This is a genomic window from Pedobacter namyangjuensis (assembly GCF_003313325.1).
Classification (GTDB): Bacteria; Bacteroidota; Bacteroidia; order Sphingobacteriales; family Sphingobacteriaceae; genus Pedobacter; species Pedobacter namyangjuensis.
In genome coordinates this window covers 115,344-173,014 of record NZ_QMHQ01000002.1, presented here as the reverse complement: position 1 = coordinate 173,014, position 57,671 = coordinate 115,344, and the positions used below count along the sequence as shown (strand labels likewise).

The following is a 57,671-nucleotide window of genomic DNA, read 5'->3' as shown; positions in this document are numbered from 1 at the left end:
ATTAACAGCGACATTGATGTATTTGAAAAATGGAAAGCCGACTATAAAAATGTAAATTTTCTGCTGGTAAAGGGCAACCATGATCATTTACATAATAACCAATACAACGATTTAGGCATAGAAGTACATGAACCTAGCTTTTGTGCTAGAAACTTTTGCTTTATACATGATGCAATAAAGTGTAACGAAAAAGACCTTTATCCTATTAGTGGCCACGTACATCCAGGAATAAGCATTATTGGCAAAGCAAAACAACGCCTAAAATTTCCATGTTTTTATTTCGGTAATGAACATGCCGTAATGCCTGCATTTAGTGCATTTACAGGTCTGTATTTAATTAAACCTAAACCCCAGGAACAGGTCTTTGCAATAACACCAAATAAGGTTGTAAAGGTTTAAATAGTTAACTATTGCTTTCTATAAGCTGTTTTAAAGTACTCGCTGGTACAACACCACTTTGTCGCCAAACTTGTTTTCCCTGTTTAAACAAAATTAATGTTGGTACACCTTGCACATTATAAGCAGCGGCCGCATTTTGGTTTTTGTCAACATCAACCTTAATAATAGACGCTTTATCACCTACTTCGCTTTTCAACTGGTCTAAAATAGGTACCATCATTTTACATGGCCCACACCATTCAGCAAAAAAATCAACCAAAACCGGCTTTTCGCCATTTATCATTTCATTAAACTTCGACATCGCTTAACTATTAATATTATTCTTCGATTAGTTCCTTTGTAACAATCGGTTCTATCCTATAGTTTTTTAGTATAAAAATAATCATCGCTAAAAATACTGCCGTACAAATAATGGATCCCTCAACTCCAAAACTACCACCAGAGATAAAAGCTTGCCCTATTGGTTTTGCAGATAACACTGCTGGCGTATTCGTACCGCTAACTTTGTAGCCCATTAAAATACCTTGCGCAAAATTCCATCCAAAGTGAATACCAATTGCCCAACTTATATTCTTTTTTAATAAAGTAAATAAAGAAAATAACGCTCCGGCCAAGGTAATATTTAACATAGCCAACCAAGTAAAGCCAGGATTGCCGGCATGTACAAATGCAAACAACAAACCGTTAATTAAAATAGTTATCACAATCGGATATCGCTCTGCAAAAACAAATAGAGGAAATGTTCTAAACATTAATTCCTCGAACATAGCTACTACTATAAAAAATAGTAAATAACCAAAAAACATAGTTACGCTTATTTGATTAGCATTCAATTGTACAAATCCCGACGCGTAAAGTATAGCTACGCAAAATAATAAGAGTACAACGCCAATTGTAGTACCTTTTGCAAAACCTGTTAAAATTCCTTCCCTTACAATGAAAACATCACTAAAATAAACTGAAGGCAGTATTTTAAACATCATTAACAAAGCACCAAAAATGGCCAATGTTAAAGAGCTTTCAATAACCAAATCAGTTATTATAGAATTTTGCTGAAAAGGTATAAAGTTTAATTGGGCTATAATTCCAAATGGAATAAGGCAAATTATTACAAAGAACAGAAATAATATAACTTTTAAAATTGGCAGGAGCTTATACAAAATTCTTTCGCCCATATTAAGTATCTAGATTTTTAAGCAAGGAAACTACGGCTTTATCAGTTTTAAAAGTTACATCATCTTCCGTTATATCGGTAATTTTTCTCCATCTAAAAGATTGGTTTTGACCCTCATCGAAATCAAAAACAGCAGTTTTAAAGCCTAATTGTAAAGGAAAAACTTCTTTTACCAAATAATAAACGCTTAAGACCTGACTATCATTAAATGACGATTTTTCGTAGAAATCTGTAGTGTAAAAATGCGTGAGCACTTCTATTTCAGCATAACATTCTTCCATAAACTCACGTTTTAATGCTTCAATTAATCCTTCACCAAGCTCAACTCCTCCTCCAGGAAATTTTGTGAACTTCATTCCGTATTCGCGTTCATCGCTTAGCAAAACTTCATTTTGACTATTAATTAGCAAACCGTAAACTCTTACGTTAAAATAACTCATTGGCTAAAGTGTTTTTGGTTTTTTGTGGCGTTATCCATGTTCCAAGCTATTTCTCCTTTAAATTCTTCTGCTCTTACTGGGCAATTTGGCATTTTGCAGTAATTGCAACACGCCGGCAAACATGGATCAGCATGTATAAAAAGTTCTGTTTTGTGGTTTCCAGATACATTTATAAGCTGATCTATATTGGAAATTTCTTGATGTACAGCAACCAAATCAAAATAATAAGGCAAAGTAACGTGGCAATCCACATGCAAATCCGCTCCGTATTGTTGTGCCCTTAAATTATGTACATCAATCCAACTGTCTGCTCTATTAGCTTGCAAAATGCCCACTATTTCTTTAACCAATTCTATGTTACTCTCGTCCATTAGCCCGCCAACCGATCTTCTGGTCAACTTATAGCCATTGTAAATAATGTAAACACCTAGTACGATAGAAATTGCACTGTCGAGCCAGAAAAGTTCGGTTAACTGAATTAAAATAATACCTACCACTAGGCCACCACTCGTAATAGCGTCAGTTAACAAATGTTTCCCATCTGCTTCTAGCGTAATAGAACGTTGTTTTTTACCGATATTAATGAGATAAAAGCCAACCCAAAGATTAATTAGCCCAGTTGCTCCAATTATAATCGCTCCATCAAAAAGTTGACTAATTTCCTTCGGGTAGATTAAATCGTAGCTAGATTTTAGTATAATGATTATACCTGCAACGCCAATTAACACACCTTCAACGAAAGCTGAAAAAAATTCAACTTTTCCATGCCCATAAGGATGATTTTGATCTTTTGGGATAGTAGCTAAATAAATACTATAGAACGCGAAGGCACTGGCAAGTACATTAACTACACTTTCGGCAGCATCGGTTAAAATGGCATTTGAGTTGGTTAAAAAATACGCAACAAACTTTGCCAGCATTAAAAGAATACTAACACAGAGTGATACGAGAATAGCCTTCTTTTTTGGTTGCAATGGAGTTATTTTTAAAAATTCAAAAATACGTTTTAAACCGATATTTTACGAAAATTATCTTTTTTTAGAGCCTAATAGCAAATGTTTTTATATTTGCTACCTCACAATTTCATTATGACATTTTTATCCCAAAGAATCAACAGTTTATCTGAGTCTGCCACCCTAAAAATGACCAAATTAGGTCGTGAGTTAGCAGCAAAAGGAATCAACGTTATTAGCCTAAGCATTGGCGAGCCAGATTTTAATACGCCAGAACATGTAAAAGAAGCCGCGAAAAAAGCTTTAGACGAAAACTATACTCGTTACTCTCCTGTTCCTGGCTACCCAGAATTGCGCCAAGCTATTGTTAATAAGTTAAAGAGAGAGAACAACCTAGATTACGATATTTCTCAAATTGTTGTTTCTACAGGAGCAAAACAGTCATTGTCAAATGTTATTTTAACTTTAATTAATCCTGGAGATGAGGTAATTATCCCTACTCCGTATTGGGTTTCTTACTCTGAGATGGTTGTTTTGGCAGAAGGTAAATCTGTTTTTATAGATACAGATATTGAAAGCAATTTTAAAATTACCCCAGCGCAATTAGAGGCAGCCATTACACCTAAAACAAAACTTTTCATGTTTTCTTCGCCTTGTAACCCTACAGGTTCAGTGTACAGCAAAGATGAACTGGCGGCATTGGTTGAGGTTTTTGAAAGATATCCGAACGTTTTTATTCTATCTGATGAAATTTACGAGCATATCAACTTTGTTGATAAACACGAATCGATAGCGCAGTTTAACAGCATTAAAGAAAGGGTAATTGTTGTAAATGGCTTTTCTAAGGCCTTTGCAATGACGGGATGGAGATTAGGTTATATTGCAGCTAGTAAAGAAATTGCAGCAGCTAACGATAAAATGCAAGGCCAAACTACATCGGGTACATGTTCTATTGCGCAACGTGCTGGCATTGCTGCGTATGACCAAGGACTTGAGACTGTTTTAGAAATGAAAAAAGCATTTGCTAGAAGAAGACAATTAGTTTACGATTTGCTTAATGATATACCAGGTGTAAAAACCAATCTTCCAGATGGTGCTTTCTATTTCTTCCCAGAAATTAGTTCTTTTTTTGGCAAAAAAGACGCCAATGGAACTGAAATTAAAGATTCAGCTGATTTAGCATTATACCTTTTAAATGAAGGACATGTAGCAACCGTTGGTGGAGATTCTTTCGGTAACAATAATTACATCCGTTTATCTTATGCGGCATCTGATGAGGCTTTAACAGAAGCTTTGAGAAGAATAAAAGAAGCATTGAGTAAATTAGTTTAATTCCTAAATTCCATAAAGTGGAATTCCTATAAAAAAAAGAGCGCTGAATAATTCAGCGCTCTTTTTTTTATAAAATATTTTAAGCAACTAACGAAGTGCCCTTTAGTAGATCTAAAAAGCTTAAGACCTGATTGCTTCTACCGGATCTAACCTTGAAGCGGAGTATGCTGGCCAAAATCCGGCTATAAGTCCGATTGCTACAGACCAAGATAAACCCGTTATAATATTTTTAAGGTAGAGCGTTACCTTAAAATCTGATGTACTGGTAATAACTACAGATAATATGTACACTAGCAACAGCCCAAGCAAACCACCCATAATACATAATGCAACAGATTCGAAAACAAACTGCATCAAAATGAAATAGTTTTTAGCACCTAATGACTTCTGAATACCAATAATATTGGTACGCTCTTTAACAGAAACAAACATAATATTTGCGATACCAAAGCCTCCTACTAATACCGAAAAGCCACCAATTATGGTCCCTGCAATATTAATTACACCAAACATAATATCTAACTGATTAGATAGCATCGTAGTTTTATTCAAAGCAAAATCGTCCTCTTCACCCGGTTTTAACCTATGTATAGAACGCATTAAACCTCTTAGCTCATTTTCTACCTCTTCTAAAGAGATGTCTTCTCTGCCTCTAACCGTAACCTGCGGATTATACCTTTCGTTATTAACATCAAAAATCCCTTTGGCTAAATTTAGTGGAATAAGAACGTTCTTATCTTGAGACATTCCCATCATGTCTTCGCCTTCTTTTTTATAAACGCCAATTACGGTAACTCTTCGCCCCATAACGTTAATCTGTTTACCAATCGGGCTATCTGTATCAAATAAACCTTCGGCAATTTCGGCGCCTAAAATACAAACTGGCGATCCGTATTGGCTCTCGTTGGCGGTGAAGTATCTACCCTCCTGAAATTCCAAATCCCAAGTTTTATCATATTCATGAGAAGCCGCTGCAACGTTTGCCCCCTCTACCGAACTACTATTATATTTAACTGTCCTGTTGCTGGCATTCACCTCATAACAAACACCAACAGCCATATCCATGCGGTCTTTTAACCCTGCGTAATCACGCAAAGATGGTTCCGGACGGTTCATATATTTCCACCATGGAGAATTATCTTCAAAAATCCATGGCCATTTTTGAACAAACAATGTACTAGAACCCAGCTTATCTACACTGCTTTGGATTTTGTCTCGTAGGCTATCTACACCAGAGTAAACCGCGATAATTATAAATATACCTATTGTAATACCTAAAAGGGATAATGCGGTGCGGAGTTTATTCTGGCTGATGGCGTCCCATGCGAAACGAAAGCTCTCGCCAATAATTCTAAATATCATCATGTTGGTTTAGACCAAAAATACTTAAAAAGGTTACAGCTTTGTAAGTATAATATAAAAAATACAATTTAATTTTTACTGGCGGATATAGTACGTAATATAAATTATAAAATAGAGAATTAAATATGTAAATTTGCGCCCTAATTTACTACATCAATAAAACATGAAGTTATCTCAATTTAAGTTTAATTTACCCGAATCGCTTTTAGCAAATAATCCAGCAGAACATAGAGACGAGGCTCGTTTAATGGTTTTACACAAGGATAGTGGTAAGATTGAACATAAGATTTTTAAAGACGTTTTAGGATATTTTGACGATAAGGATGTAATGATTCTTAACAACACTAAGGTTTTTCCTGCTCGTTTATATGGCAATAAAGAAAAAACTGGTGCTACAATCGAAGTTTTCTTACTTCGCGAGTTGAACAAAGAATTACGTTTATGGGATGTTTTAGTAGATCCAGCTCGTAAAATCCGTGTCGGCAACAAATTATATTTCGGTGACGATGATTTGTTAGTTGCTGAAGTTGTGGATAATACTACATCTCGTGGTCGTACAATTCGTTTCTTGTTTGACGGTACAGACGAAGAGTTTAGAAGAAACGTGGAGATTTTAGGAGAGACACCACTTCCTAAATACATTAAGCGTAAAGCAACTGATTTAGACAAAGAACGTTACCAAACTATTTTTGCTAAGCACGAGGGTGCAGTTGCGGCACCTACTGCCGGTTTACATTTCAGTAGAGAGTTAATGAAACGCCTTGAACTAAAAGGTATAGACTTTGCTGAAGTTACATTACACGTTGGCTTAGGCACATTTAGAACTGTTGAAGTGGAAGATTTGACTAAGCACAAGATGGATTCTGAGCAATTTATCATCGAGCAAAAGGCTGCAGATACGGTTAACAAAGCTTTGGAAGAAAAAAGAAGAATTTGTGCGGTTGGTACTACGTCAATGCGTGCTATCGAATCTGCAGTTTCTTCTAACAGAACGTTAAAAGCCGCTAATGATTGGACAAGCAAATTTATCTTCCCTCCTTACGATTTTAGCATTGCGAACAGCATGATCACCAATTTCCATACATCTGAATCTACTTTGTTAATGATGGTTAGTGCGTTTGGTGGTTACGAAAACGTAATGAATGCTTACGAGGTTGCAGTTAAAGAAAAATATCGCTTCTATAGCTACGGCGACGCGATGTTGATCATATAAAATCTTAATTAATTTTTTAAGGGTGAGGTTTTAAAGAAATTCTTTAATTCTCACCCTTTTTTTATTTCTCTTTTTTAGCTTTACAGCTATGAAGTATTACGCAATAATTGTTGGCGCTGGTTCTGGAAAGAGAATGCAAACGAATGTAGCAAAGCAGTTTTTATTACTTAAAGATAAACCTGTGCTAATGCATACTATTTCTGCCTTTTACAACACGCCAGTAAAACCAGAAATAATTTTAGTATTAAATCCAGATGCGCATGCCTATTGGAATGAGTTATGTTCTCAGTTCAATTTTGATATTCCGCATTTATTAGTAAACGGTGGAGAACAAAGATTTCACTCTGTGAGGAATGGTTTAATGGCGATAAAAGAGGATGGATTTGTTGCTATACATGATGCAGTAAGACCGCTTACAAGTGCAAAACTAATTGTTAAATCTTACAGTTCTGCTGAAGAAAATGGTAACGCTATCACAAGCATTAAACCAAGCGATTCAGTTCGCAGAGTTATTTCAGAGACAAATAGTGAAGTGGTTAATCGTGATGAGCTAGTTTTGATACAAACGCCACAAACATTTCAGTTAGAACAATTAACAATTGCTTACCAGCAACATTATCAGGCTAGTTTTACTGATGACGCTTCGGTAGTAGAAAAAGCCGGATTTAGAATAAACTTAATCGAAGGTGAGAGAAACAATTTCAAGATCACCTATCCGGAAGATTTAGAATTAGCTAGTTTACTTATAAAATAGAAAAGCTCCAGCAAATATTTTGCTGGAGCTTTTTAGTAATTCCTTTTCTATTAGGCTGCGCCTCTAATTACTCTTAATAAAATAGCTACAATAGCTATTACCAATAATGCGTGGATAATACCACCTGTATAAAAACCACCGAAGAAGCTAATAGCCCAAATGATTACTAAAATAACTGCGATAACATAAAGTAGATTTCCCATAAGTTTAAGTTTTAAGTAGAATTGTTAATTTTTAAATGATAATTCGATTCGTTAATCGTTTTTCTCCATCATTAACAAAGCAGTTTTCAAATTGTTCTATAGGGAAATAAAAAAGCCTCCGATTTTTTTTCGAAGGCTTTAATTCTAGCTATTAATATTCATCCTCATTAAAGAAGAAATCATCTTTAGTAGGATAGTCTGGCCAAATTTCTTCAATTGTTTCGTAAGGCTCACCGTCATCTTCCAGCGCTTGTAAATTTTCAATCACCTCTACAGGTGCACCAGAACGAATACCGTAATCAATTAATTCGTCTTTTGTTGCAGGCCATGGAGCGTCTTCCAAGTGCGATGCTAGTTCTAATGTCCAATACATATTCTTAGTTTATTATAAATTATCTTGTTTTACTGTTTTCGCAAAAGTATGTTAAAAAAAACAAGCAAAACAAATATTTTTTTCCACCACTTTTATAAACGTGGTATCCAAATGTTTTCAGCTGTTTTAGCATCTGCATTCAGTTTTCGTGCCAAAACAAACAAATAATCACTTAATCTGTTCAAATAAATTGTAATATTGCTGTCAACAAAACTTTCTTCTGCTAACTGCACCGTTAAACGCTCTGCTCTTCTGCATACGCAACGAGCTAAATGACAGTAAGATACCACTGTATTACCGCCTGGTAAAACGAAATGTTTTAACGCTGGTAGAACGTCATTCATTGCGTCCATTTCAATCTCTAAAAGTGTAATGTCGCTCTCCAACAAGTCAGGAATTTTCATTTTTGACCTGTCAGGGTCAGAAGCCAATGAAGATCCGATTGTGAATAACCTATCTTGAATCTCTTTAAGAATGGTTTGATGATGCGCTTCAATCTCCTGACACATGATTAAACCTATATAAGAGTTCAATTCATCAACAGTACCATAACTATCTATGCGAACATGATATTTTGGCACACGCGTGCCACCAATTAACGATGTTTGCCCTTTGTCTCCTGTTTTGGTGTAAATCTTCATATCAAGAAGGTTTTAAGTATTACGTTATAACTTATACATATGTAGCTGCAAAATAGAAGTTAAAACGCAACACCACAAACTTACTATGTAAAACCTATTGCTTAAAACTTATATAATACTTTCAAAATCATCGCCCTTTTCTTTAAGGTGAGACAATCGTGGCGACACTGTTTTAATATCTTCGTTAATATAGTCCTTTTCAATCAATCCATCACGCATTCTAACAATTCTGTGTGCATGCTGGGCAATATCCTCCTCGTGGGTTACTAAAATAATTGTATTCCCTTTGCTGTGTATTTCTTCCAACAAACCCATAATCTCTATAGATGTTTTTGTATCGAGGTTACCCGTTGGTTCATCGGCCAAAATAATAGATGGATTGTTAATTAACGCCCTTGCAACTGCAACACGTTGGCGCTGACCACCAGAAAGTTCATTGGGTTTGTGTGTAACACGATTTCCTAAACCTACATTCTCTAAAGCTTTTTGCGCTCTGGCATCACGTTCTTTTTTACTAGCACCAGCGTAAATTAATGGCAAAGCAACATTATCTAAAGATGTAGAACGAGGCAACAAATTAAAAGTTTGGAAAACGAAACCAATTTCTTTGTTTCTAACTTCTGCTAATTCATTGTCACTCATTTGGCTAACATTAGTTCCATTAAGAACATAGTCGCCTTTGCTTGGTGTATCTAAGCATCCCAAAATATTCATTAAAGTCGATTTCCCCGATCCAGATGGGCCCATTAAAGCAACAAACTCGCCTTTGTTTATATCTAAACTAACTGATTTTAAGGCATGTATAACTTCGGTCCCGATTACATATTTACGGCCAATTTCTTTAATGTTAATCAGTGCTTTCTCCATTATTTGTTTTTGTTTTTTTAGACCAACCGTAGCAGGTAAATGTTACAAGCACGTGCTTATTTTTCTATAATCTTTGGCACAAAGAAAAAACGCTCATTATGTTTAGCTGCATTTTTAAGTCCATCAGCAACCGTTATTTCTTGTTTTGCAACATCTTCACGCCAAACATTAAATTCCTCGTTCATGTAAACCAAAGGCTTTACACCTGTTGTGTCCAATTCATTTAACTTTTCCATAAAAGTAAGAATCTTGTTCATCTCACCCGTCAATGTATCAACCTCGTTATCTTTTATGGCAATTCTTGCTAAATCAGCAACTTTATAAACTGTCTTGCTATCAATTATCATTTTCGCAACTTACTATTAATTTTATTAAAAATCTCCTGTTTTAAAGCATCATCACTTTCTACTGCCAAAACCGCGGTAGAAATAGGTTCATGTACATAAATAATCCCTAATCCAGGCTTCGTACCATATTTAAATCCACTGTCCCACATTATTTCCCAAACGTTTGTAATACTAACTGGCACAATTGGCACATTATGCTCAATAGCTAACCTAAAAGGTCCATTTTTAAACTCATGCAAAATTGGTGGATATAAGTCATCTATCTTTCCTTCCGGGAAAATAATTAAACTCATCCCCTTATCTAAATTTTCACCAGCTTTTTTAAAAGCTCTAAATGCCGAAATCTTACTTGCTCTAGAAACCGCCACATCTATAGTTCTAAAAAATATACCTAAAACAGGGTTTTTCATTAATTCCTCTTTGCCCATAAAATGAAATCGGCCTTTGGCCAAAAGACAAAACAGAACAATATCCAAATTAGAGGTGTGGTTAGCACAATAGATATAAGTTTGTTTTGGATCTAATGGAGTTTCAAATTTAAATCTAAAAAATACGCCCGAAAGCGCACAAGCTACAAATGCATGTATTGCACGTAATTTATTTAGCGTTAAATATCTGCTAGGCTTACGCGTTCCCCAATAATACAGAGGCCAAAAAAGAAAGAAAAAGCTTACAATCCAAAAAGTAAAATAAAAGAAATGGAGCTTTTTTAGCAGTTTAATCATTGATGTAAAAGTACAAATTACTTATAATATAGTTATTTTAAATGTAGACTAACCAAATTGTCTTTTTGGGCGTGCCCCTAAAGGGTCGGGCTATTTGCTACAATCTTTTATTTTTTGTGCTAGCCAAATTTAACCATACTACTGACCAAAAATAAAAGGATTTTCGCGTCTATCCCTCACGCTAGCATAAAGAAAAAAAGCCGATGCTAAAAAGAACATCAAAGTTTAGTAGGAACGTTCTTCATAATGGCTAAATACATTGAATCCGTTGTATTAGAATTTTCCATGCGTTTACCGTTAAAATAGATCTGATAATTGTTTTCTTCGCTTAACTTGATATCGGCATCGCTCTTTACGTCGGTAAGCATTCCGTTATAGCTATACCTTCGCTCCATTACATTTACAATATCATCTTTAAACAAATAATTAAAGCTAGCTTTACCGGTTTCGCCAAAAACCTCCATTTCAATTTTATATAATTTACCGTTTACGTAAAAGGCCTTTACTTCATTACCTTCCAAACTCGGTAATTCTTCTAATGAAAATATATAGGTTACACTTTTTCCGCCACTTTTGTCCATGCTATTAATTTGGTTCCTTATTGAATCCAACTTGGTGTTAAACTGTGAAGTATTTTGCGCCACTACAAGCTTAGAAGTATCCGTTTTCTCAGTCTTTTTACTTTCCCGATTACAGGATGCAAAAACAATTAGCACCAATATTGTTTTTAAATATCTCATAAACGATCAACTGTATAAATCAAAAGCCGTCCTAAAGGTGTTACAATGCGCATCAACAATAACCTTGATATCTTCCGAATATCCACCCCCCATACTCACCTGAACAGGAATATTGTGTTTTAAGCAAGTTTCAAATACAAATTGGTCACGTTGTTTACAACCTGCTTTAGTTAACGAGATTTTGCCCAATTTATCACTCGCTAAAACATCTACCCCAGATAGATAAAATACAAAATCGGGCTGGTGTTGTTTAAATAATTTTGGCAATGCTTCGTACAGTTTATTCAAAAATCCCTCGTCATCCGTATCATCTGTCAATGCAATATCTAAATTGGATTGCTCCTTTCTAAAAGGAAAATTTTTATCGCCATGCATAGAAAAAGTAAACACAAGCTCCTCTCTTTCGAATATTTCTGCGGTGCCATTTCCTTGATGCACATCTAAATCTATTATTAAGATACGACTAGCTAACTTATTTTCTAGTAAATAATTAGAAGCTATAGCTTGATCGTTTAACAAACAAAATCCTTCTCCCCAATCGCTCCCTGCATGGTGCGTTCCACCAGCAACATTAAAGGCCACACCATTTTGCTGGGCAAATTTAGCTCCGTCTATTGTTCCCTGCGCTATTCTAATTTCTCGCTCTACTAACTGCTCGTTTAACGGGAAACCAATTCTACGCTGATCTTTTGCCGAAAGCGTTAGGTTTTTTAATTGCTCCCAATAGTCGTAATCATGGGTATTTACAATATACTTTTCGGGCAAAACTTCTGGTTCAAACAGATTTTCTTGTGTTATCGTCCCTTCGTGTAAAAGTTGCTCTGGTATCAACTCATACTTCAACATCGGAAACCTATGTCCCTCTGGTAAAGGATGTGCGTATAATTTATGGTAGGCTATCTTAATCATTAATTAGCCCAAAATTTCTCTCACGTGCTTCTCTATGTTATTGCAAATCTGATCTACTGGCAAATCATTTGCGTCTTCTCCAAAGGGATTCTCAATCTCTTCTGCAATCAATTCTAAACTGGCTAGCACGTATAATATAAAAGGAACAATTGGCACTACAAAATAGCCTAAACTAAAAACCCATCCTATTGGCAACGTAAGAACATAAATGAAGATAAACTTCTTTATGAAAGCACTATAAGAATATGGAATGGGAGTATTTTTTATTCGCTCACAACCTCCACATATATCAGTAAACTGATTAGCATCATTACTTAACGTGATAAGCTGTTCCTGCGTTATTTTACCTTCTGCCTGCAAAGTATAAAGCCTGCTGAAAAGACTACCAGCAATCTGGTTTGGGATATGTTTACCGCCATCAACTTCAATTAAAAAGCTGTCTTTACCGAAATACTGCTTTTCTCGCAAATGCTCTTTTAAGGCAAAAGCATATTTTGGAATTCCGTATTTGAAAAATTCAATATCATCTTGACTAAGATTAGACGCTTTTAATTTTATGGCAAAATTGCGACTTACATTCACTAATCCGCCTAAAAAACGTCTTCCTTCCCACCATCTATCGTAAGATGTATTAGTTCTAAAGACCAATAGCATAGAAATTACAAAACCTAATAAATTGTGCATCATGCCCACATTTTTGATATAGGTTGTTTCGGCCAATTTAAGGTAATTTAGCTCCAGATAAGCAACTCCTGCGGAAAACACGGCAACGCTTATCATCAACGGCCACAACTTTCTAAACGTATCTGCCTTATGAATATGAAATATAAAGTGTACCCATTCTTTAGGGTTATAATTTATCATTTTTCAGCTTTGCTAAGATTTAACAATAATTTGCCGGTTCTGAAAACATCTTCAAAACTGTTGTACATAGGTACCGGACTTAAACGAATAACGTTAGGTTCTCGCCAATCTCCTAATATGTTTTCAGCCACTAGTGCATCAAATATCTGTTTTCCGTTTTCTTTGGCGATAATAGAAACTTGAGCGCCTCGATCGTTTTCATTTCTCGGGGTAATAATCTTGTATTGTTCTTTACCTAATTTTATATTAACTTGATCTATAACATAAAAAAGGTATTCAGTTAACGTAATACTTTTATTTCTTAATGCCGTCATGAAACCTGCTTTTTTAAATAATTTCAACGAGGCATGATAAAGCGCCATTGGCATTACTTGCGTACAACTCACTTGCCAACCATCTGCACCGAGCTCAGGAATAAAACCCTTTTCCATCTTAAATCTCTCCTTTTCTTTGTAACCCCACCATCCCGCAAAGCGATTTAAAGAGCTATCTGAGAAATGCTTTTGGTGCACAAAAATCCCACCTATACCACCTGGGCCAGCGTTTTGGTATTTATAAGAGCACCAGCAGGCGAAATCTATATCCCAATCGTGCAACTGAACAGGAACATTACCCGCAGCGTGTGCCAAATCAAAGCCAACTACCGCTCCAATACTGTGGCCAGCTTTAGTAATTGCAGGCATATCAAACCATTGACCGGTAAAATAATTTATCCCTCCAAAAAGCACTAAAGCAATTTCATCGCCGTTTTCCACTATACTGTTTACAATATCCTCTGTCCGTAACGTGTATTCACCTTCACGTGGCTTTACTTCGATAATTGCATCAGCAGGATTAAAACCACGAAAACGAACCTGACTTTCGATAGCATATTGGTCTGATGGAAATGCTCCACTTTCCATTATGATTTTAAACTTTTTGGCTGTTGGCTTATAGAAGCTAACCATCAATAAATGCAGGTTAACCGTGAGCGTATTCATTGGGCAAACCTCTTCGGGGCTAGCTCCAACAATTGGTGCCATGAGTTTTTTAAGTTCTTTGTGGTAAAACATCCATGGAGATTCTCCTTCAAACCAACCTTCAACCGCCAGGTTTTCCCAATTAGATAACTGATTGTTCAGAACCTCTTTTGCAACTTTAGGTTGCAATCCTAAAGAATTACCACATAGGTAGATAAATGGTTTCCCATTTTGCTTGGGAAATAAATATTCTTCACGCAATTCCCGAAGCGGATCGTTTGAATCTAAAGCCTGCGCATAGGCTAAATTATTCTCAAAATTCATACACCAATTATAACAAAAAAAAGCCTAACCATTTGGCTAGACTTTATTTTTAAAACATTTATCCTATTTAAAATTTCAACTTTTCATGTTCTCCCAAATCCGGTGTACTTCCAGTAACAATTGCTTTTAGCATATTAAAAACAACCACCATTTTACTAGAACTAGCGTCCCAATACTCAGCAACGTCTGGTGTAACTTTTATTAAAATCAAATTCGGATCGCTAGCACCATCGGGAAACCATGCTTTTACAAAAGGCGAAAAATATGCTTCCTTACGAGCTTGGTCATCAACTAATTCCGCTTTCCCATTAACATATAAATATGTATTACTAGAAGGATCGCTATATCCCAAATTAACGTCATTATCTTTTGATATTTCTTTCGATTTTAACGAATACTCATTAGTAAAAAACCAAATACTCCCATCCTCCTCTATTTTTGCAGTCCCCATGGGTCTGCTACTAAAACTCCCTTTGCTATCAATTGTATTCAACATACAAATTCTAACCTTCTCAGCGATTTCCTTTAGTATGGCTATGTTTTTTTCATTTTTCATATCAGATGATTTTGTTATAAAACACCTGATGTAATGAAAGGTTTGCCAGTAAATCCAGAAAGCATAGAATTAAGAATTTGGCTTGCTAACAAATTTATTCCCTTTAACATAAAATCGCCAAGGTAAAAGAGCGTGATCCCCAGCATAATCTACACCAACCCTCGGAGAAGCTATAATTTCACCTTCCTTAAAAGAAATTGCACTATTCTCAATCCAAATTTCATCACCTATTAAATCTTTTGCATTCAGTTCTTTAGTTATACCTAATGCCTTTGAGAGCGCTCCTGGCCCAGCAGTTATTCTATTTGCGAACCTATCCATCCCTCTTCTTAGCATCATTTCCTCTATACCTACAACAGGCTCAATCCCCCGAATTAAAACAGCCTGTGGTATTCCCTCACCGCCAGTAACAACATTAAACAAATAATGAATTCCGTAGCACAGGTAAACATAAGAAACGCCACCAGATTGATACATTGTAGCTGTTCTCGGCGTATATCTGCCATTGTAAGCGTGAGACGCTTTATCAATTATTCCATTATATGCCTCTGTTTCTACTATAACGCCGCCTGTCAAAACACCATCAATCAAAGTAAATAACTGCTTACCCAATAATTGTTTTGCCAAATTCAAGACATCGCTTTGCTGATAAAAAGATTGGCTTAATTTAGGCATTTAAAAAGCTAATAATTTTCTTTAAATAAAGTTCATCAACTTCATCAAAATGAGAAAGATATTCACTATCTACATCTAAGACTCCGATAATTTCATTTGCCTTGTAAAGTGGTAATACAATTTCAGATTTTGAAGCTGATGCGCAAGCAATATGACCAGGAAATTCATCGACATTCGGAACGATTAAGATCTGTTCCTGTTGCCACGATGCACCACAAACCCCCTTGCCTTTTTTAATACGCGTACAAGCAACAGGGCCTTGAAAGGGTCCTAACACCAATTCATCATTTTTAACCAAGTAGAAACCAACCCAAAACCAACCAAATTGTTCCTTCAGGGCCGCACAAATGTTAGCTAAATTTGCTATTAAATCTGTCTCACCATAAAGCAACGCCTCTATCTGAGGAATCAGCGATTCGTATTGCTCCTCTTTTGTACCTATCCTAGAAATACTTAAATCTTCAGCCATAATAAATAAAAATGAATTTATACAAATCTAAGCAATGGAACGATATTTTAAATTACTGCAAGACATATTAACATTTAGAAGACTATTCAACATACTGTACTTGCTTTGAACAAAATGACTAGATTTGAATTTTACGAGTATAATACACAACAATATGAACAAGAAAACCTTATTAATCACTTTACTGCTTTGTGGTGGATTAGCGCAGTATGCCTATAAAACACCTGAGGAAGGAATGTTTCCACTGAGCGAAATACACAAAGTGGATTTAAAAAAAGCAGGGCTGAAAATTGATCAAAACGAAGTTTATAACCCAAATGGAATTAGTTTAGTTGATGCTTTGGTAAATGTTGGCGGGTGTACAGGATCATTCGTATCTAACGAAGGCTTAATCATTACCAACCACCATTGTGCGTTTAGCGCCGTACAATTAGCTAGTACGCCAGAAAAAGATTATCTAAACAATGGATTTGTAGCAAAATCAAATGAAGAAGAAATTGAAGCCAAAGGCTTAACCTGTCGAATTACTGATAGTTATGAAGATGTTTCGGATAAGGTATTAGGTGCAGTTGCGCAAATTGATGATCCCGCAACAAGACTTCAATTGATAAACAATGCCATGAAAAACATTGCATTGGAGGCTGAAAAAAACGATCCAAGCATTAAAGCCGAAGTATCTGAAATGTTTATCGGAAAGAGCTACGTTTTATTTAAATACAAAACCATACAAGACGTTAGGTTAGTATATATCCCAAATCGTAAGGTTGGAGAATATGGTGGCGAAACCGACAACTGGGTTTGGCCTCGTCACACGGGAGATTACTCGTTTATGAGAGCTTACGTTGGAAAGGATGGTAAACCTGCAAAATACTCAAAGGACAACATCCCTTACACGCCTAAAAAATTCTTGAAAGTAAATCCTGCGGGAACAAATGAAGAAGATTTTGTATTCATTTTAGGTTATCCGGGAAGAACGTTCCGTCATCGTCCTGCGCAATTTATAGCCTACCAGCAAGAATTCGTACTTCCTTACACCTCAGACTTGTACGACTTCCAGAACGCAACGATGGAAAACGCTGGCAAAAAAGATAAAACCACCGAACTTAAGCTTGCAACCCGAATTAAGAGAAATGCCAATGTAATGAAAAACTACAGAGGCAAATTACAAGGCTTAAAAGCGATAGACCTTGTTGCGCAGAAAAAACAAGAAGACGCTGCATTAGCCGAGTTTATTAACGGCAACACGGAAGTAAAAGCTCAATACGGAAGTTTGATGAGCAACATAGATCAACTTTATAAGCAAATAAACGGGGACGCAAACCGCGATTTATGGTTAACCCAGATCTACACCTCAACTAGTTTGTTAAACGTTTCTAAACAGATAAACGCGTTCAAAACTGCGCTTTCTAGCCAGCCAAATGCTCAAAAGGAGTCATTTTTTAACGAGAATGTTTCTAAACTAAAACAGTCTTTAAATGGCATTTACGAATCGTACGATATTGATGTAGATAGAAAAATTTTAAAGAAAATGCTAAGTGATGCATCTGCGTTTAACACGATACAACGTGTTAGTGCCGTTGACAAAATTACCAGCAAGGGTTCGAACAATGAAACCATGATTAATGACTTTATTAACGATTCTTTTGGACTGAGTAAACTTAAAGACCAAAACTACGTATTCAGCACATTATTAAAATCAAGCAAATCTATTAATGATTATAACGATGCGATTTTAGAATTCGAGAAAGGCATTGCGAAACAAATTGCAGATTTAAAGCCTGAGAAAGATAGACGTGATGGCGTGTTAAACAAACTGATGGGTGATTACGTAAATGTTAAAGAAAAGTTTTTAAAGAAAGGCTTTATACCTGATGCCAATAGCACACTTCGATTAACTTACGGCCATGTTAGAGGTTACTCGCCTGCAGATGCAACATATATGGCTCCATACACCAGCATTAAAGGAATTTTAGAAAAAGGCGCATCTGGAAAACCTGAATTTGCTTATCCAAACGAAATTAAAACACTTTGGGAAGCGAAGGATTTTGGTCCTTTTGCAAAGAAGGACTTAAATGATGTTCCTGTATCATTCTTATACAATATGGACACAACTGGAGGAAACTCAGGTTCGCCAATTATGAACGCAAACGGAGAACTTATCGGCGTTAACTTTGATCGTGCTTATGGAGCCACCATAAACGACTATGCCTGGAATGAAAGCTACAGCCGATCTATCGGGGTAGATATTCGTTACGTTTTATGGGTTGCTTCAAAAATTGACAAGGCCGATTTTCTACTAAAAGAAATGGGCGTTAAACTTTAAAATATTTCGAACCTAATCGCCATTGTTAAGTTAATTTTCAATGGCGATTTTCATTTAAATAATATGAGAATTATAGCAGAATTACCATTACCAGAATGCAAGGTTACCTTGTTTAGCATGAACCAAAAATACATTATCAAGTTTGAGCAAGGTCAGTTCGAGCAAAGCTACAAACTATCAGAGCTAGACTTAACAGGAGGTGGAGCTAATGAAGTATTTGAATTATTAGACGAAGAGTTTGTTGCCAGTGTAATCGAAAGATTTAAAACGATGAGAACGGATTTCTCGTCTACTTATAAAAGACATCAGTAAAACTGTATATAACAAACATAAAAAACTGTAAGTAAACAACTTAAATAAGTAAACAAAATTTAATTCTGTATTTCACGATCAATAACATCTTAAAAGTACAATTTAAAAAAACTAAAACTTAATGTTAATAAAAACAAAGTATTGAAATACAGACGACTAAATATTGATAAAGAATAATATTTTGTTTATTTAAATAGCCAAATTTATGAGAGGTTTGGCTATTTTATTTTATTTTCGTGAAAAAACAACAACTTTATTAAACACTTCAATATTAGCTAAAAAAATTGCATTCAGGCACTGGCGAAAACAAAAACTTCTCTCCGTATGTTGTTGCTAAAAATCGATCAACAACTATATATGAAAAAGTATTTAGCCCCCCTATTCTTTGTCGCAATTATGATTGCTAGCACTCAGAAAAATTTCGCACAAAACACACAACGCCCCGACAAACTTTACACCATGAGTGGAATTGGTTTTGCTTTTCCGGTAGGCGAAACCGCAGACTATTTGAAACCCAAATTCTCTACTTCATTAGGATTAAATTTAGGTTTAGGAAATAGTGGATTATTCTTATATCCTAAAGTTAGTTTACACGCATTTTCTATGAATGAACTTGCTCCAGATAATGGCTATAATTACGCCTTGCAAAAATCTAGAGCAACCACTTATTTGTTAAACGTTGCGCTCGGCTACCGAAAAATTTCTGGAAAATTTGCTTTTTACGGATTTGCCGGTGGTGGTGGCGGGATGGTACTTACACCAAGGATAACTGTAAACAACGGAACTCAGATTGCAGAGCTCGACAATAAAAGTATCGGTATGGGAATGATTGAAGCCGGAGCAGGAACTGAATATAATATAGGCGGTGCAAACCTTTTTATAGAAGCTGGATATATGCATGGGTTTACCAAGATCCAAAACCGCAGTTTCGCTACCGTTCCAATTTCGGTTGGAATTAAACCAAACTTAAGTAAATTGTTCTACAAGAAATAAAAATTACATTAAGCGCTGTAGATACCTGTAATCAGTTTTAAAATCTACGGCGCTTTTAATCTTAAGCTTGTCCATTTGAATTGAATTCGGATTGATAATAAAATTTCGCTCTTGAGGAATAAGAACAGATGGAACTGAAAAAGCCAAAACTGAAGAGTCATTTAAAATTTGTGTTCCAAGCCACTGCGTATAAGAAATATCGTTTTTCCATCGAGAGTCAAGTTTTCCAGCATCAACTTTTATAACAACTTCTTCATCATCAGGAATTTCTATCTCTAGCACAGCTACATTTAACATATTCTCTTTAGCATTGGCATGCACAAACTTTTCTAAAAACGCCAAAGACAAATGCTGACTAGTATAAATACAAGGCGTATCCACTTCATTCCACCTACCTCCAAATAATTTAGCACCTATACCGGTCAAATCATCAACGTACTTTTTGTCGCATAAACGATAGAGTATCATATATAAACTCCATGAGCAATACGACCAAGCTCAGTAGCAATAAGTTTTACACCCCAAAAAGATTTCAAAGTATTAAAATCAAGATTAGCACCCAAAACATTTTTAGAAGATATCAACCAATTTTTAAGGGTTTCTGGGGATGAAAAAACCTCCGAAGCCATAACAGCTAAATTCTCTAATTGATAAAGATGCTCAGCATATAACCCTTCGAAAGGTTTGCCATCTTTAATGTAGCGCTGTAAGGTTCTATCACTGATATGCAAAATGTCAGCCCATTCTGCTTGACTAAAAGAAAGTTTTCTGCTAAGTTCTTCGAAACTAGCCATTGAAAATTCATTTAGTTTTTTGCCGGTTAAATATAACACTTCTGGCTCTGAAGCAATTTGCATAGAATTGCGTTCGGGATATTGATAATTTATTGTTTTCATGATTCAAACAATTTGTCATACCAATATACGACTTTTTTCTTATTGAAAAAAAATCCAAATGTTTTTTTTTAGCAATCATATTAAATCTATGTACCAGTAACCTATGTCTTTTTTAGATTGATTTGGATTAGGAAAAGTTTTAAAAACCCTTTCGCCAATTTCAAAATTGATTTTACTTTTCAACATCGGGCCATTGAACACATACGTGTGAAATTCTCCGTTCTCTCCACAAGGATCAATTCTGTCAGGCAATGACGATACAAAAGACCGATCTATCACTCGACCGCAAAATTCTTGCAAACCATCTTGCGAACACACAACGATAGTTTCATACCCTAAATCTATAAATTCAGCTATCAAAGCTTCGCTCTGCGAACCCCAAAGTGGAAATACAGCAGACATACCCAGCTGGGCAACCTGAGTTTCCCGATATTGCTTTAAATCCTCTAAAAAAATATCTCCAAAAACAATGTGACTTATACCTTCTAATTTAAATTGCATTAAAGCATTGTTTAGCGTTGCTTCATAAGCTCCAATTGTAGGCAATTCCGGCATTTCAAGTGTTTTTAATGGAATATCTAGAGAATCGGCTTGTTCTGATAGCAAACTAGTCCTAACACCATGCATTGAAACCCGACCAAATTTCTTGTTTACAGTGGTTAGCAAGTACCGCACATCGTATTTATTCTCTTGCAATATGCGATGGAGTGCCAACATACTATCTTTGCCACCACTCCAGCTGACAACCACGGGAATTAAACTATGCATCAGCTATTAATTCTTTAAAAATTTTTTCAATTCCATCTGTAGCTGATGCTTCTACCTTTATTAGGTTTTTGTAATTTCTTACAGGAGGAATTATTGGATCAATGATATATTTGCTAACTTCTGAAGGAACAAAATCTATAAGTCCTGCTGCCGGATAAACCGCAAGCGAAGTGCCGACAACCATAAAAACATCTGCCTGCTCGCAAATGGTTGCCGCGTTTTCAATCATAGGTACAGGCTCACCAAACCAAACAACGTGCGGACGCAGTTGCGAACCTAGTTCACATAACTGCCCCATTTTTATCTCGTTGGTGTTTAGTTTATATATGAGGTTCGAATCTTTTGAAGATTGCCCATAAGTGATAACACCATGCAAATGAGTAATTTTTGTAGAACCGGCCCTTTCATGAAGGTCATCTATATTTTGCGTTATTATATGTACATCAAAATATTCCTCTAAAGCAACCAGTTGACGATGAGCGTCGTTCGGTTCAGCTTTTAAAACCTGAGCACGTCGCTCGTTATAAAACTGTTGCACCAGAACAGGATCTTTTGACCAAGCCTCTGGCGTAGCAACGTCCATAATATTGTATCCTTCCCACAAACCGTCGGCTCCTCTAAAGGTTTTTAGGCCACTCTCTGCGCTAATGCCAGCACCTGTTAAAACTACCAATCGCTTTTTCATAGAGCTAAAATAAACAAAAAACCCTTCTGTAACTAAACAGAAGGGTTTGATTATATTCGTTTCTTTAATTTAAGAATGAATAGCTTTTTGATAATTTAAAGTTGGGTATTTAACTTTTAATGCTTCGAATACGCCAAACATTAAGGCAGAATAACCTAATGTGCCGTATAAAAACTTAAGTTCAAACGGAATTGCCGCTACCAAACAAGCCCAAAAACCAGCAAAGGTTTGAGGGTAAAAAGTAGAGCCCAACCACACGCCAAAATCAGAAACTATCCAGTGTATAAAAACCGCAGCAATACCGGCACCGATTACGTTTTGTACGTTAACCTTTGCAAGCATTAATTTGCCTACAACTACCATTAATACAAATGCGATGTAGGTATAATACCATCCTTGGTAAAAACCATAATCCTTACCCATAGTTAAAACAAGGCCTAAATCGCTTAAAAAAAGAACTAAAACCGGAAATAAAAATGCACTGAAACGGTCTTTAAAGTAAGCACCGCCGAATAAAGCTACAGCACCTATGCCAGAAAAGTTAGCAATTAACTTAAAGTCTGGAGATAATGGAGCTACTACCCTTAAGCCAATGATTAACACCATAAAAAGTAATAGTACTAAAGTTCTGTTATTCGATTTATTTTCCATTTTATTTGATTATCAATCTTTTTAAGAGATAGTGTTGACAAAGTTATAAAAAAACTAATACTTTGGAAAAACTATATCCAGCATTAAGTTTTTAAAAAATTCTACTTAATATTTAAGTCAGCTGCACCTTTTACATCTGTAGAAATCTCTCCTAAGAAACTAGCGTTTACGTTTTGCGCAGTGTAAACTTTAATAAAGTCTACTGTATTAAGCGTAACTTTTTTTCCTGTTGCATCTACAGCCCAAGAAATATCGAAGCTATTGTATTGTTTGGTTTTATAATCATCACCGGCCGAATAACTATCTGCATAGCCCCAATCAAATGCTCCATTTGTAACTAAACCAGTAGCGCTTAAAGTAGATGGAAGCAAGGTACCTTTAAAAGTAATTTTATCCTGATTGGCCGCAAAAAGTGGATAAAAATTAACTCGCTTTCCGCTATTGTTTACAAATCCACTATTACCTTGGTTATCTGTCCATGCTACACTGGCAGCCGCTTTAGGATTTGTATAGGTAATTTCGTAATTTTTTATAGTTGTTGATTTTGAATATTCGCTTCCAGCCAATTCAAACCACTCATCATCTGGCAAACCATTACCGTTTTTATCTTGACTAACCATTACAATCCCCGGTTCTGCAAACGCACTTGGCGGCGCAAGCGGATTACCATAAATAGCTAAATCGGCACCAGTTTGATTAACAACAGAATGGTCGAAACCAAAAATGATGTAACCACCAAAACCGCCTAAAGAAACCATATTAGAAATGCTACCAACTAACTTCTGTGCCTGCTCAGGAGAACCTAAATTGGCCATGTTAATGTGCTGACCTGGAGCTGGAGCATATTCGAAAACTTTGCTGATATATTTGCTACTTGTTGGCTTAGTACCTACTACAGGAACCGGAATATTAATTTTATAAGTATAACTAAAACTTCCTGCACCGTTTGTTGCAGTGTAAACTAAAGTATAAGTTCCAGCTGTTACGCCTGTAAATTCATAGCTGTCTGCTGTACTTACAACTTTACCATCCAATTTCCATTCGCTTTGAAAAGTTTTGTCATCTAGTTTGCTTACAGAAAAGACTTCTTTCTCATTTAACTTGGCCGTAATATCTACAAAGGTTCTAGATAGAATTGGAACTGGAGGTTGTTCAGCTTTTTCTTTTTCACAAGAAATTAATACTGTTGTAGAAAGCAACGCAATTAAAAGGTAATTTTTGATCTTCATTTGATATTTGTTATTTGTGTAATTATTATTTGGTATAAAAAACAAGGTGAGCAGGTATATCACCGGTAGTTACAGAAAATTTTCGCTTGCCAGTTTTGTCGTAACAATTAAGCGTGCCAGGTGTAACGTAGTCTCTAGCATCGGTTACATAAATATCTGATGATAATGGATCTACTGCTATCCCATAAGGTTTCGTAATATCGGCCTGTGTACCGTCTGTAATAAACCCGCCAGATAAAATAGTTTCATCTTTAACGTTTATCTTCCCGTAAGAAATTGTTTCAGATTGCGTAGCATTACTCCACGCCGTGCTAATTACGTATGCAAAATCCTTGTCTATAACAAAGTTGCTAACTTCTATATCCAGCTTTTTCTTAACTGTTTCCGTTTTCGAATCAACAACATAAATTGCAGATTTAACAGCGCCGTAATCTCCTCTAGAGGTTACATAAATATCTCCATATTGATCAACCCTTAATCGATGTAAATTTATACCTACATCTATCTTTTTGATTTCTCTGTTTGTAGCTAAATCAATAACAGAAATAGTACGCTCGTAATTTGGTGCATTGTAACCGCCAGAGTTCGCAACATAAAGCTTCTCGCCTATTACCGCCATCTCTTCGGGTTGCTGGCCCACATTAATTTTAGTCTCTAATTTTAAACTTGCAGTATCAATAACCGCAACAACACCCTCGTAAGCAGTTACATAAGCTTTGTTTTTATGGAATGTTACATAACGACAGTTTGTTAGGTCAACTTCGCCTATTTTTTGGGCGGTTTTAACATTTAATATTTCAACTTTGTTAGATCCGTTAACTACAATGTACATTTTAGAACCGTAAATTTTGATATCGTTTCCAACATCACCTAAACCTAAAGTTGCATCCGGGTTTATTTGACCGTGGATATTTCTTCTATAGATGCCAGAAGCGTAATCGTAGTAGTCTAAAGAGGCCCTACCAGCACCCCAGTTCCCTTCATTTAAGACGTAAAGTCCGTTTACAGCCGTTATTGTTTGCCCTGGCAATTGTTCTTGCTCTTCCGGTACAATTCCATCGTCTTTACGGCATGACCACAAAATGCTAGTGAGGCCTACTAACAGCAATAGTTTTGCAGATTTTTTTAATTTGTTCATTTTATATTAGTTAAAGTTTGCAATCAATGTTATTCTAAAATTTCTTCCTGGCATTGGGTAGTTTAGCACTACATCATAGTATTGGTTAAAAAGATTGTTTATCTCTGTCGCAAGGCGATAATTAACCTTTGCCTGCTTAAAAGCATACTGTAAAGAGAGGTCGTGCGTGTACCAAGGTTTTACATAATTTACAGGAATATTGGCTTTTTGACTATAGCGTTCGCCAGTGTAGATATAGCTATAATTTAAGCCAAAACTCTTGTAATCTCCCGCCAAGGTTAATGAACCGCTGTGCAATGGAATGTACGGTATTTGCATATTGTAAGAAAAACCGGTTGGCGTTTTATCCAAGGCTTGCTCATAAGTGTAATTCAATTTTGCTTGGGCATTAACCTCACCAAAACGCCAAACTGTTTGGATATTGGTCTCGAAGCCTTTTATTTCAACTTTGTCCAAATTCAGCATCGTCCATCTAAAAAGCGTTAGCGTTGGCACCGCCACAATTTTGTTTCTAACCTTATTAAAATATCCGTCCGTTTGAACAGAAAAACTGACTAAATTTTTATTTTGAATGGTTTTAGAATACGTTAAGCCAAGGTTGTATTGATTAGTATATTCAGGATCGAGATTACTGTTACCAATAAACGTGTAATACAAGTCGTTAAATGTCGGCATCCTAAAAATAGATTTGTAAAACGCTCTAACCCTAAAATCAGCTTCGCTAAATGGTTTCCAAGAAGCCATAACGGTAGGGGTATATTCGGCTTTGTTTCCTGCCGGGATATTGCTTTCTACCTCATCGTTTACAAATGTTGCCAGTACGTTAGCTTGTACATTAAATTTTGGCCAGTGCAATTTAGAAACCATTGCAACTAAGCCAGTTTGCCTAGTAGGATAGGCAAAATCGTACAAGTTGGCATCTAAACCTTGTCTTATATAATCGGTGGAAAGAGAGACATTCCAGAAATTAGTTAAACTGTACTCTTGTGCTAATGAAAAATACCATTCTTGTTGCGTGTATTTATTATTCAGCGGCCCAGCTAACGAAACACGGTCCGGATCTAAGTATCTGGTATAATCGTAAGCATATTTTATATTTGCTAATATTTGATATTTTTTATCGGTTCTGCTTTGAAAAGATGATTGTACGAAAAAATTATCATCCCATTGTCGTTGCGTAAAATCGTACTTATTGGCAACAATTGCTCCCGGAATACCACGCTCGCTATTGTAATTGTAAATTTTAACATGCCATTTGCTACTGTCCGCGGTAACTCCGTACAAAGCACCTTCTACCCTTTTAGAAAAAATATCAGCATTATGCCTAACAACAGTTGTATCGTAAACGCTGTTTGTATAACGATATTTATATTTACCATTAGCATTTGTCAACTCGGCATTTATATTCAGGGCAAGTTTTCCGATTTTCTGATCGAAATTAAAAGCCGGATTCAACAAACCGAACGAACCTGCTTTTAAACTTAAGCGAACATTACGCGATTTTCCGACTTCGAACTTTGGAAAAGGGGTTTTTAAATATAACGAACTGGCAGAAGCGAATCCCCTGGCAGGCATCAACAAATCGTTCTTTTGCCCGCTGTAAAGTGAAATTTCTTCAATATTGTCTAAAGAATATCTACCTAGATCTATTTGTCCATTTTGCGCATTGCCTAACTGAACGCCATCATAAAACACAGCGGTATGGTTACTGCCCATACTGCGCACATTAATAGTTTTCAGCCCGCCTATACCGCCGTAATCTTTAATTTGTACGCCAGAAAAATAACGTATGGCATCGGCAACAGAAAGACTGTTCATACGCTTTAGTTCATTGCCAAACAACAGCTGTACCGGCGTGGCCGACGACTGCAATTGTAATAACCTATTAGCCTTTATTTGAACCTCTTTTAATTGTTCGATTTTGATGGTATCTGTTTGTGCAGACAAAACCAACGGGCATAAGCATGCCATAAACGAACAAAAAAAGCCAAAATGAGCATTTTTGTTTTTATACATTTTTGTTGTGAGTTAAAACCCACAGCAAACAGAAATTAAGGAGCATGTAATTACAAACAAGCTTACACTCCTAGCTTCAATCCCCGAAAGCTATGAAATTATAATGCTAAAGGCAGGTCTTCTGACTTGCTCCAAGTTTTCAGGCCTTCCCGTTTTAAACTTAAACAGTGGCGGTGAATAGAAAACCAATTACAGAGCTTACAGCTGCGGGACAGTTACAGATTCTCACTGTATTCCCTTTTAATCTCAACTTTCATCGAGAACCAAAAGCGTCGCAAATGTATGCAAATTAGCGCTAAAATCAAATCGTCATCAACTTTGTTTCAGCTAGCTCAATAATCCTTTATATTAGCGTATAAATTCATCGCTATGCGTTATATTTTATTATTTTTATTATTTGGCAACTGTTCTGTTATGGCCCAAAAAACCGATACTACTTTTTTACAAAAACTAATGGAAGCTAAACCTGATCTTTTTGGAAAAGTCTTAAACCACCCTACAAAAAACGAGATCCAGTTAATGTACACGCAGGTTAACAGAGATAAAAAAAACAAACCTTCTTTTAAAACATTTACCTACAACCTTAACGCAAAGCGATATTTTTACCCTGCAAGTACGGTGAAATTAGCTGGAGTTATTTTTGCAGTAGAAAAAGTGAATGAGCTTAGCCAAAAAGGACTTAACGTTAATCTTACAATGGTAACCGACAGCAATTTTAAGGGACAAACTAAGGTTTTTAAGGACGCAACTTCGGAAAATGGAAAGCCCTCTATTGCTCATTATGTAAAAAAGATTTTGCTAACCAGTGATAATGACGCTTTTAATAGGTTATTTGAATTTATTGGCAGAGCAGAAATTAATGCGAAGCTTAAAAAATATGGAATGAACGAAAGCAGAATTTTAAATCGTTTAGCCATAGGCGATGGTGGCGAAGCTTCTAAACATACCAACCCAATATCGTTTTACGATGGCGATAAATTAATTTATAGCCAAGCAGCGCAATACGATGACAAAGAATATCCACTCGATTTAACCAACCTATTTGTTGGCAAAGGTTATATGGATAGTAAAGACGAATTGGTAAACAAACCTTATAGCTTCGAAAACAAAAATGTCTTCAGCATTACCGATCAGCATTCGATGATGAAGCGACTTATTAGTCCGGAAGCTTATAATAAAAATGAGCGTTTTAACTTAACAGCCGAAGATTACAGACTCATTTACACTTATATGAGCAAGTTACCTACCGAAAGCGATTACCCAAAATATGATGAAAAGGAGTTTTGGCCTACTTATGCTAAAATGATTTTCTACGGTCGAGAAAAGAATGCGATTTTGGATAAAGAAATTAGAATATTTAATAAGTATGGAGATAGCTACGGTTTTATAATAGACAATGCCTATTTCGTAGATTTCAAAAATAAGGTTGAGTTTTTTTTAACGGCTGTTGTGCAAAGTAATGAAGATGGTATTTACAACGATGGCAAATATGAATATGAAACCGTTTGCTATCCCTTTATGAAAAACATTGGTAAAGAAATTTACGAATACGAGCTAAGTCGAAAAAAGGTTAATCCAGCAGATTTAAGCAAAATGAAAATGGATTATGGAAACAAATAACAGCCTCCATAATCCTAATTTTCTATTTCTCGTTCAACAATTGTTGCTTCAAACTTTCCAACTGTTTTAATTCTTCATCTGGCAACACCGGAAATTTCAATTTCATATCCGCTAAAGCATCGTCTACAATCTGACTAATTGCTAATCTGGCATACCATTTTTTATCTGCCGGAATTACATACCAAGGCGCATCTTCTGTTGCTGTTTCCTGTATGGTCTCTTCGTAGGCTTTCATATATTTATCCCAAAGTGCTCTTTCTTTTAAATCGCCGGCAGAGAACTTCCAATTTTTACTTGGCTCTTCTATCCTATCTAAAAATCTTTGCTTTTGTTCATCCTTACCAACGTGAAGAAATATTTTAACAATTTTGGTTCCATTGGCTATAAGATGTTTTTCGAAATTTCGAATACTTTCATAACGTGTGTCCCAAAACTTTTTGTCAATTTTCTTTACATCACTATACCCCGGAATATTTTCACTTAATACATATTCTGGATGCACCTTACAAACCAATACATTTTCGTAATGCGATCGATTATGTATTCCTATCCTACCTCGTTCTGGTAAAGCTTTATAGTGCCTCCATAAAAAATCATGTTCATATTCCTCGCTATTTGGAGTTTTAAAACTGTAAACTTGGCAACCCTGAGGGTTTAAGCCAGACATAACATGAGCAATTGCGCTATCCTTACCTGCTGCATCCATAGCCTGAAAAATTACTAAAAGCGAATAGGTATTTGATGCGTAAAGCGATTCTTGATGTGCAGATAGTTCTTCTTTAACTTTTTCAAGCTCGAGCTTACCACTCTCTTTATCTAAATGGCCATTGTAAGAGGTGTCGAAATTTTTAAGTTTAAACTTTTTTCCGGCGGTAACCTGATATTTTTTTGTATTGGTTTTCATAGTCTAAATTTCCCTAAATATAATTGAAAATTAAATAGCTTTTCTAACAGCCATAGTCTAAACAATATTATTTAAAGGCTGTTTTACACCTTGCAATAGTTGATAAAAATATGAACTGGTTAATATTTTATAATTAGCTGAAATTTACGCGAATTAATTACGTTAATTTGTATTCGGATTATTAATTTTATTGTGTTTTAAAGTATGCAATTGCTTTTTTACGTCCGATTTTAACACATTTTAACAGGTAATATTTCACGTTTTTTTCCATCTTTATAGCATGTTCAAAGAAATAAAGAATAAGTTCATCCGATATATTTCAATCTTTCTATTTTTTGTTATAGTATTCTTTTGCGCTTTACAACTTAACTTTTTATGGCTGTTTGGTTATTCGCCAAGTTATGCCGACATAAAAAAACCTGCTCAACAAGTTGGCTCAGAACTTTATACTGCCGACGGCAAATTAATCGGCAGGTATTTTAAAGAAAATAGAACGCCAGCTGTTTACGCAGAAATTTCTCCAAACGTTATTCACTCTTTAGTAGCAACCGAAGATGTTCGCTTTTATAAGCACTCGGGGATAGATGCTTTAGCAGTAGGCAGAGCCGTTGTTGGCTTGGGTAAAGAAGGGGGTGCAAGTACAATTACGCAACAATTGGCAAAAAATCTTTATCGTACCAGATACAGCAAATCTTCTGGTTTAGTAAAACATATCCCTTTGGTTAGAACATTAGTTTCGAAACTGAAAGAATGGATGACCGCCTTAAAACTTGAGAGCAATTACGAAAAAAACGACATTATTACTATGTACCTAAATACAGTATCGTTTGGTAATAATGCTTATGGTATAAAAACCGCTGCAAGAGTTTATTTTGATAAAGAATCTAAAGATTTGAGTATTACCGAAGCAGCACTTCTAGTAGGAATGTTAAAAGGAACCAATCTTTATAACCCTACTAAAAATCCTGACGGCGCTTTACAACGTAGAAATACAGTTTTGAGCCAAATGAACAAATACGATTACCTAAGTAAGGATAGTTTGGCGCTACTAACAAAACAACCGATACAACTTAAGGAAGGTAAAATGGTTGATGCTACAAGTGGCGACTCTTATCTACGTGCGGCGGTTGATAAGTATCTAGAAAAATGGTGCGAAGACAATAACTACGATCTTTACGAAGATGGTTTAAAAATCTACACCACAATTGATTCTAAACTGCAAGGTTATGCCGAAGAAGCGGTTAAAGATCAAATGAAAGTTATACAGCGCAGGTTCTATAGTGTTTGGGGCAATGAAGATCCTTGGGAAGATTCAGAACGAAAAAAAGTTGATTATCCGGAACGTGCCAAAAAAGGTTTACCGATTTATAAATTATTGGCAAAAAAATACAACAACAATGTAGATTCTATTGATGCTTATTTCAATAAGAAAAAGAAGATGACCATTTTTACTTATAAAGGTGATACGGATACATTATTTAGCACAATGGATTCTATCCGTTATTACGGAAAAATTATGAATACCGGCATGATGACGATGGAGCCTAAAACAGGCAAAATTAAAGTTTGGGTTGGCGGTATAGACCATAAATTTTTTAAATACGATCACGTAAATCAGGCTAAAAGACAAGCCGGATCAACTTTTAAACCATTTGCCTATTTAGCGGCTTTGGAAAGCGGAATGAGCCCCTGCGATAAATTTACAGACAAACCTGTTAAAATTGCGTATCAAAATAAAGGTAAAACAGAATATTGGGAGCCTAAAAATGCCGACTGGAGTTACAGTTACCAAGAAATGTCTTTACGTTGGGCAATGGGAAAATCGGTTAATACCGTTACGGCACAGGTTACAGAAAAAGTTGGATGGGACAATGTGGTTAAATGGGCGCACGAATGCGGTATTGATAGCCATCTAGAATCTGTACCATCTGTTAGTTTGGGCTCAAATGATGTTACCGTTTTTGAAATGGTAAAGGCTTATAGCACCTTTTTAAATGAAGGTATGAGAACTGATCCTATTTTAGTAGAAAAAATTACCGACAACAATAATAACATTATTGAAGAATTTACCGCAAAAACAAAACGTGCACTAAGTGAAGAAATTGCTTGGTTAATGTTATATATGTTTAGAGGGGGCATGGAAGAACCTGGAGGAACATCTCAAGCATTATGGGAATGGGATTTGTTTAAAAAAGGAAACCAGATTGGTGGAAAAACAGGCACTTCTTCTGATTACGTTGATGCCTGGTACATGGGCATTACAAAAGATTTGGTAACCGGTGTTTGGGTTGGCTGCGATGAAAGAACAGCTCACTTTAGAAATGGCGAAACAGGTGAAGGTTCTAGAACAGCGCTTCCTATTTTTGCAAAATTTATGGAGAAGGTTTACAAAGATCCAAACAGTGGTTATACTTACGGAGCCTTCCCTAAAGCTAAAGTAGAAATTACGCGAACTTACAACTGCCCTACTCCTCGACCGAGAATAGACACAACTGTTGTAGACAGCTTGGATTTGGACTCTGCAGGTATCGACGAGCCAATTATTGACGTACAAGCACCTGTTAAAACGGAAGGCGAAATACAAAAGGTTGAAGAGAAAAAAGCTGCAGAAACTCCCGCAAAACAAACTACGCCACCTGTAGTTCCGCTAACTAAAAAGGAAGAGCGTGAGCAACGCAGAAAAGAACGCCAGGAAGAAAAAGAGAAAAAGAAAAATGGCGGTAACTAAACGCTAAAAACTAAACATTAAACAATTCCGTAGATCAACATATAAATTCTTATCATTCGTAACATGAATATAAAATTTACCCTTTACAGAAAATCCCTACTTATTTTATTTTTACTTTTTGCATTTGCTTTTAACACGAAAGCACAATTTTTCGGGCAAAATGTAGTAAGATATAAAAAAGCAGATTTTAAGGTGATGCAGACGCCTCATTTTGAAATTTACTATTATATAAAAAACGAAAAATTACTTAAAAAGTTTGCACAGGATGCAGAAACTTGGTACAAAATGCACCAAGAAGTTTTTCGTGATACTTTCTTAAGGAAAAATCCAATCATTCTGTATAACAATCATCCAGATTTTCAACAGACAACAGCATTGATGGGTACAAACCCAAGTGTTGGTACGGGCGGTGTAACTGAAGCTTTTAAGAACAGGGTAATTATGCCGGTGTTGGATTTAAATAGCCAAACAAGACATGTGTTAGGGCATGAGCTGGTGCACGCTTTCCAGTATCACATGTTATTAGAGAAGGATTCAATTCCGTTGGAGAACGTTGGTAATACACCATTATGGATGGTTGAAGGTATGGCCGAATATCTTTCTGTCGGCAAAAAAGATGCATTTACTTCCATGTGGATGCGTGATGCTTTGCTTAATCGCGATATTCCTTCTTTAAAAGATTTGACTAATTCAAATAAATATTTCCCTTACAGATACGGACAGGCTTTTTGGACTTTTGTAGGTTCTTTATATGGCGATACGACTATAGTTCCACTATTTAAGGCTACCGCTAGGTTTGGTTATGAAAATGGCATAAAATACACTTTTGGTTATGATGATAAGACGTTATCTGGTTTATGGAAAAACTCCATTGAACAACACTATCGCCCACTTTTAAAAGCAGATAGTTCTCAGATTAAAATTTCAGGAACTAAAATCATTGATAATAAAAATGCGGGCAATATGAATGTGGCGCCAGCAGTTAGTCCTGATGGAAAATATCTTGCCTTTTTATCAGAGAAAGATCTTTTCGGGATAGATTTATTTTTAGCCGACGCAAAGACCGGAAAGATCATCCGTAAACTTTCAAGTCAGGTATCCAATTCTCATATAGACGACTTCAACTTTTTAGAATCCGCAGGAACCTGGTCGCCAGATAGTAAACAATTTGCATTTAGTATTTTTAGTAAGGGCCGAAATCAACTACTTATTATAAATGTAGATAATGGAAGTACGGTTTTAAGAACCGGGATGGATAAAGTTGAGCAGTTTAGCAATTTAACATGGTCGCCAGATGGAAAAGAAATTGCATTTAGTGGTATGGTAGAAGGGCAAAGTGACATCTTCTCTTATAATTTGGATACAAAGGCAATTACGCAAATTACCAATGACGAATACTCTGACTATGCTCCAAATTTTTCGCCTGATGGGAAAAAAATAGTTTTCTCTTCTGAGAGAGTTGCGGATGTAAGCGGTAACTTAACTGCAGTAAACCCTATAAACTTAACGCTGTATGATAGACAAACCAAAACGTTAAGTGATATTCCAGTATTTGTTGGAGCAAACAACTTAAATGCACAATTTTCTGGCGATAGTAAACGAATCTTTTTCTTATCAAACAGAGATGGATTTAGGAATTTATATGAGTATAACTTAACCGATAATAGCGTTAAACAATTAACGGATTATTTTACTGGCATTAGCGGTATAACCGAATATTCGCCAGCAATTACCGTTTCTAGGAACGATGATATTATTTATAGTTATTATCGTTACCAACGCTATACTTTATACAACTCATCACTAAGCAACTTCAAATCTAAAACAGTTAGCGCAACAGATGTAAACTTCGACGCGGCAATTTTGCCTCCAGTTGAAAACGTTGGCGTAAACATTGTAAATTCTAACTTAGGTAATTTTAATCGCTTCGAAAAAACATCTGTTGACTCGATGAAAACAGTTGCTTACAGACCACAATTCAAACTAGATTACCTTGCGAACAGTGGTGTTGGCGTTTCTACAAGCAGATTTGGTACCGGCATGCAAGGTGGTATAATGGGTATTTTTAGCGATATTTTAGGTAGAAACCAGATAGTTGCAAACTTAGCTGTAAATGGAGAAATTTATGATTTTGGTGGAATGGTTGGCTACGTTAACCAGAAAAACAGAATCAGCTGGGGAGCAGGAATCTCCCATATCCCTTATGTAACCGGTTTTAGAGAAATTGTTCAAGATCAGATTGATAACAACGGTACACCTGTTGAAGTAATTAACGATCGTACCAATCTGATTAGAACATTTGAAGATCAGGTTCAAGTTTTCGGATCGCTACCGTTTAGCAAAGTTCATCGTTTCGAAGCTGGTGGTGCTTTATCTAGATATAGCTACAGAATTGATAGGATGAGTAATTATTACACCTACGACGGGTTCTATGTTGGTTCTGATAGATCAAAAATTCCGTTGAGCCAGGCATCGAATGAGTTTGGAGTGCCTTTAAATTCATTTACGTTAATGCAAACCAGCGCCTCTTTTGTTGGCGATAACAGTATCAATGGTTTAACAGGCCCTTTAGATGGCTTTAGATATAGAGTTGGTGCCGAACAGTATTTTGGAGATTTCAGTTTTACTGGAGTAAATGTAGATCTAAGAAAATACTGGAGACTTAAACCTATTACCTTTGCTGTTAGAAGTTATAATTATTTAAGATTAGGCAAAGAAGGCGAAAACCTTTATCCACTATTTGTAGGTTATCCTTATTTTATTAGAGGATACGAAGCAAATTCTTTGTACAGAAGCCAAAACCAAGGCGGATTTGATATTAACCAGTTATCAGGAAGTAAAATTGCCGTTTTTAATTTCGAAGTGAGATTGCCGTTTACTGGACCTAAAAAATTAGCTCAAATTCCTTCGAGATTCTTAATATCAGATTTGAATTTATTTGTTGATGCAGGTTTAGCTTGGAATGAAAACTCTAAAGTTAAATTTAGCGGGCAACCAACTTATCAAATTGTAAATGTGTTGGACAATCAAGGCAACCCAATTTTAGATGATCAGGGTGCTCCTGTTACTACCGCAACTACAAACGAACGAGTTCCGGCAGTGAGTTTAGGTATTTCATTAAGGGTAAATCTTTTTGGAGCACTTATTTTAGAACCATATTACGCCATACCTTTTCAACGTAAAGACTTGGGAGGCAAAGGTGTATTTGGCTTAAACTTTGCACCCGGCTGGTAAACAAATAATGACTATAAAAAAAGCGCTAATTTGATTAGCGCTTTTTTTATGTAGAATATAATCTTAAGATAAAATGCTTAATGGCAACGCCACCTGAGTGTTTAACTTTTGGTGCATAATAATATTTTCGAAGTCCAAACCAATAGTTAAATCAATCCAATCTGGATTGCAAGAACGCACTACCCTTTCCTTCTGCAAACGTGTAAACCTGCTTACCACCTTAAAACGATTTAAAGCTTGCGCTTCTGTTTTAAATTCTTCAAAATAAACTAAACGTGTAAGCTGTTGTCCACTATCAAAAAATAAGTTAGGCATCTGCTTATAAAAATCCAATGTTTTAATTAGATCGGCACTCATTCCTACATGTAAACTAGTACGGTTTCTGTCGGTTACGATGTAAACAAATTTTTTCATGGCTCTTGGCTTAAGGGGTAAAAACTAAATTAATTAGATTAATTCTTGCACTTCAAATAAATATTACTAACTTTATTGGCACAATAATACTAACAATTTTAGTAAAAACAAATTTATTTTAAAATATTTTTATGTCAAACATCTCATCAAACCTTAAATACCTTAGGAAGAAAAAAGGTCACACACAGCAACAATTCGCTGATGCAATGGAAATTAAGCGATCTTTAATAGGCGCTTACGAGGAAGATAGAGCAGAACCAAAATACGATTTACTAAAAAAAATAGCAGAATACTTTGATTTAACAATCGACGAATTTATTAACGATACGATAAATGATAATTGGAAACCTAAACCTAAAAGCCAGGGTTCCAATCTACGCGTACTTAGCATCTCGGTTGATCAGAACGATAACGAAAACATAGAACTTGTTCCGGTAAAGGCAAGTGCAGGTTATTTAAATGGTTTTTCAGACCCTCAGTACATACAAAACCTACCCAAATTTCAACTCCCCCTACCTACATTAAGACAAGGAACTTACCGTGCATTTGAAATTATGGGTGATTCGATGTTGCCTATACAACCGGGCAGTATAATTATTGGTGAGTATTTGGATAATTGGAATGATGTAAAAACAGGCGATACTTATGTTATCATTAGCAAAAATGAAGGTGTAGTTTATAAACGTGCAGGTAATCGCTTTAAAGAACATAAAGAGCTTAAACTTGTATCTGATAATAAAATGTATGATACTTATGCAGTTGACGCGGATGATATTTTAGAAATATGGAAAGCAAAGGCTTATATATCTACAGCATTGCCAGAACCAACGCCAGAGCCAACAATAGAAACTTTATCAAGCATGATGGCTCAAATGCAAAAATCAATTTCTCAGTTAAATAAAAATTAACAATTTTTAACAGGTTATAAATTAATCTTTAGTAGCATTTTTTCATCTATCCCATTAAATAACACAAATTTAAAACCGATGAAAAAATTAATTTACACTGTAGCTTTAGTAGTAATGGGAATTACTGCAAGCTACGCTCAAAAACAAAAAAGAGAAGTTTTAAACCCTGAGCAGAGAGCAGAAAAATATGCTAACAACTTGCAACAGAAACTGGATTTAACTAACGATCAGAAACAAAAGGTTAAGCAGTTAGAAATTGAACGTGCTGGTAAAATGGCTGAGTGGCGTAAACACGACGTTGATGCTTTAAAAGGCCAAGTCGATGAACGTAAAAACTACATGAAAGCTAACAGGGAAAAACTAGATGCCATTTTAACACCAGAACAGAGAACAAAGCTTAACGCTTCTAGAGATGAGATGAAAACTAGAGCAAAAGGCAAAAAAGGTAATAGAATCCGCAAAGGCGATAAAATAGAACTTAAAGTTGAAAAACAGAATTAAAATTATTCTATAACAAAAAAAGAGGTCTCAAGGACCTCTTTTTTTATTTCACTAAGTGAAAAAAAAATGTTATTTAGCCAGAATATTGTACTTCTTGCTAGCCGTATAAGTTTTACCAAACATATCCGTAGCTTTAACTTCAATTGTATGTTCTCCCGCATTTAAATTTGCCGGCACCGCTACTCTCCATAAATGTTTACATTCTGCTGGTGCACTTGGCCTACGACCGGATAATAAAGTTTCCGTATTGTCCCATTTATGCAAAGTAGATAAGAATCCAGGATCGCTTTCTAAAACATATTTCATTTTTTTCCAAGCCCCACCATCAAGCCTGTACAAAACCTCATCTTTCTCGCTACCCATAAAAAAGTTTGCATAAATTCCTGCTGATGTCTTTTTATCTTTTTCTAAAACTTTAGGTGCATATATTTCAATCTGAAAATCTTTAGCTTTTCCGGCTACTTTGTAGTCTACTGTATATTGATTTCCTTTAAAGTTAATAAAAGCGTAACCTTTTGGCGTACCATCGCTCATGGTAGAAACCGGCACACCAATTTCGTTCAATTCTCCCGAATACCAATTACCAGAAGTTGTACCAACGTTGTAGTGATGATGTGGCTTTGTCTGTTTCCAGCCATCCTTTTTCGTAAAAAACATTTGCTTTTGATTGTGCGTATGTGCTGATAATGACAAAGTATTCGGATATTCTGCCAACAATTCAAAAAGCTGATTTCTATCTGCCTCTCTAAAAGCATCATTTTCTCCGGCAAAGCCGATTGGAATGTGAAAAGCTATAACTATCAATTTATCCTTCGGAACGAATTTCAAATCGTTTTTTACAAATTCTAATTGCTCAGATCTTAACCCACCCCAGTAAGATTTACCTCCTCTAGGATCTGGATAAATGATGTCATCCAATACTATAAAGTGTACATTACCATAATTGAAAGCATAATCTGTTGGACCAAAATGAGATTCGTAAGACTCGTCAGAATATTTATCATCCTTAACATCAAAATTAATATCATGGTTACCCATTAAATTATACCATGGAATACCCGCCTTTTTAGTTGCTTTGGTGTAAGGTGCAAACAAAGTTGGATCGTTGCCCACCAAATCGCCCATACTTAAACCAAAGGCAACATTTTTAATTCCTTCAACTTCAGCAACAACACCTTTAGCGTAATATTCCATTTCATCTAAATTATAAGCCTGTGGATCTCCGAAAATCAACGCTGTAAAATCGCTGTTTTCCTTAGCTTCGGTTAAAAAGAAATTTACAGCATTAGGCAATGCACCGGTTGGACTAACACCTTTGTATTTTAACGCTGGCGAGCCATTTGGCTTGTGGTTGTAAAAAAACTGAGGAAGGTTATCTTCGTTTAAAGGAACTTTATAACCCGTAGGTTTTATAACCGATATAATTTGATCGTCGCCTATTGGCAATTCGTAATAACCTTTTGCATCGGTAAGTACAACCGCACTACCATTAGTAACTGCAACTTTTGGCAAACCTTTCTCAGATTTATCGGCTTTGCCATTTGCATTTACATCATTATAAACATAACCTTTTACCACACTTTGTGCACTTACGCCAAGCGATAATAGTAAGCCCGCTCCTACTAAAAATATCTTTCTCATAATTATTTATTATTTATCGCGAAGCTATCAACCGTATATAAGGTAAATGTTAATTAAAGCTTAATAAATTCTTGTATTTTCTAGCCAAGCTCAGCTTAAAACCACATTTAATATTACACTAACATTGTAAATTTAACTTAGCGGAAACATAACATTTTAGTACTTTAATAATGAAATTGAATTTTAAAAAAGCGAGCTATTTGGCACTGCTAATTGCAGGGCTAAATTATAATACAAACGCAATAGCACAGGAAAAAATCATCCATACTATAGATGTGAAAAATGTTAAACAGCTACATGATTTTTTTGCATATACCGGAAAAGATATACCAATTGTAAGCGGGCACCGAGGTGGAATGGAAATGGGTTTTCCCGAAAATTCTATTGAAACCTTTGAAAATACATTGAAATATTTACCGTCATTTTTTGAGGTAGACCCTCGATTAAGCAAAGACAGCATTATTGTTTTAATGCATGACGCTACGCTTAATAGAACCACCAATGGCAAAGGAAAAGTTAGTGACTATACATTAGCTGAGCTGAAAAAGTTGCGGTTAAAGGATGTGAACGGAAATTTAACCAACGCACAAATTCCAACTTTAGAAGAAGCTATTATTTGGGCTAGAGGAAAAACTATTTTAAGTTTAGATTGGAAGGGCGTTCCTTTTGAAATGACTGCGGATTTAGTAAAAAAACTTAAAGCTACACATTACGTGATTGTCGGCTTGCACACCACGGAGCAGGCAAAAATCTATTTGGCTAGAGATAGTAACTTTTTCTTTGTTAAGAAAATACTAGAAAACAAAACCATAGATGAACTGAAAGATGCTGGTATTCCGCTCAAACAGGTAATGGCTTATGTTGGCGCAGAATACAAAACTGAAAGCAAAAATATTTACCAGAAAATTAATGCCAATAAAATGATGTATATGATCGGCGCTGCACCTAGTTACGATAAACTTAAAACAGTTGAAGAAAGAAAAAACGCTTACCAAAATCTAATTAAACTAGGCGTTAACGTTATAGAAACTGATTTGCCCATTGCAACTTATGAAGCTTTAAAACCATTAATGCCCAGCAAAAGCGAAAAGCAAAAATATTTTGGCAAAAAGAAATAGAATATAACCTGTAATGAACTAAATATTCCCCTGCAACACTAACTTTTGCAAGTTGCGATTACAGATAAAAAAAATGGCTGGTAAAATTACCAGCCATTTTTTGTTCTAATGTTTATCTATCTTAGAATTGTAGGCGGAATAGTATCACGACTAATTTCCTTTCCGGTACCATCGTAACCTACTCTAATAGATATTCCTTCAATAGCATCTAATGTTGAGTTTTTTTCTAATTTAAGATTAGTCTGTGTTCTAACTTTAGCCCAACGACCGAGCGAGGTGTTATACTCACCACCCAATTTATAGAAAAACCCTTGATCTGCTGGAGTAGTATAAATAAAATTAAGCGTGTTAGAACCCTGTCTGTAAAATGGTTGCGATTCTATTGTAATTGGATTAACAACATCATAAAAATCATTATTTGCTATCCTGTAGCCTACATTAGTTGCTGCATCAAACAAACTACCTCCCGCAGATACGAACACCACATCAATTGGTTTAGACTCTTTGGTAACGGTTGTTCCTGCAAAAACAGCTATACCAAACGCGTTACCACTATTCGCCAATAAATTAGTAGTTGCAGTTCCAAAACCCTCACCAGCAGTTGTACCATAATTACGTGTTTTAATCCAGTTTGCTTCTGTAATTAAAGTAGAATTACTACTATTAATTCTTCTATTTGTACCACCCACGTAAAAAAATGTTCCTTTTTTAGCTGTACCAGTTGTTAGGTTAAACTTGTAAGTTTTACCCCCACCCGTTGCCCAACCATTTGCGGGATTACCCTGCGGAACCGTTGCGCCAGCATTGTTATTTGTTACCACTGCAAAGGGTGTTTCAGAGAAGTTAATATCACGAGTCGCCATAAACTGCATATACTCATTGTTGTTATCTGTACCTTGTGGATCATTAATAAAACCGGTAATAATAATTGGCGAAATTTCGATAACAGAACTCAGGTAAACAATATCATCATCTTTACGAACTCTATGTTGCACAGCGATTTTCCCATCCGCATTATTTCTTAGCACAACCACACCATAAAAATTACCCAATACTGGAAGATTATTCTTTCCAGCCAACTTAGAAGTTGGAGCCGTGTGTAATGTTAGATTAGCAAAACCATCACTTAAAATCTTATCTCCATTCAAAACATCTGATGGTTGAGGCAAAGGATCAAATCCACCTTTTACAATAACCACTTCTGTACTTTCATATTTAAAAGGATCTGCCAAAATATTGCTACTTGGCACACGGTTCGGTTCAATAGGCATATTTGATCCAAGTTTAGTAATTGCAGAAGCAGGAACATTTGTAATTTGCAACATACCATCTACCCTTTTTAGAACGCCTCCTACTATTGCAATCTTAACAGAATCTCCTCTAACATATTTTGTTGCATCAGCTCCAATTGGAATAGCTATCCCTCTTAGTTGACTTAGACGTTTTTTATCTTGGATCATTAGTAAACCTTCTGGAAGGTTCCCTCCGCTGTGGTCAGAAACAACAATTCCGCTAATATGATCAGAACCAAACATGTTGTCCATATCCAAGGTTACATCTTCCCCTTTATGCAGGTTTTTCAAATCGTAAATTGGTATGTACGGACTTATTTTCCCTTTACCAACTATATCTTTTTCACAAGCGGCAATGCTAAAAACGGCAACCAATAGGAAAGTATAAATTATATATTTTTTCATTTTAAAAATGTTAATAATCAAATAATTAAATTAGTTTATGGTTTTTGCCACCATACGTTGGTAAAAATTTCATCTACACCTTGATTTGTTACAGCAACTTTATAATTAGTTGGATTTGCCGATTGCACATAAACTGGGTAAGTCATTCTCGCTGGCATCACGCCACCGTTTCTCAAACCAGGTCCTTTAGGCAAAATCGGATGTCCAGTTCTACGATATTCAAACCATTGTTGCATATCTACCATGAATAAGGCATAATATTTTTGCAAATGAATCAACTCCATTCTTCCATCAAGATTAAGGGCATTATCCCATTCAATATCAGCTCCGGTTATATACCCTTGAACATCAGGATGATTTCCATCGGCTGGAAACGGCGGAACCCAATAATTGATAGAACTTGCAATACCACTATTATAAAAATCTTCAGCCGATCCATTAATCCAGCCTTTAGTTGCTGCTTCTGCTAAAATGAATTGTAATTCTGCATAGTTCATCAAAATTCCTGTTAGAGGAGACTGTTGTAAAGATTTTGCACCTAAAGCCACATTAGAAATTAGTTGATCGGAAGAATAGAAATAAGATTGTCTATCCTGACCTGTGCCGATAGCGTAACCACTCGGTGTACCTTTATACCCTCCGGTAGGCGCTTGGTTTATCGCCCATCTATTCGTTGCGCCTGTACCTCCGGTGCCGTAAGGCGCCGTGGTTTTCAACCTAGGATCGTCCCAATCTCTAAGGTGGTCAATAAAGAACGAACCTAAACTTGCGGCTCTAAAATCCTGCACCCTCACTCCGTTTACGTATGGCGAAACAAAAGGTCCAGTACCCATTTCACCAGTCCATCTAACGGTTGCACTCTCGCTGTTGCTTTGCATGATAGGGTAATTAGTAGCATTGCCCTCAACAATTTGCTTAATTTTTGCAATGTTTGTATTAGCTACTTCTGCTTTACGCGAAGCTCTTAATAACAACCTTAAATACAAAGAATTGCTAAACTTCCTCCATTTCGAAACGTCTCCGTTAAACATGGGGTCGCTGGAAGGAACAATGGCTACACCCTTTGCCAGCAAGGTATTTGCCTCCTCTAGTTTTTTGTAAATATCTTGATAAATGTCTTGTTGTTTATCGAAAACCGGTTCTACATTCTGGTTTTTTCCTTGCGCAGCTTGACTGTAAGGTATATCGCCGTAGGTATCCGTTAAGTTAGAAAACAACCAAGATTGGCAAATTAGGGATATAGCTTGGTAAGACTCGTTGAGCATTTCTGGTTGACTTGCCAAAGCATGTATGTCTTTAAAGTTGTTTATTTGGATAAACCAAGAATTCCAAAGATAATCAGCAAATGTCCTTCTAAATTCATACCTAAAAACTGTTGCATCACCATCGCTAATACTAACGGTAACTTGCATTAATTCGTTATTAAAGTTTCGGTTACGTTGCATACCAGCTGTAAGCGATGAAACCAAGGCAGGAGCCAACAGTTTATCCGGTGTAGTAGCTTTAATATTTATAGGATCTGTATTTACTTCCTCAAATCCTTTATCACATGAAGTAAGCGTAGTAGCACCTACCAAAATTATTGCTAGTGCTTTATATATCTTGTTTTTCATTCTATTTAAAATTATATTCCAACTGATAGGTTAAAGCCGAAAGTTCTGGTTGAGGGGAATTGGCCAACTTCAAATCCTCTATTAATATCTGAACCTGATAATGTTCCAAATTCTGGGTCGAACATTGGCCAAGGCGACCAGATAAATAAATTACGACCATAAACACCTATAGTTACAGATGAAAGACCAGTGTTTCTTAACCATCTCTTGCTAAGGCGATAATTTAAGGTAGCCTCTCTAAACTTTATAAAGTCAGTATTAAACGTACTTCCTTCAGCGTTATCAGCACCCATATGCGAGCGATAGTATTCATCAATATCGTAAGTAATAATATCATTTGGTCTAAATGTGCCATCTGCATTTTGCAGTACACCATCGCCAATTATACCATTGTACCTACCTGGCAAAGTACTTGTTAATTTACCTTGTTCAACCATTTTATAGTTAAGTAACGAATGGCCTACAGCACCAACCTGCGCATCGAAAAGCACTCCTAAACTTACATTACCATAAGAGAAAGTATTTTGCCAACCGAATTTGTATTTTGGAATAGTATTGCCCAACGGTACTACATCTGTAGTAATTTTAGCAAAACCTGTTCTTTCGTCGTAAACGATATCCCCCTGTGGAGATCTTACATAACCTCTTCCGTAAATATCGCCCATACTACCACCTACTCTGGCAACAATTTGGCCACCAGCAATTGGACCAGTACCGATAATGATTGAGCTATCTGGCAGACTTACAATTTTGTTTTTGTTATGAGAAAATACAATGTTTGAATTCCAAACAAATCCACCTTTTTTGTTTTGGATAGGTGTACCGTTTAGCGTTACCTCTACACCTGTATTGTTTACCTGACCAGCATTAATTATCGCATTGTTAAATCCAGATGCCCTGTCAACGATTCTCGTTAAAATTTGGTTATTCGTATTTCCTAAATAGTAGGCTATGTCTAACCCTACTCTATTTTTAAGCAATTTAAACTCTGCACCAAACTCTAAAGTATTGGTTTTTAAAGGCTTTAAGTTTACATTTGGCAAGGTACCAGGGTTAATTAACGAACTATCTGGGTAGGTTCCATTTGCCGCCAACATATAATTGTAAGCAGTTCTGTAAGGTGTTGTACCACCACTACCTACTTGCGAAGCCGAAATTCTTAACTTAGCTAAATCAAAAACTTTAGGGAATTTAAATGCATCAGACATGATAAAACTTAAACTAGCTGAAGGATAGAAAAAGCCAACATTATCTGTTCTTGTTGGTGTAGCCAAAACGCTACTCCAATCCTGGCGTGCTGTTAAATCTAAATACAAATAGTTTTTAAACTCTAAAGATGCTAAGCCGTAAAAGCTATTAATTTCATATCGGCTTGTATCCGGAATAGATATTAACGGATAAAGGTTGTTATCTAATCTATAAATATTTGGAACTAACAGTCCGTCAGCTCTTAAATCTTTTCTTTGATATTTATTTTTCAACATGCTTCCCCCTGCTGTTGCCATCAATTTTAAATCTTTGTTAATTGACGTGTTATATCTTAACAGGAAATCGCCACTAACTTCGTGAGAATAGATATTCTGTTGACGATATGAGCCTTGTGGTAATCTACTACCGGCATCATAAGGTCTTTCTTGCGCACGAAATTCGTCAACCATGTCCATTGATGCACGAACTGTTAAACTTAATTGCTTATTGAAAGCATAGTTTACCTGCGCATTACCCGTGTAGTTATTTCTATTCGTTCTATTGATAAATTCATTAACAATAGCGTAAGGATTTTCTGGGAATGAACTGTAAGGATATTTGATTTGTTTAAACTCTTGTCCATTCACCCAATAATTTTTGATCCAATTTAAATCTGCATTAGGTTGCCAGAATATAAACCAATACATTAAAGATTGGTTACCGTAACCATTTCCGGGCAAATTATCACTAAATCTGTTATTGTAAGTAAATTTTGTAGTTAGTGTAAGTTTTTTTGTAGCTTTTGTAGAGGTTGATAATGATAGCGTTGTACGCTCCATACCTGTGTTTGGAACAATCCATGTATTATTCTGATTGTTTATAGATACACGTGCAGTGGTACTACCTAGAGCTCCATCGATGCTCAAGGAGTTGGTTAGGTTATAACCAGAATCGAAAAAGTCTCTAATTTGATTTTTGTAAGGAACCCAAGGCGTTCTAGTTAATCCGACTGCCTGTCTAACCGGATCGTACTGGAAAAATGATTGTCCATCAAACCTCGGGCCGTAAGCAGAACTTGTACCACTTGTACTTGCCCCATCTGCACTTGCACCGTAAGAATAATGAGCGGCTCCATCTAACCCTTGACCGTATTCATATTGCATATCTGGCCAACGATTAATAGATTCTATTGAGCCATTTGAAGTGAATTTAATGTTCACGCCCTTTTTTCTGGCCAGAGCTCCAGATTTAGTTGTAATGATAACCGCACCATTTGCACCACGTTGTCCATACAAAGCTGCTGCACCGGGGCCTTTCAACACCGTTACACTTTCAATATCTTCTGGATTAATATCGTTAATGGTACTTCCATAATCCGCAGGCATGTTATCGCTACCCGTTCCGTAAACTCCATCAGATGCATTAGCACTTCTTCTACCACCACTATTGTTTATAACAACTCCGTCCAAAACTATCAGTGCTTCGTTGTCTCCCGTAAGATTATTCTCTCCCCTAAGAATAATCTTATTCGAACCGGAAGGTCCCCCATTTGATCTAACTAAATTTAATCCGGCTACTTTACCAGAAAGTGCATCGGTCCAGTTACTTGCAACGGCATCTGTAAAAGCATTACTGTCTAATTTAGTAACTGCATAACCCAAGGCACGTTCTTCTCTCTTAATACCTAAAGCTGTTACTACAACTTCTTGCAAGTCGTTATTAGCAACTGTTAACCTAATATTCAAGATACCGCCATTTTGAGGAACTATTCTTTTTACGCTTGCATAACCAAGCATGCTAAACTGCAATTCTGTTCCCGTTGGCAGAATAAGGCTAAATTCACCATCGTTATTGGTTACGCCGTATACCTTTTTATTATTATCCATAATAGTTACGCCTGGTATCCCTAAACCATCCGCATCATCAACAACTTTACCTCTAACAGTAACATTTTTGGATTGCCATAAAATAGGTATTGAAGTTTCGCCAGCCAAGATGAAATTTGGTTGGGCAAGTAAGAGCAAAGCGACTACAAAACTTAACTTTGCAACCTTGTACTTTTTAAAATGCTCGAGTAGATTTCTCTCCATTTGATTTCGTTTAAAAATTTGTCTTGTTTACGAGCGCAAAGGTTTACTTTTTAGTTAAAGCGAAAGTTAATCGGATATTAAATCAACTAACTTCTTTAAACCTTTTTTAAAAAGCGATTCACAATTAAACAAAACACTGATTTTAAACATCTTACTACATAAAATCAAAAAAAATATGTCCTACATGATACTTTAAAACCAATTAAATTAACGTGAAACTTAACATACGGTTAAACTAAAAGCAACTGTTTGTTCACTTGCGTTACAACCCCGTATTTTCGGGGCAAAAAAAAGCCGAACACCAGTTAAGGTATTCGGCTTTCATGTGTTATGGAGCTATTATTTTAAATATCCCGTTTGGTTTAAGAAATCTGCCCAAACTTTATATCCCTCTGGTATGAGATGTAAACCATCTTTGGTAAGCTCTGCACGTAAGTGATTTTCACTATCTAAAAACACTGGATATAAATCTATAATGGTTACGTTTTTTGCACCCAATTTTTTAATTTCCGAATTCAAATAAAGAATATGGTCATCCTTGCCGTAGTGATTTTTAAACTTTTGGAATGAACTGTTTACCGGCAAAAGTGTATTAAAGTAAATTTGCGTTTTTTTAGAGCCTTTTCTAATACGATTAATAATAGCTTTGTAATTGTTGAGGATTAAACTGTCTGGAATATTTCTAGAAATATCGTTTATACCTATCAAAACAAATACTTTTTTCGGTTTGCCATCTATTACTTCTTGCAAACGCTCTAATACACCATAGGTGATATCACCTGAAATTCCTCTATTTTTCGCCTGTGGCAAATTTAAAAGTTTAGCCCAATCTGTGCCAGCGGTAATGCTGTTTCCCAAAAACACAACATCTTTTTTAGATTTAGGCTCTGCCTTAAACTTCTGCACAAGTTCTAAGTATTTACCTGGGCGATAAGTGCTATCCCATTTTGCGGTTTGTGCAGTTGCATAGTTAATACAAATGCTAAAAAGCAAAACAACGGTAAAGAAATTTTTAAAAAGCTTCATTCTATTAATTTTTTAATGAGATAAAGGAGTTAAGTTGCCTAAATTAGCTTTTTCTCTATTCCAGGTAAACGAAGTAAAAAATACAGCCAATAAGCACGAAATAGCTATTACGATAAAACTAGCATCCCAACCCTGCTTGTCAACCAATCTGCCCAAAGCTGCATTCGCCAATAGGTCTCCTATAAAATAGCCGAATAAACCGGTTAACCCTGCAGCCGTACCGGCAGCTTTTTTAGGTACTAAATCTATAGCTTGTACGCCTATTAACATAACCGGACCATAGATAAAAAAACCAATACCCCATAAAGAAACATTAATTAACAAATGATTATTTGCCGGGGTTAACCAGTAACATAATACTGCAACCAATGTCATCATCATATATATGATTGTTACTGGAGCTCTTCTTCCTTTAAAAACCTTATCGCTTAACAAACCGCAAAGTAAAGTTCCTGGAATTGCTGCCAATTCATAGCCGCCAGATGCCCAAGCTGCCTCAGACTGCGTATAACTTTTTGCTTCTTGTAAAAAAGTAGGTGCCCAATTTATAATACCGTTCCTAACTAAATAAATAAAAGCATTGGCTACCGCGATGTACCATAGCAAGCGGTTATTTAAAACGTATTTTAAAAATATCTCCTTCGCAGAAAACTCTTTCTCTTGCGTTTTGGCATCATAACTTTTAGGATAATCGTTGTTGTATTCTTCAATTGGGGGCAAACCAACCGATTGTGGCGTATCTCTAATTAATAATAATGCTACCAAAGCGAATAAAATAGCTACTAAACCTGGGAAGTACAACTTGCCGTGCCAATCTGCGAAAAGTTCGAAACCCAAAACGGTTAAGGGACCAACCAAAAACCCGCCTAGATTATGCGCTAAATTCCAAACCGACATTGCAGTACCTCTTTCTCTAACGGAATACCAGTGAGCCACTACCCTGCCACAAGCCGGCCATCCCATACCCTGAAACCATCCATTGATAAATAGCAGTACGAACATTACCGCTATAGATGATGTTGCGAAGGGGACCAAGCCCATAAAAATCATGGTAAAAGCTGATAGCACTAAGCCGATTGATAGAAAATAACGGGCATTACTACGATCTGAAATATTGCCCATTAAAAACTTGCTAAAACCATAAGCAATAGAAAGTGCCGATGCAGCTAAGCCCAATTCTCCTTTGCTAAAACCTATTTTTTGCAATTCGGGTATGGCAAAAGAAAAGTTTTTACGCACAAAGTAATAAGCAGCATAACCAAGAAATATACCTATAAATACTTTTATACGCTCTCTACTGTAAATTGATTTAACTTTATCTGCTGGCAACAGAGATTTATGCGCAGCTGGAGGTGGAAAAAATCTAAAACTCATGTATATACTTTCGTTGATTTATAAAATTAGAATAAGTTTGGATAATCGGTAATTATACCATCCACTTTTAAAGCTTTAACACGTTCTATTTCTGCTTTAGTATTGATGGTCCAAGGAATAACCTTTACTCCATCTGCATGTGCCTTACTTACCATTTGTTCATCAACCATCGTATAAATAGGACTGTAAATAAAAGGCTTATAGCCAAGATCATCCATATTTTCTTGGTACGATTTTTTGTTAGACACCAAAAATGACGTTTTTACTTTAGGGTATTTTTTATTGATGATTTGAATGGTTCGTTTATCGAAAGACTGTATAACTACAAAAGGTGTAATTTTTTTCTCTTCTATCACATCCATTAGCAATTTTACAAAAACCTCTGGTGTTGGATTTACAATCCCATCGCCTTTAGGTTCGCATTTAGTTTCGATATTGTAAAACAGCTGTTTTTTGTTTTTTTGTTTGATATCGTTCTGCACCACATCAATTAAATCCGCCAGCAGAGGAATAAAGGTTTTAATCTTTCTTTGCTCAGGAAAACCAGTGTTTACTTTTGTTCCAATATCAAACTTTTTCAAATCCTCATAATTCATCTGAAATACTGCATACTTTTTGGCGTCGGTTTTTGGAATTTCAGCACCTTCGGGTGTTAACATAAAACCTGGGCTTAAATAATCGTCGTGAGTTACCACAACTTTGCCGTCTTTCGTAATATGCGTGTCCATTTCTAATGTCGTTACTGCAGGATAATTCATCGCATCTTGCATAGCAATAATGGTATTTTCGGGCATAAGCCCTCTACCACCTCGATGTGCTTCGGCACTAAATGCAGGGAAACTAATTTCTTGCGCTGTTTTTTGCTGGCTTGTCGTTTTGCATCCTGCCAAGGAAAGTGCAACGAATGTTGTAAAAAGAATTTGTTTTTTCATTCTAAAGGATCTTAGTAATTATATTTCGACAGTGAACTTTTCTCCAAACCTATCTGTGGCCACTACTTTTACTCGTCTTATACTCGGCGCAAAATGCGCAATAAAAAGATGCTCAGTCATTCGTGGTTCGGCAAATGTTCTGCCCATTGGTAGTTTATCTCCTTTAAATAATTTTACAGAAAGTGGGTCGAAGCCTTTTTGCTGCTCCATTAATCCCATCGCTTTGCCATCTAAAAAATATTCTACCTTCCAAGATGGATCGTAATTCCAAACGTTGGCAATTAGGCGCTTTTGGTTTGTTAACTCATCAACGTACAGTCTAACCTGCTCTTTCCTGTTCAATCCGGTTGGTTGGTAAAACCATTTTAAATTAGTACCATCTACTTCATAAACACCGTAACCGTTTGGCGTACCATCTTCGCAGATTGGGCCTGTCCACCATGCGCCGCAAACTGTACCATGGTTATGTTCAAAAACATTGTTTGTAATCATGTTTCTGTTGTAATGCGTATGCCCAGACATGATATGAACATTCGTAAACCCATCTAATACCTGATAAAAATCTGTTTTATTTTTAACACCACTATTAACCGGGATATGCAGATTAATGATAACTAATGCATCCTTAGCAACATATTTTAAATCTTTTGCCATCCAGTCTAATTGCGCTTGAGATATGAAACCGTCGTAATTTCGCTCTGTGCCCAAATACCTCACATCATCTAATACTATATAATGTGCCTTGCCTCGGTTAAAAGAATAATAGGTTGGTCCATAATGCTCTTGAAAGGTTTTATCAGAAGTTTCATCGCCACCTAATCGGTAATCCATATCGTGGTTTCCTAATGCCTGAAAAAATGGAATTCCCATTTGTGCTACCGCTTGGTTATAATCAGCAAACAAAGCATGATTGTCCCAAACGATATCTCCTACACAAATGCCATGCACCGGTTGTTTACCTAAAGATTTAATAATTTTTTTCGTATCTGGAACCGATGTTGCCATCATTTTTTCTACATCCTTTTTGTTCTTTACCTGCGGATCTGCCCAAATTATAAATGCATGTTTATCGTCGTTTCTCTTTAATGGTTTTAAATCGAAGTTTAGTGATGATTTCGATTCCAGTTGCTCATAATGTTTGGCAAGATGACTTTCGGTTTTAAACTCGTAACCTGCCGGTGTGCTTAACCAAATAAATTTTGCCAATGGATTTACTTCGATATTGTAAAGTCCATTTGAATCTGTTTGTACTACACTAAAACCATCAGACACTACAACATTGGCAACTCCTCTTCCTAAACTCGTAATGGTTCCAGAAATTTTATAATCTAAATCGAATAATGATACTGAATGCGCTTTTAAACTTATAAATAAGGTTGTTGCTAATAAACTCGATTTTTGTATAAAGGATCTTCTATTCATTTTATTTTAATGTTCAAATAAAAAGGGTCAGATATTTCTAGCTGACCCTTATGCTATTTAATTTACTAAACTTGTACCGCCCTCAATCGCTGTTATAGGGGATGTTGCGGTTAAAGCAACATTGGTTAATGCTCTACCATTTACCCATCGTCCAGAAGTTGCGTCGTAAACACCTCCTAGCTTTGCAAAACTTATTGCTGCAGGAAACGCAAGGCGATTGGTGTTTGTACCCGCACCATAGAATAATTGCGAACCACGTGTTGATGGATTGAAAGTGGTATAGAAATCGTTAATGGTAATTCGATAACCTACAGCAGGTGGACCAGCAGAGTAGAAGTTACCGTTTGCACCGCCAAAAAACAGCACATCTAAAGGAGTTGAAGTTACCGTAACAGCTGTTCCTTCGAAAACCGCTATACCTGCAACGTTACCACTATTTGCAAGCAAATTGGAAGTTACTGCGCCAATGCCGTTAGCACCAACTGTATTTGTATAGTTAACACTCGAAATCCATTTAGCAGATGCTATGTTGGTAGAATTAGCTCCATTAATTGTTTTGCCTGCTCCTCCAACATAAAAATACTCTCCTTTAGCAACTGTACCAGATGTTAAATTAAACTTGTAGGTTCTAACGCCACCTGTGTTCCAACCTTGTGTTGGAAATGTTGTAGCACCCGCATTGTTATTTGTAAATACAGAGAAAGGCGTAGTTGCAAAGTTGATATCTCTTGTTGCTAAAAACTGAATATACTCGTAATTTCCATCTGTACTATTTGGATCCACTAAGAAACCTGCAATAACTACCGGCGAAAGTTTTGGCAGGGGCACAAAAACAAAATCATCTTCCATTCTCATCCAAAGTTTAATTTCAGCTGTTGTACCAGCACCTGTAATAAACGGTATGCCGGTAAAGTTACCGCTTGGCGACAATGCGCTGCCAGCAAAAGTTGCCGCTGCTTCTGTATGTATTGTTGCTTTACCGTAACCATCATTAATCGTTTTGTCGCCACTATAAGTTGCTCCTGCTACAATTTCGGGTTCGTAAAATGAGTTTGCTATTGTAACTAATGTACTTTCGAAAGTGCTTGGCGCAGCAAGCATTCTAGCAGTATTTACTACCAATGTCTTCGGTGTTTTTCCAGAAGCTATTTTTGTAATCGACGTTGCAGGAACGCCGGTTATCTGTAAAATTCCATCAACTCTTTTTAAAGTTGCACCTTCAATATTCACATGAATTGAATCACCAGGGATATATTTTGTAGCTTCAGCACCAATGTTAAACGCCATACCTCGTAAAGAGTCAATTCCGTTACCCGCAAGTCGGCTATTTTGCATAATCAACAATCCAGCTGGTGAGTTTCCAGCTCTAAAATCAGATATTACAACTCCTTTAATAGAAGTTGCACCGTTCATTGCCGAAGGGTTAAGTTGTAACTCGCCCCCTTTGTAAAGTTTCTTCAAATCGAAATTCGAAATGAAGGTACTAGGTTCACTTTTAATATAATCGTCATCACGCTTACATCCTACAGCTATAGCAAACACGGCAGTTAGTAAAAGGATATATTTAAATGTCTTTTTCATAATCTAAATTAATTAAGGTTTTTGCCACCACACTAATGTATTAATATCATCAGTTCCTTGCGCAGCAACTGCATTTGTATAATTTGTAGGATTTGTAGCCTGACTTATCAATGGGTAATTTAATCTGGCTGGCATTCTTCCGCCGTTCTCCAGGCCATTTCCTTTTGGAATTATTGGATGCCCAGTTCTTCTATATTCAAACCATTGCTGAAAATCTACCAAAAACAATGCATAATATTTTTGCAAGTGGATTAAACCCATTTTGCTTGAAGTACCAGCAGTGGTGCTGTTTAGCGGAAAACTGTTATCCCAATCTATATCAGCTGCAACGGCATAAGCTTTTACGGCCGGATCTGTTGGGCTTGCATATAATGATGGTATCCAATAATTAACAGCATCGGCTATGCCTTTATAATAATAATCTTCACCTGTAGTATTAATGTAACCTTTTGCAGCGGCCTCGGCCAAAATGAAATCAACCTCGGCTACATTCATTATTATACCTGTATAAGGATCGGTTTGCAAAGTAATACCGTTAGTAACCTGAGCATCAGAATAAAAATAAGCTTGTTTTACTACAGAACTACCAGCAGCATAACCACTCGGTACACCGATGTAGCCACCAGGACCCTGGGCTATACCCCATCTTCCGATGTTATTTCTTCCATATAGTGGTTTAATTCTAGGATCGTCCCAAGTTGTCAAATTTTCCATGAAGAATTTTGTAATTGCCGGCGTTCTAAAATCTACCGGGCGAACGTTAATCATAAATGGTGAAGAGTAAACTGCCGTACTACTATTGGTGCCATTCCAAAGAATTTTAGCCGTATGCGTATTGTTCTGCATTATCGGATATTCGGCTGGCTTGGTATCCACCATTTCCTTTATTTTTGCAATTACTTGTGCGCTAACTTCGGCTTTGCCTGATAAACGCATTAATAGACGCAGATAGAGCGAGTTTCCTAATCTTCGCCACTTTGCAACGTCGCCTTGAAATACTGGATCACCGGTTGGAACAATTGCTACACCATCCTTTAATAAAGTATTCGCCTCCTCAAGTTTTTTAAATAAATCCAGATAGATATCTTTTTGCTTATCAAAAACCGGTTCAATTAAACCATCCTTACCTTGGTTAGCCTGCGTGTAAGGCACATCGCCGTACACATCTGTAAGCAACTGAAATACCCAAGCTTCAGTTATTTTAGAAATTGCCTGATAAGATTTGTTTAACGATTCAGGTTGACTAGCAATCGTACCAATGTTTCTGAGGTTGGTTAATTCAGGGTACCAAACATTCCAAGTTTGATCGGCAACATTGCGCCTAATATCATACCTAAATATTCTTCCTTCACCGTCGTTAATATCAACCGTAACTTGCATAAGTTCATTATTGAAATTACGATTTCTCGCCATGTTTACGCTCAAAACGTTTACTAATGCTGGCGCTAATAGTTGATTTGCTGTTGTTGCACTTTTACCTATCGGATCTGTATTCACTTTGTTAAAGTCTTTTTTACAAGAAAAAAGCGAAGTGCCTACTGTTAGCAACAATGCGTAGGCAGTTATATTTTTAAAATTTTTCATTTCTATTTTGATTATAAACCTACCACTAAACGAACACCGTAATTTCTTGTAGACGGTAATTGTCCGGTCTCAAATCCCTGAACAATATCAGATCCTGCAAGCGTTCCAAACTCTGGATCGAATGCCGGCCATGGCGACCAGATAAATAAGTTACGGCCATAAACACCTAAAGTAACCCTTTTAAGTCCGAGGCTATTCACAAAACTTGTGTTAAATACATAGGTTAAATTTGCCTCTCTAAATTTTAAGTAATCGGTTCTGAAAACGCTTCCCTCTGCTTGGTCTGAGCCATAAAGAGCAGTGTAATAATTTTCGAAGTTGGTAGCTATGATATCATTTGTACGATAAGAACCATCTGCATTTTGTACTACCCCGTCGCCAATTACACCATTATACCTGCCCGGCAACGTAATTTTTAACTTACCCAATGCTGCCATTCTAGAGAATGTTAATGAATGACCAACTGCACCTAATTGCGCATCAAATAATGCTGACGCTGTAAATTGCTTGTAAGTGATTCCAGATCCGAAACTGAACCGGAATTTCGGCAATGTATTGCCTAAGTATAATAAGTCGGTAGTATTGCTTTTTGCATTTCCCGTTGTGGCATCAAATACGATCTGTCCATCTGGAGAGCGAAGAAAACCTCTACCATACAAATCGCCCATACTGCCACCAACATTTGCTACAATTTGGCCACCGCCTAATGCTCCTGTACGTAAAACAACAGAACTATCTGCCAACTCGATAATTTTATTGCGGTTAGCGGTAAAAGTTCCATTCATCGTCCATGAGAAATCTTTAGCTTTTAAAACAGTTGCGTTTACTGCTATTTCAATACCTTTGTTATTTACTTGTCCTACGTTGAAAACTGCAACGTTATAGCCTGTAGAACGATCTACCAATCTGTTTAAGATTTGATTTTTTGTTGATCCTGCGTAGGCGGCAAAGTCAAAATTCAACCTGTTTTTAAATAGTTTTAGTTCGGCACCAACCTCTAAAGTTGTTGTTTTAAGTGGTTTCAAATTCGGGTTAGGAATAATATTTGGATTGCTCATCGCACTATCCGGATAAATTCCGTTACCGGCATAAACGTAGTTATATGCAGTACGATAAGGCGTTGTTCCGCCACTACCAACCTGCGAAAGCGATGCTCTAATTTTAGCAAAGCTGATCATGCTTGGCATAGTCCATAAGTCTGATGGAACAAATGATAAACTTGCTGATGGATAAAAGAAACCTACATTGTCTGTACGTGTAGGTGTCGCCAACGTACTGCTCCAATCTTGGCGACCAGTTATATCCAGATACAAATAGTTTTTAAATGAGAACGACAAGGCTCCGTAAAAACTGTTAATACGATATTTAGCAGTATCAGGAACCGAAATTAAAGGATTTGCATTATTATCTAACCTGAAAACTCCTGGCACAACCAAACCATCAGCACGTAACTCGCCTTTTCCATATTGATTTCTTAACATACTACCACCGGCAGTTGCAGTCAATCTTAAATCTTTGGTTAATCCCTTATCATATTTCAATAAAAAATCGCCGTTTATTTCGTAAGAATTTACATCCGTTACACGATACGATCCTTGTGCAAATTTGTTTCCAGAAGCATCATATGGGCGAATTGTTTCGCGAACTTCTTTATTATAGTCAATTGATGAACGAACTAATAAACTTAATTCGTTAGTGAATTTATAAGTTGCTTGTACACTTCCCAACCAACCGTTTCTGCGTTGTCCGTTAAGGTATTGCTCTGAAATAGCATAAGGACTTTCAGGATTGGTAGTAGTAATATTTACAAACTGGCGGTTAACCAAGCCTGGCGACCAATAATCTCTATACCAATCTGTATTAACGTTTGGCTGCGCAAACATAAACCAATACATCAACGATTGATTTCCATAACCTGTAGCTGGTAAATTATCGCTATTTCTGTTGTTATAAGCAACTTTTACCGCCAAATTTAATTTTTTAGTGATATCCGTATTTGCAGATAGTGTAGCTGAAGTACGTTCTAAACCAGTATTAGGTACAATCCATTCGTTATTACCATGACTTGCTGAAAAACGAAGCGCAACACCTTTAACAGTTCCATCTAAACTTACCGAATTTGAGGTTTCTAAACCGGTTTTAAAAAACGCATCTATCGGATTTTCGTAAGCTATCCATGGCGTTCTGGTTAAGCCCCTCGTTTTCGTCAAAGGATCATATTGAAAGAAATTTCCGCCAGCAGCAAATGGAGCGCCCCAACTTGCACTCGTTGCATTTGTACTAGCTCCATCATCAGATGCTCCATACGAAAAGTAAGATACACCAAATTGGCCCTGCCCATATTCTTGCTGAATATCTGGCTTACGGTTTACTTGTTCCCAAGCTGTATTTGATGTAAAAGTAATGCCAAGTTGTTTTTTGTTTTTGTTAGCTGATTTTGTTGTAATAATGATTGCTCCATTTGCACCTCTTTGACCATATAGCGCAGAAGCACCAGGACCTTTAAGAACGGTCACATTTTCGATGTCATCAGGGTTTAAATCGTTTAACGCACTACCAAAATCGGCTGGCATAATATCTCCAGAAGTTCCATAAACACCACCGCCTGTTGCCGCTGTTCTTCTCGAAGAACTACTGGCTACAACACCGTCAATAACAATTAAAGCTTCGTTATCACCTGTTAGGTTATTTTCACCACGTAAAATAATTTTATTTGATCCGGCAGGGCCACCGTTACGAACTAGATTTAAACCAGCCACTTTTCCTGATAAAGCATCGGTCCAGTTGCTAGAAACCGCATCGGTAA

The 57,671-nt window shown here is 36.3% G+C and carries 52 protein-coding genes and 1 riboswitch (2 of these 53 cut by a window edge); of the genes, 13 read left to right on the top strand and 39 right to left on the bottom strand.

Annotated features, from left to right (window positions below; translation table 11 throughout):
- Nucleotides 1-399, top strand: the 3' portion of a protein-coding gene (pdeM, locus tag DUT69_RS07930) for a ligase-associated DNA damage response endonuclease PdeM (RefSeq protein WP_113652701.1). It extends 240 nt beyond the left edge of the window; only the last 399 of its 639 coding nucleotides appear in the window; its start codon lies off the left edge, out of view; its stop codon occupies nt 397-399.
- Nucleotides 400-403: 4 nt separating this feature from the next.
- On the opposite strand, the gene trxA is transcribed toward pdeM, so the two are convergent.
- The 4 genes from trxA to DUT69_RS07910 are packed head-to-tail and all read right to left on the bottom strand — an operon-like array spanning nt 404 to nt 2,933.
- A complete protein-coding gene (gene trxA / locus DUT69_RS07925; RefSeq protein WP_113652700.1) occupies nt 404-700 on the bottom strand; it encodes a thioredoxin in 297 nt (98 codons plus the stop codon).
- A gap of 16 nt (nt 701-716) precedes the next feature.
- Entirely contained in the window at nt 717-1,574 is an 858-nt protein-coding gene (locus tag DUT69_RS07920; protein ID WP_113652699.1) for a CPBP family intramembrane glutamic endopeptidase, read from the bottom strand.
- A gap of 1 nt (nt 1,575) precedes the next feature.
- Nucleotides 1,576-2,013 (bottom strand): NUDIX domain-containing protein, encoded by a 438-nt coding sequence (locus DUT69_RS07915; RefSeq protein ID WP_113652698.1) that lies wholly within the window; start codon nt 2,011-2,013, stop codon nt 1,576-1,578.
- Entirely contained in the window at nt 2,010-2,933 is a 924-nt protein-coding gene (locus tag DUT69_RS07910; protein ID WP_240186680.1) for a cation diffusion facilitator family transporter, read from the bottom strand. Before DUT69_RS07910 ends, DUT69_RS07915 begins: the two co-directional genes overlap by 4 nt.
- 168 nt (nt 2,934-3,101) lie before the next feature.
- On the opposite strand from DUT69_RS07910, the gene DUT69_RS07905 reads away from it, so the two are divergent.
- Entirely contained in the window at nt 3,102-4,298 is a 1,197-nt protein-coding gene (locus DUT69_RS07905) for a pyridoxal phosphate-dependent aminotransferase (protein ID WP_205314236.1), read from the top strand.
- 120 nt (nt 4,299-4,418) lie between these two features.
- Here the strand turns inward: DUT69_RS07905 and DUT69_RS07900 are convergent, their stop codons facing one another.
- Entirely contained in the window at nt 4,419-5,663 is a 1,245-nt protein-coding gene (locus DUT69_RS07900) for an ABC transporter permease (RefSeq protein WP_113652696.1), read from the bottom strand.
- 160 nt (nt 5,664-5,823) lie between these two features.
- Between DUT69_RS07900 and queA the strand changes: the two genes are divergently transcribed.
- On the top strand, nt 5,824-6,873 hold the full coding sequence (gene queA / locus DUT69_RS07895) for a tRNA preQ1(34) S-adenosylmethionine ribosyltransferase-isomerase QueA (protein ID WP_113652695.1): 1,050 nt from the start codon (nt 5,824-5,826) through the stop codon (nt 6,871-6,873).
- Nucleotides 6,874-6,961: 88 nt separating this feature from the next.
- On the top strand, nt 6,962-7,627 hold the full coding sequence (locus DUT69_RS07890; RefSeq protein ID WP_113652694.1) for a 2-C-methyl-D-erythritol 4-phosphate cytidylyltransferase: 666 nt from the start codon (nt 6,962-6,964) through the stop codon (nt 7,625-7,627).
- Between the two features lie 50 nt (nt 7,628-7,677).
- Here DUT69_RS07890 and DUT69_RS07885 read toward each other — a convergent pair whose 3' ends face one another.
- The 13 genes from DUT69_RS07885 to DUT69_RS07825 form a co-directional block, all read right to left on the bottom strand.
- Nucleotides 7,678-7,830 carry a lmo0937 family membrane protein gene (locus DUT69_RS07885; RefSeq protein ID WP_113652693.1) on the bottom strand — a complete coding sequence of 51 codons (153 nt, stop codon included), beginning with the start codon at nt 7,828-7,830 and terminating at the stop codon, nt 7,678-7,680.
- A gap of 151 nt (nt 7,831-7,981) precedes the next feature.
- On the bottom strand, nt 7,982-8,203 hold the full coding sequence (locus DUT69_RS07880) for a DUF2795 domain-containing protein (RefSeq protein ID WP_008240955.1): 222 nt from the start codon (nt 8,201-8,203) through the stop codon (nt 7,982-7,984).
- Between the two features lie 92 nt (nt 8,204-8,295).
- Nucleotides 8,296-8,844 (bottom strand): cob(I)yrinic acid a,c-diamide adenosyltransferase, encoded by a 549-nt coding sequence (locus DUT69_RS07875; RefSeq protein WP_113652692.1) that lies wholly within the window; start codon nt 8,842-8,844, stop codon nt 8,296-8,298.
- Nucleotides 8,845-8,952: 108 nt separating this feature from the next.
- Nucleotides 8,953-9,711, bottom strand: a complete 759-nt coding sequence (locus tag DUT69_RS07870) for an ABC transporter ATP-binding protein (RefSeq protein ID WP_205314235.1) — start codon at nt 9,709-9,711, stop codon at nt 8,953-8,955.
- A gap of 56 nt (nt 9,712-9,767) precedes the next feature.
- Complete coding sequence (gene gatC, locus DUT69_RS07865) at nt 9,768-10,058, bottom strand: Asp-tRNA(Asn)/Glu-tRNA(Gln) amidotransferase subunit GatC (RefSeq protein ID WP_113652690.1); 291 nt, start codon at nt 10,056-10,058, stop codon at nt 9,768-9,770.
- Nucleotides 10,055-10,783 carry a lysophospholipid acyltransferase family protein gene (locus DUT69_RS07860; RefSeq protein ID WP_113652689.1) on the bottom strand — a complete coding sequence of 243 codons (729 nt, stop codon included), beginning with the start codon at nt 10,781-10,783 and terminating at the stop codon, nt 10,055-10,057. Before DUT69_RS07860 ends, gatC begins: the two co-directional genes overlap by 4 nt.
- Nucleotides 10,784-11,001: 218 nt before the next feature.
- Nucleotides 11,002-11,523, bottom strand: a complete 522-nt coding sequence (locus DUT69_RS07855) for a hypothetical protein (RefSeq protein WP_113652688.1) — start codon at nt 11,521-11,523, stop codon at nt 11,002-11,004.
- A 6-nt stretch (nt 11,524-11,529) separates the two neighbouring features.
- Nucleotides 11,530-12,432 (bottom strand): histone deacetylase family protein, encoded by a 903-nt coding sequence (locus DUT69_RS07850; RefSeq protein WP_113652687.1) that lies wholly within the window; start codon nt 12,430-12,432, stop codon nt 11,530-11,532.
- 3 nt (nt 12,433-12,435) lie between these two features.
- A complete protein-coding gene (locus DUT69_RS07845) occupies nt 12,436-13,296 on the bottom strand; it encodes a bestrophin family protein (RefSeq protein WP_113652686.1) in 861 nt (286 codons plus the stop codon).
- Nucleotides 13,293-14,579 carry a kynureninase gene (kynU, locus tag DUT69_RS07840; protein ID WP_113652685.1) on the bottom strand — a complete coding sequence of 429 codons (1,287 nt, stop codon included), beginning with the start codon at nt 14,577-14,579 and terminating at the stop codon, nt 13,293-13,295. Before kynU ends, DUT69_RS07845 begins: the two co-directional genes overlap by 4 nt.
- Nucleotides 14,580-14,646: 67 nt before the next feature.
- Nucleotides 14,647-15,135 (bottom strand): pyridoxamine 5'-phosphate oxidase family protein, encoded by a 489-nt coding sequence (locus tag DUT69_RS07835; RefSeq protein WP_113652684.1) that lies wholly within the window; start codon nt 15,133-15,135, stop codon nt 14,647-14,649.
- A gap of 69 nt (nt 15,136-15,204) precedes the next feature.
- Nucleotides 15,205-15,810, bottom strand: coding sequence for a DNA-3-methyladenine glycosylase (locus tag DUT69_RS07830; protein WP_113652683.1), 606 nt, complete (start codon nt 15,808-15,810; stop codon nt 15,205-15,207).
- Entirely contained in the window at nt 15,803-16,279 is a 477-nt protein-coding gene (locus DUT69_RS07825) for a GAF domain-containing protein (RefSeq protein ID WP_113652682.1), read from the bottom strand. Before DUT69_RS07825 ends, DUT69_RS07830 begins: the two co-directional genes overlap by 8 nt.
- A gap of 154 nt (nt 16,280-16,433) precedes the next feature.
- Here DUT69_RS07825 and DUT69_RS07820 point away from each other — a divergent pair, with 154 nt between their 5' ends.
- The 3 genes from DUT69_RS07820 (at nt 16,434) to DUT69_RS07810 (ending at nt 19,907) form a co-directional block, all read left to right on the top strand.
- Nucleotides 16,434-18,602 carry a S46 family peptidase gene (locus DUT69_RS07820; protein WP_113652681.1) on the top strand — a complete coding sequence of 723 codons (2,169 nt, stop codon included), beginning with the start codon at nt 16,434-16,436 and terminating at the stop codon, nt 18,600-18,602.
- A gap of 63 nt (nt 18,603-18,665) precedes the next feature.
- A complete protein-coding gene (locus DUT69_RS07815; protein WP_113652680.1) occupies nt 18,666-18,914 on the top strand; it encodes a hypothetical protein in 249 nt (82 codons plus the stop codon).
- Nucleotides 18,915-19,271: 357 nt separating this feature from the next.
- Nucleotides 19,272-19,907 (top strand): hypothetical protein, encoded by a 636-nt coding sequence (locus tag DUT69_RS07810; protein WP_162796214.1) that lies wholly within the window; start codon nt 19,272-19,274, stop codon nt 19,905-19,907.
- A gap of 3 nt (nt 19,908-19,910) precedes the next feature.
- On the opposite strand, the gene DUT69_RS07805 is transcribed toward DUT69_RS07810, so the two are convergent.
- The 8 genes from DUT69_RS07805 to DUT69_RS07770 form a co-directional block, all read right to left on the bottom strand.
- Nucleotides 19,911-20,375, bottom strand: coding sequence for an RES family NAD+ phosphorylase (locus tag DUT69_RS07805; RefSeq protein WP_113652678.1), 465 nt, complete (start codon nt 20,373-20,375; stop codon nt 19,911-19,913).
- Nucleotides 20,372-20,803 (bottom strand): antitoxin Xre-like helix-turn-helix domain-containing protein, encoded by a 432-nt coding sequence (locus DUT69_RS07800; RefSeq protein WP_113652677.1) that lies wholly within the window; start codon nt 20,801-20,803, stop codon nt 20,372-20,374. Before DUT69_RS07800 ends, DUT69_RS07805 begins: the two co-directional genes overlap by 4 nt.
- A 75-nt stretch (nt 20,804-20,878) precedes the next feature.
- Complete coding sequence (locus DUT69_RS07795; RefSeq protein WP_113652676.1) at nt 20,879-21,571, bottom strand: Dph6-related ATP pyrophosphatase; 693 nt, start codon at nt 21,569-21,571, stop codon at nt 20,879-20,881.
- Nucleotides 21,564-22,256: an SIR2 family NAD-dependent protein deacylase gene (locus DUT69_RS07790; RefSeq protein WP_113652675.1), complete on the bottom strand. Its 693-nt coding sequence runs from the start codon at nt 22,254-22,256 to the stop codon at nt 21,564-21,566. The genes DUT69_RS07795 and DUT69_RS07790 overlap by 8 nt, the downstream gene beginning before the upstream one ends.
- Before the next feature lie 69 nt (nt 22,257-22,325).
- On the bottom strand, nt 22,326-22,907 hold the full coding sequence (locus DUT69_RS07785; protein ID WP_113652674.1) for a DUF6580 family putative transport protein: 582 nt from the start codon (nt 22,905-22,907) through the stop codon (nt 22,326-22,328).
- Nucleotides 22,908-23,008: 101 nt separating this feature from the next.
- Complete coding sequence (locus tag DUT69_RS07780; RefSeq protein WP_113653432.1) at nt 23,009-24,136, bottom strand: PKD domain-containing protein; 1,128 nt, start codon at nt 24,134-24,136, stop codon at nt 23,009-23,011.
- A gap of 25 nt (nt 24,137-24,161) precedes the next feature.
- Nucleotides 24,162-25,274, bottom strand: a complete 1,113-nt coding sequence (locus DUT69_RS07775; RefSeq protein WP_113652673.1) for a YncE family protein — start codon at nt 25,272-25,274, stop codon at nt 24,162-24,164.
- Between the two features lie 6 nt (nt 25,275-25,280).
- Nucleotides 25,281-27,290: a TonB-dependent receptor plug domain-containing protein gene (locus DUT69_RS07770; RefSeq protein ID WP_113652672.1), complete on the bottom strand. Its 2,010-nt coding sequence runs from the start codon at nt 27,288-27,290 to the stop codon at nt 25,281-25,283.
- A gap of 94 nt (nt 27,291-27,384) precedes the next feature.
- A riboswitch (cobalamin riboswitch) is annotated at nt 27,385-27,573 on the bottom strand.
- 86 nt (nt 27,574-27,659) lie between these two features.
- Between DUT69_RS07770 and DUT69_RS07765 the strand changes: the two genes are divergently transcribed.
- Entirely contained in the window at nt 27,660-28,910 is a 1,251-nt protein-coding gene (locus tag DUT69_RS07765; RefSeq protein WP_240186679.1) for a serine hydrolase, read from the top strand.
- A gap of 22 nt (nt 28,911-28,932) precedes the next feature.
- On the opposite strand, the gene DUT69_RS07760 is transcribed toward DUT69_RS07765, so the two are convergent.
- Complete coding sequence (locus tag DUT69_RS07760; protein ID WP_113652671.1) at nt 28,933-29,814, bottom strand: polyphosphate kinase 2 family protein; 882 nt, start codon at nt 29,812-29,814, stop codon at nt 28,933-28,935.
- 280 nt (nt 29,815-30,094) lie between these two features.
- Between DUT69_RS07760 and DUT69_RS07755 the strand changes: the two genes are divergently transcribed.
- Both DUT69_RS07755 and DUT69_RS07750 read left to right on the top strand, forming a co-directional pair.
- Nucleotides 30,095-32,542, top strand: coding sequence for a transglycosylase domain-containing protein (locus DUT69_RS07755; protein ID WP_113652670.1), 2,448 nt, complete (start codon nt 30,095-30,097; stop codon nt 32,540-32,542).
- Nucleotides 32,543-32,605: 63 nt separating this feature from the next.
- A complete protein-coding gene (locus DUT69_RS07750) occupies nt 32,606-35,776 on the top strand; it encodes a basic secretory protein-like protein (RefSeq protein WP_113652669.1) in 3,171 nt (1,056 codons plus the stop codon).
- A 63-nt stretch (nt 35,777-35,839) separates the two neighbouring features.
- Here DUT69_RS07750 and DUT69_RS07745 read toward each other — a convergent pair whose 3' ends face one another.
- On the bottom strand, nt 35,840-36,190 hold the full coding sequence (locus DUT69_RS07745) for a GIY-YIG nuclease family protein (protein ID WP_113652668.1): 351 nt from the start codon (nt 36,188-36,190) through the stop codon (nt 35,840-35,842).
- Between the two features lie 131 nt (nt 36,191-36,321).
- Here DUT69_RS07745 and DUT69_RS07740 point away from each other — a divergent pair, with 131 nt between their 5' ends.
- Together DUT69_RS07740 and DUT69_RS07735 are read left to right on the top strand one after the other, a co-directional pair.
- On the top strand, nt 36,322-37,098 hold the full coding sequence (locus tag DUT69_RS07740) for an XRE family transcriptional regulator (protein ID WP_113652667.1): 777 nt from the start codon (nt 36,322-36,324) through the stop codon (nt 37,096-37,098).
- Nucleotides 37,099-37,176: 78 nt separating this feature from the next.
- The gene (locus DUT69_RS07735; RefSeq protein WP_113652666.1) at nt 37,177-37,599 is read left to right on the top strand and encodes a multiple ligand-binding protein 1; all 423 of its coding nucleotides are present in this window, start codon (nt 37,177-37,179) and stop codon (nt 37,597-37,599) included.
- Nucleotides 37,600-37,668: 69 nt separating this feature from the next.
- On the opposite strand, the gene DUT69_RS07730 is transcribed toward DUT69_RS07735, so the two are convergent.
- Nucleotides 37,669-39,240 carry a calcineurin-like phosphoesterase C-terminal domain-containing protein gene (locus DUT69_RS07730; protein ID WP_113652665.1) on the bottom strand — a complete coding sequence of 524 codons (1,572 nt, stop codon included), beginning with the start codon at nt 39,238-39,240 and terminating at the stop codon, nt 37,669-37,671.
- A 170-nt stretch (nt 39,241-39,410) separates the two neighbouring features.
- Between DUT69_RS07730 and DUT69_RS07725 the strand changes: the two genes are divergently transcribed.
- Entirely contained in the window at nt 39,411-40,358 is a 948-nt protein-coding gene (locus tag DUT69_RS07725; protein WP_113652664.1) for a glycerophosphodiester phosphodiesterase family protein, read from the top strand.
- 116 nt (nt 40,359-40,474) lie between these two features.
- Here the strand turns inward: DUT69_RS07725 and DUT69_RS07720 are convergent, their stop codons facing one another.
- The 10 genes from DUT69_RS07720 to DUT69_RS07675 all read right to left on the bottom strand — a co-directional run.
- Nucleotides 40,475-42,055, bottom strand: a complete 1,581-nt coding sequence (locus tag DUT69_RS07720) for a DUF5689 domain-containing protein (protein ID WP_113652663.1) — start codon at nt 42,053-42,055, stop codon at nt 40,475-40,477.
- Nucleotides 42,056-42,090: 35 nt separating this feature from the next.
- The gene (locus DUT69_RS07715) at nt 42,091-43,668 is read right to left on the bottom strand and encodes a SusD/RagB family nutrient-binding outer membrane lipoprotein (protein WP_113652662.1); all 1,578 of its coding nucleotides are present in this window, start codon (nt 43,666-43,668) and stop codon (nt 42,091-42,093) included.
- A gap of 11 nt (nt 43,669-43,679) precedes the next feature.
- Nucleotides 43,680-46,946 (bottom strand): SusC/RagA family TonB-linked outer membrane protein, encoded by a 3,267-nt coding sequence (locus DUT69_RS07710; protein ID WP_113652661.1) that lies wholly within the window; start codon nt 46,944-46,946, stop codon nt 43,680-43,682.
- Nucleotides 46,947-47,285: 339 nt separating this feature from the next.
- A complete protein-coding gene (locus DUT69_RS07705; protein WP_113652660.1) occupies nt 47,286-47,972 on the bottom strand; it encodes a GDSL-type esterase/lipase family protein in 687 nt (228 codons plus the stop codon).
- Between the two features lie 12 nt (nt 47,973-47,984).
- Nucleotides 47,985-49,346: a glycerol-3-phosphate transporter gene (glpT, locus tag DUT69_RS07700; protein ID WP_113652659.1), complete on the bottom strand. Its 1,362-nt coding sequence runs from the start codon at nt 49,344-49,346 to the stop codon at nt 47,985-47,987.
- A gap of 26 nt (nt 49,347-49,372) precedes the next feature.
- The gene (locus tag DUT69_RS07695) at nt 49,373-50,278 is read right to left on the bottom strand and encodes a glycerophosphodiester phosphodiesterase family protein (RefSeq protein ID WP_113652658.1); all 906 of its coding nucleotides are present in this window, start codon (nt 50,276-50,278) and stop codon (nt 49,373-49,375) included.
- Nucleotides 50,279-50,296: 18 nt separating this feature from the next.
- Nucleotides 50,297-51,700, bottom strand: coding sequence for a calcineurin-like phosphoesterase C-terminal domain-containing protein (locus DUT69_RS07690; protein WP_113652657.1), 1,404 nt, complete (start codon nt 51,698-51,700; stop codon nt 50,297-50,299).
- A 57-nt stretch (nt 51,701-51,757) separates the two neighbouring features.
- Nucleotides 51,758-53,281: a DUF5689 domain-containing protein gene (locus tag DUT69_RS07685; RefSeq protein ID WP_113652656.1), complete on the bottom strand. Its 1,524-nt coding sequence runs from the start codon at nt 53,279-53,281 to the stop codon at nt 51,758-51,760.
- Nucleotides 53,282-53,293: 12 nt separating this feature from the next.
- Nucleotides 53,294-54,865: a SusD/RagB family nutrient-binding outer membrane lipoprotein gene (locus tag DUT69_RS07680; protein ID WP_113652655.1), complete on the bottom strand. Its 1,572-nt coding sequence runs from the start codon at nt 54,863-54,865 to the stop codon at nt 53,294-53,296.
- Between the two features lie 11 nt (nt 54,866-54,876).
- Nucleotides 54,877-57,671, bottom strand: the 3' portion of a protein-coding gene (locus tag DUT69_RS07675; protein ID WP_240186678.1) for a SusC/RagA family TonB-linked outer membrane protein. Its footprint extends 526 nt past the window's final position; only the last 2,795 of its 3,321 coding nucleotides appear in the window; the start codon falls outside the window, past its right edge; the stop codon is at nt 54,877-54,879.

Coding starts and splice junctions, on each gene's coding strand:
- DUT69_RS07825 (WP_113652682.1), bottom strand. CDS start 16,279: ATGGCTGAAGATTTAAGTATTTCTAGGATAGGTACAAAAGAGGAGCAA.
- DUT69_RS07900 (WP_113652696.1), bottom strand. CDS start 5,663: ATGATGATATTTAGAATTATTGGCGAGAGCTTTCGTTTCGCATGGGAC.
- DUT69_RS07715 (WP_113652662.1), bottom strand. CDS start 43,668: ATGAAAAACAAGATATATAAAGCACTAGCAATAATTTTGGTAGGTGCT.
- DUT69_RS07725 (WP_113652664.1), top strand. CDS start 39,411: ATGAAATTGAATTTTAAAAAAGCGAGCTATTTGGCACTGCTAATTGCA.
- DUT69_RS07705 (WP_113652660.1), bottom strand. CDS start 47,972: ATGAAGCTTTTTAAAAATTTCTTTACCGTTGTTTTGCTTTTTAGCATT.
- DUT69_RS07915 (WP_113652698.1), bottom strand. CDS start 2,013: ATGAGTTATTTTAACGTAAGAGTTTACGGTTTGCTAATTAATAGTCAA.
- DUT69_RS07760 (WP_113652671.1), bottom strand. CDS start 29,814: ATGAAAACCAATACAAAAAAATATCAGGTTACCGCCGGAAAAAAGTTT.
- DUT69_RS07860 (WP_113652689.1), bottom strand. CDS start 10,783: ATGATTAAACTGCTAAAAAAGCTCCATTTCTTTTATTTTACTTTTTGG.
- DUT69_RS07855 (WP_113652688.1), bottom strand. CDS start 11,523: ATGAGATATTTAAAAACAATATTGGTGCTAATTGTTTTTGCATCCTGT.
- glpT (WP_113652659.1), bottom strand. CDS start 49,346: ATGAGTTTTAGATTTTTTCCACCTCCAGCTGCGCATAAATCTCTGTTG.
- DUT69_RS07890 (WP_113652694.1), top strand. CDS start 6,962: ATGAAGTATTACGCAATAATTGTTGGCGCTGGTTCTGGAAAGAGAATG.
- DUT69_RS07820 (WP_113652681.1), top strand. CDS start 16,434: ATGAACAAGAAAACCTTATTAATCACTTTACTGCTTTGTGGTGGATTA.
- DUT69_RS07870 (WP_205314235.1), bottom strand. CDS start 9,711: ATGGAGAAAGCACTGATTAACATTAAAGAAATTGGCCGTAAATATGTA.
- DUT69_RS07690 (WP_113652657.1), bottom strand. CDS start 51,700: ATGAATAGAAGATCCTTTATACAAAAATCGAGTTTATTAGCAACAACC.
- DUT69_RS07835 (WP_113652684.1), bottom strand. CDS start 15,135: ATGAAAAATGAAAAAAACATAGCCATACTAAAGGAAATCGCTGAGAAG.
- DUT69_RS07755 (WP_113652670.1), top strand. CDS start 30,095: ATGTTCAAAGAAATAAAGAATAAGTTCATCCGATATATTTCAATCTTT.
- DUT69_RS07720 (WP_113652663.1), bottom strand. CDS start 42,055: ATGAAAAAATATATAATTTATACTTTCCTATTGGTTGCCGTTTTTAGC.
- trxA (WP_113652700.1), bottom strand. CDS start 700: ATGTCGAAGTTTAATGAAATGATAAATGGCGAAAAGCCGGTTTTGGTT.
- DUT69_RS07905 (WP_205314236.1), top strand. CDS start 3,102: ATGACATTTTTATCCCAAAGAATCAACAGTTTATCTGAGTCTGCCACC.
- DUT69_RS07885 (WP_113652693.1), bottom strand. CDS start 7,830: ATGGGAAATCTACTTTATGTTATCGCAGTTATTTTAGTAATCATTTGG.
- DUT69_RS07800 (WP_113652677.1), bottom strand. CDS start 20,803: ATGAAAACAATAAATTATCAATATCCCGAACGCAATTCTATGCAAATT.
- DUT69_RS07780 (WP_113653432.1), bottom strand. CDS start 24,136: ATGAAGATCAAAAATTACCTTTTAATTGCGTTGCTTTCTACAACAGTA.
- DUT69_RS07730 (WP_113652665.1), bottom strand. CDS start 39,240: ATGAGAAAGATATTTTTAGTAGGAGCGGGCTTACTATTATCGCTTGGC.
- DUT69_RS07685 (WP_113652656.1), bottom strand. CDS start 53,281: ATGAAAAAGACATTTAAATATATCCTTTTACTAACTGCCGTGTTTGCT.
- DUT69_RS07920 (WP_113652699.1), bottom strand. CDS start 1,574: ATGGGCGAAAGAATTTTGTATAAGCTCCTGCCAATTTTAAAAGTTATA.
- DUT69_RS07710 (WP_113652661.1), bottom strand. CDS start 46,946: ATGGAGAGAAATCTACTCGAGCATTTTAAAAAGTACAAGGTTGCAAAG.
- DUT69_RS07695 (WP_113652658.1), bottom strand. CDS start 50,278: ATGAAAAAACAAATTCTTTTTACAACATTCGTTGCACTTTCCTTGGCA.
- DUT69_RS07775 (WP_113652673.1), bottom strand. CDS start 25,274: ATGAACAAATTAAAAAAATCTGCAAAACTATTGCTGTTAGTAGGCCTC.
- DUT69_RS07740 (WP_113652667.1), top strand. CDS start 36,322: ATGTCAAACATCTCATCAAACCTTAAATACCTTAGGAAGAAAAAAGGT.
- queA (WP_113652695.1), top strand. CDS start 5,824: ATGAAGTTATCTCAATTTAAGTTTAATTTACCCGAATCGCTTTTAGCA.
- DUT69_RS07810 (WP_162796214.1), top strand. CDS start 19,272: ATGAAAAAGTATTTAGCCCCCCTATTCTTTGTCGCAATTATGATTGCT.
- DUT69_RS07790 (WP_113652675.1), bottom strand. CDS start 22,256: ATGAAAAAGCGATTGGTAGTTTTAACAGGTGCTGGCATTAGCGCAGAG.
- DUT69_RS07770 (WP_113652672.1), bottom strand. CDS start 27,290: ATGTATAAAAACAAAAATGCTCATTTTGGCTTTTTTTGTTCGTTTATG.
- DUT69_RS07795 (WP_113652676.1), bottom strand. CDS start 21,571: ATGCATAGTTTAATTCCCGTGGTTGTCAGCTGGAGTGGTGGCAAAGAT.
- DUT69_RS07880 (WP_008240955.1), bottom strand. CDS start 8,203: ATGTATTGGACATTAGAACTAGCATCGCACTTGGAAGACGCTCCATGG.
- DUT69_RS07910 (WP_240186680.1), bottom strand. CDS start 2,933: ATGCTGGCAAAGTTTGTTGCGTATTTTTTAACCAACTCAAATGCCATT.
- DUT69_RS07845 (WP_113652686.1), bottom strand. CDS start 13,296: ATGATAAATTATAACCCTAAAGAATGGGTACACTTTATATTTCATATT.
- kynU (WP_113652685.1), bottom strand. CDS start 14,579: ATGAATTTTGAGAATAATTTAGCCTATGCGCAGGCTTTAGATTCAAAC.
- DUT69_RS07735 (WP_113652666.1), top strand. CDS start 37,177: ATGAAAAAATTAATTTACACTGTAGCTTTAGTAGTAATGGGAATTACT.
- DUT69_RS07830 (WP_113652683.1), bottom strand. CDS start 15,810: ATGCCTAAATTAAGCCAATCTTTTTATCAGCAAAGCGATGTCTTGAAT.
- DUT69_RS07765 (WP_240186679.1), top strand. CDS start 27,660: ATGCGTTATATTTTATTATTTTTATTATTTGGCAACTGTTCTGTTATG.
- DUT69_RS07750 (WP_113652669.1), top strand. CDS start 32,606: ATGAATATAAAATTTACCCTTTACAGAAAATCCCTACTTATTTTATTT.
- DUT69_RS07785 (WP_113652674.1), bottom strand. CDS start 22,907: ATGGAAAATAAATCGAATAACAGAACTTTAGTACTATTACTTTTTATG.
- DUT69_RS07875 (WP_113652692.1), bottom strand. CDS start 8,844: ATGAAGATTTACACCAAAACAGGAGACAAAGGGCAAACATCGTTAATT.
- DUT69_RS07745 (WP_113652668.1), bottom strand. CDS start 36,190: ATGAAAAAATTTGTTTACATCGTAACCGACAGAAACCGTACTAGTTTA.
- DUT69_RS07850 (WP_113652687.1), bottom strand. CDS start 12,432: ATGATTAAGATAGCCTACCATAAATTATACGCACATCCTTTACCAGAG.
- DUT69_RS07680 (WP_113652655.1), bottom strand. CDS start 54,865: ATGAAAAATTTTAAAAATATAACTGCCTACGCATTGTTGCTAACAGTA.
- DUT69_RS07805 (WP_113652678.1), bottom strand. CDS start 20,375: ATGATACTCTATCGTTTATGCGACAAAAAGTACGTTGATGATTTGACC.
- DUT69_RS07815 (WP_113652680.1), top strand. CDS start 18,666: ATGAGAATTATAGCAGAATTACCATTACCAGAATGCAAGGTTACCTTG.
- gatC (WP_113652690.1), bottom strand. CDS start 10,058: ATGATAATTGATAGCAAGACAGTTTATAAAGTTGCTGATTTAGCAAGA.